Genomic DNA, 55969 nt, shown 5'->3' with positions numbered 1-55969 from the left:
CGGCGTAACCACGTCGCAAATCAAGGCCGAACTGGGCAGCTATGCAATCGCCGATACCTTGTCCTTCGCAGATGGCCGTGTGCAGTGGACCGTCGGCGCCCGTCGCCAGCGCGTGCAAAACACCAACGCCGCGTACAGCCCAACCGGCGCCACCACGAAAACCAGTTATGACGAAAGCCGGGTTTCGCCGGCCACCGCGCTTCTGGTCAAGGTGACAGACAAGGTGTCGCTCTATGCCAACTACATCGAAGGCCTGAGCCAGGGCGGTACGGCACCAGTGTCGGCAGTGAACGTCGGTGAGGTGATGCAGCCCTATCGGACCAAGCAATACGAGGTCGGCGCCAAGGTCGATCTGGGGACCTTCGCCCATACCGTCGCCCTGTTCCAGATCGAGAAGCCCAGCGCCTCCACCGATCCGGTGACCCTGATCTACAGCGTCGATGGTGAGCAGCGCAACCGTGGCGTGGAATGGTCGTTCTTCGGCGAGTTGCAACCGAGATTGCGCCTGATGGGCGGGGCGACCTACACCCAGGCAGAAATGACCAAGGTGGTCACCGGCGGCGTCAAAGACAAGCAAGTCACTGGTGTACCCAAGGTGATCGCCAAGCTGGGCACTGAATACGATCTCCTCGACGTACCAGGGCTGACCCTGACCGGCAACGTCAACCATACGGGCAAGCAATACGCGACCAACGATCATCGGGTGTCGCTGGACTCGTACACCACCTACGATGTGGGTGCCCGCTATGCCTTCAAGGTCGAGACCAAGCCGGTGACCTTGCGCGCCACCGTGCAGAACGTCACCAACAAGGCGTACTGGCTCGGCTCCTGGAACGGCGGCGATGGCAGCGGCCTCTCCGGTGGCTTGGGTGCCCCGCGTACCGTACTGCTCTCGGGTACGGTGGATTTCTGACGGTTCATCAGCCAGGAACCCCGGGTCAAATCCGGGGCCCGGCGCCAGATGTACAGAGAAGCCTGCAGAAATGCAGGCTTCTTTGCTTTGGGTTTCGCGGTCTCGTTTGAAAAAGCAGGGAGCCCCTGCGCCGTTATTCACTATGCTTTCGTTGCAGAAACAAGCACGCCCCCATTATCCGAACAATTAACGCAGCGCCTGACCCTCATGAGAAAAACCACGCAGCAGCTAATGGTTCACGAAATTGCCGACTGGCAGCACCGAGGTTTGATCGACTCGCAAACCCGGGAGCGGCTGAGCGCGCCTTATCAGCGCCCCGGCCAACTGTTGTCGACGGTGTTGCAATGGCTGGGCATCGGCGCGGTATTGCTGATTGGCATGGCCATTCTGGGTGGGGTGAGCTTTCTCAGTGAGTCGGTCACCCTCGGTGTGGTGCTGTTTTTTATCGCCGGTGGGGTGTTGTGGTGGGTGGGGGTGCGTCTGGCGCGTGATCCGGCCGGGCGTATGCCGGTGACCGGTGTGGCTATCTTGACCATCGGCCTGATGCTGATCGGTGGCAGCCTGTTACTCGGTGGTATTGGTGACGAGGAGGGCGGGTTGGATCGTATCCCTCTGGCGCTGCTGGTCACCGCCTTGCTGAGTGTGGCCACGGCCTATCGTTATCGCCTGCGCTGGCCATTGTTTCTGGGGTTGCTGTGCGTCTTCCACGGCCTGGGCTCCTGGGAGCGGTATGCCGGCGGTGGCTCCTATACATTCGGCATCCAGGACCCGCGCGCCATGGCGGTGATCGCCGGGCTGGCAGCGCTTCTGGGGCTTTGGCACCAGCAGGCGGAAGAAGGGCCGCTGCGCCACTTCAGCGGTTTCGGGCGTTTGTATGTGATTTTCGGATTGCTCTACTTCAACTGTTCGCTGTGGTTTCTCAGCCTGGAGAATTACAGCTCGTCCCCGTCGGGGCTCTGGATACTGCTGTTCACCCTCGCAGCCATCGGCCAGTTGGTGATCGGCGCACGCTTCAAACACCCCAGCTTCACCGGTTTCGGCGTGGTGTTTCTGGGTATCGACCTGTACACGCGTTTTTTCGAATACGCCTGGGACCGCCTGAGTGTCGCGGCGTTTTTTGCGGCTGCCGGGGTAGTGGGTGTTTTGCTGGGATGGGTGTTTGAACGCGCGGCGCTACGTGCCGGGGAGGATCGGTCATGAGCCCGGATCGCCGCAATCGACAGGTCCACGATGCCCTTGATCAATGGCTGCGCGAGGGGCAGATCGATCCCGCTGCCCACAGCCGTATCGGTGAGCTGTATCCCTTGACCCGATGGGACTGGCGCTCACTCGGACGTTGGTTTCTGACCTTCGGTGCCATCAGCCTGGCGGCCGGTGTGCTGTTGCTTTTGCGCGAGCACCTGACGTTCACCCTGCCCAAACTGGCGATCAGCCTGTCGGTGCTGACCCTGAGTCTGTTCGCCGTCGGGCGCTGGTTGCCTGGCAAAGGCTTGAGAATGCTGGGCAGCACCGCCGAGCTGCTGGGCGGCTTTGCCCTGATCGGCGTGAGTTTTGTGGTGGGCATGATCTATTCGGACGGCTCCGGTAACTGGCCGGCGCTGCTGTTGATCGATCTGCTGGTGCTGCTGGTGCTCAGCTATGCCTTGGGCAATGTGTTGCTGCTGACGTTGTGCAGCGTGTTGTTTTTTGTCTGGTTTGGTGGCCGCAGCGGCTATGTGTCCGGCTGGGGCGCCTACTGGTTCGGCATGAACTATCCGCTGCGTTTTCTCGGCGCTGCGGCGGTGCTGGTGGCTGCGGGGGCGGTACATCTACGGTGTGAGGCCGGGTTGCTGGCCCGCTACAGCGGGTTTGCCAAAGTGTGGATTTCCTGCGGTTTGTTTGTCGGCGAAATGTCCCTGTGGTTGCTATCGCTGTTTGGCAGTTACGACTTGATCGACGGGCCGTGGCATTTTGCCGAGGACGGTGAGTTGTTGATGTTCAACCTGCTGTGGGCCGCCGTCAGCCTTGGTGTGTTGGCGTTGGGCCTGCGCCTGCGGTTCGGCATGCTGGTGGGGTATGGCGTGACATTTTTGATCATCCAGTTGTACACCCTGTTCTTCACCCAACTGGCCGATACCCTGGGTTGGTTGCTCAGCTTGCTGATTGCCGGTGGCGGTTTGCTGGTGCTGGTGATCTGGCTGGAATCGCAGCGCCAGAAGCGTCGATCAGCTCAAGGCCTTGAAGGACATACAGTGCGATGACGCTGAGCCAGCCGATGGGCGCGCAGGCGATCAGTGACCTGATCGGGGACCGCACAGATTAGCGCTCTGCCGCCAACCGCAATTGGCGGTAAGCACTCACCAATTGCTCCAGGGAAAACCCACGATTGAGCCCGCTGGGGTTGGGTAAAATCCATACCGACGCGCCCCCGAACGCCTGTGGCTGTAGCCCCCAGGCAATATCCCGTTGGCCGGACAACGCGCTGTACGCCGCCTTACCGAGAAACGCCACGAAGCGTGGCGAGTAGCGCGCGACCTTCTGTTCAAAATTCACCGCCGCTGCCTTGAACTCATGCAAAGACAGCTGATCCGCGCGGGCGGTGGGCCGTTCAACGACGGTGGTTAACCCGCATCGAGACTGCAAAATGCTTCGATCGTTTTCCGGGCGTATTTCTTCTGGAGTAAAACCGGCCAAATGCAGCGTGCGCCAGAAACGATTACTGCGGCCCGCAAAGTGGTGCCCCTGAGCGACGGCCGTCATGCCGGGGTTGATGCCGCAAAACATCACCGCCAGATACTTGGCCAGAATATCTTCAAGTCCTTCAGCCATCTCGAACCTCACCCATCGCTCATTCCGCCAGGTTGCCAATTAACCATTCGCTGAAGTTCTGCGCCAGCGTGATTTTGCGCTCGGTGCAGGTGGCGGCGGCATCCATTGTGTGACCAGTCACCAGCCTTTGGTTTAGTCTGGATCAATGCATTGATCCGCTGGCACCTTGGGAGTACTGAACATGAGTGATTCATCTGACTACCTGCCGCCCACAGTCTGGACCTGGGACACCGAGAACGGCGGTACCTTCGCCAGCATCAACCGGCCCACTGCCGGTGCGACCCACGATCAGGACCTGCCGGTGGGGCGTCACCCGCTCCAGCTGTATTCCCTGGCGACGCCGAATGGGCAGAAGGTCACGATCTTGCTGGAAGAGCTGTTGGCCCTCGGTCATCAGGGCGCGGAGTACGACGCGTGGTTGATCCGGATCGGCGAGGGTGACCAGTTTGGCAGCGGCTTTGTGTCGGTGAACCCGAACTCGAAGATTCCCGCCTTGATGGACCGCAGCGGTGCGAAACCGATCCGGGTCTTCGAGTCGGGGGCGATCTTGCAGTACCTGGCGGAGAAGTTCGGCGCGTTCCTGCCCACCGAACCGGCTGCTCGGGCTGAATGCCTGTCATGGCTGTTCTGGCAGATGGGTAGCGCGCCGTATCTGGGGGGCGGCTTTGGCCATTTCTATGCCTATGCGCCGACCAAGATCCAGTACGCCATCGACCGCTTTGCAATGGAAACCAAACGTCAACTCGATGTGCTGGACAAGCAACTGGCCGTGAGCGAATACATCGCCGGTGATGAGTACACCATTGCCGATATCGCGATCTGGCCGTGGTACGGCGGCCTGGTCAAAGGCCGGTTGTATGGGGCCGCCGAATTCCTCTCGGTGCAGGACTACAAGCACGTCGTGCGTTGGGCTGATGCCATCGATGCACGCCCGGCAGTACAGCGTGGGCGTAGGGTCAACCGCGTCTCCGGGGAGCCTGCCGAGCAGTTGCGCGAGCGCCATGATGCGGCGGATTTTGATACGCGGAGTTGAAGCACCCTGTGATGGTGACGGATTACTGAGGATGAGTGCCGACGGTACTCATCAAGTATTCCGGTTGCCCGGTCTGTTCGTCGGTCTGCTCGTGGGTCACCACAAACCCTTGCGAAAGATAGAACTGGCAACTGGGTTGGTTGTTTTTATAAACCGCCAGGGTCAGTACGGCGCGTTGTGTTTTGGCATGGGCAATCAATTGTTTGCCAATCCCTTGGCCCTGGGAGTCGGGGGCGACAAACAGTGCGGCCAATTGGCTGTCGAGCAATGAATAAAACCCCACCACCCGTGTTTCGCGTTCAATGACGCAGGTCTCTGAGGCGGGGAGATACAAGTTGCGCATGTTCTCGACCTGGGACCGCCAGAAGGTGGGGTCGATAAAGTCATGGGCTTTCAGCGAGGCATCCAGCCAGATATCCAGGACGGTATCCAGGTCACGCGGTTCAAGGTTTCTGATCATGTCGTTTCCATGGTTTTGCGATTCATTCCACGCTCAGGCCAGCCGCTTTCCAGTCGTCAAACCCGGCGCGCAGCCTGCGGGCGGGCAGGCCATGAGCATGCAGTGTGTTGACGGCTTCGGTGGACAGTACGCAGTAAGGCCCGCGACAGTAGGCGACGACCTGTCTGCCTGGCGGCAGCTCTGCCAGCCGCTGTTGCAGCTCTTGCGCGGGGATATTGAGCGCGCCGGGCAAGTGCCCTGAGGCGAATTCATCTTCCGGCCGCACGTCCAGCAGCACCACGCTCTCGCTTTGCATCTGCGCCAGTAAATCTTCGATGGAGATGCCTTCCAGGCGTTCACGCCGGGAGAGACTGTCCAGGGCTACCTCGCGTATCTCGGCATGCTGGAACGCCAGATAGTTGCGCAGTGCTTCCAGCAGCGGTGCCACCGGACCGGCGCCCAGGCTATACAGCACGCGCTTGCCGTCCCGGCGCGTCTGTACGATGCCCGCCCGCTTGAGCTGCTGCAAATGCTGGGAGGCATTGGCGACAGACACGCCGGACAGTTCGGCCAGGTGTTCGACAGAGCGCTCCTCTTGAGCGATGTACTCAAGCAGGGCGAGGCGATGGGCATGGCCCAGGGTTCGGGCAATTTCCGCCAGCGCGGTGCAGTGCTCGGGAGGGAGTGGGGGGCTTGACGGTTTCATGGGAAAGATCCTAGCATCCACCAAACATTCAATCAATTAATTGAATGTTTGGTTTGGTGAGAAGATTGGCTGATCTGCTGCTCTCACTTTCAACGATCAGAAAGGAACAGCAGCATGGCTGAATATTTTGTGTACGCGGTGGTGATCGGTGTCGGCGCAACCTTCGTCATGGACCTTTGGGCGCTGTTGCTCAAGCGCTGCTTTGCCGTGCCCTCTCTGGATTTTTCCATGGTGGGTCGGTGGGTTGGCCATCTCCCGCGTGGACGCTGGATGCACGCCAGTATCGCGAAATCTTCGCCTATTGCCGGGGAAGGTCCACTGGGGTGGGGGATTCATTACGCCATCGGGGTTATTTTTGCGGCGTTGCTACTGCTGATCGTGGGGCTTGAGTGGGCACGCCAACCCTCGTTTCTGCCCGCCCTCACTTTTGGCGTGGTCTCGGTTGTGGCTCCGTTCTTCGTGTTGCAACCGGCGATGGGGGCGGGCGTTGCAGCCTCCAGGACACCCAAGCCCAATGTTGCTCGGTTACGCAGCCTCGCGGGCCATGCCGTCTTCGGTGTGGGGTTGTACCTGACGGCTTGGGTGATGGTGCTTGTTGGACGTTGATGGTTGTATTGATGTGTCAGGGATAGAGTCAGGTACTTGGGTTGATAGGCGGTGTAACGACTTATGAAGCGCCATTTTGAAGACGTGCAGTTGGGTAGCATCGAACTGTTTTGCCTGGCTGCCGAGGCCAAAAGCTTTACCGCCGCCGCACAGGTGGCGGGTGTCACGCCGGCCGCGATCAGCCGCAGTATTTCTCGCCTTGAGGAGCGCCTGGGGTCGCGGTTGTTTGTCCGCACTACCCGCAGCATTCGCCTGACGGACGCGGGCCGGATTTTTTTCGAGCAGTGCCGGCAAGCGTTGACGCAATTGGTGGAGGCGCAACAGGAGGTGATGGGCGCGCAGTCGGTACCGTCCGGACTGCTGCGCATCAGCATCCCGACCACCTACGGCCATCACCGGATCTTGCCGTTGCTGCCGAAGTTTCGCGCGCTTTACCCGCAGGTCACGGTGGATGTGCATATCAGCAACCGCAACATCGATTTCGTCGCCGAAGGCTATGACCTGGCGATCCGCGTGCGCGCCCAGCCGGACTCAGGCCTGATTGCCCGCTTGCTGGAGGACGCCCGGCTGGTGGTGATCGCGGCGCCGTCCTACCTGCAACGTGCCGGTACGCCCCAGACCCTGGAGGATCTGCCTGCCCACGAATGCATCCAGTACGAGTTGCCGAGCAATGGGCGACGCATCGCCTGGCTGTTCCAGGTCAACGGCAAAGAGCAGGAATTTGCCGGGGAGGCCGGTTACAGCTGCTCGGACGATGTGCTGGGCGGTGTAACCCTGGCCAAACATGGCGCCGGGTTGTTCCAGACCTACCGGTTCATTGTCGAAGAGGAACTGGCCAATGGCAGCCTGGTGGAGGTACTGCAGCCTTACGGCGGCCGTTCGCGGCCCTTTACCTTGTTGTATCCCCATGGTCGTTACGTGCCGCATCGGGTCCGTGCGTTCGTGGACTTTCTGTTGCAGTACCGCGATGAGTGGGCGGCGCGGTAGCGGCTGACAGATCCCAGGTCAGCATGAGGTGGGAGATGGCGGCATCAATCACCTCATGGCCCACGCCATCCCGGGCGAGGATGGAAATCCCCTGGAGGAAGCTGTCGAACACCGTGGCCAGGGCGTGGGCATTGGCCGGTAATTGCCCGGCCGCGATGCCGCGTTCGACACAGGCCACGATCCCGGCACGGGTACGCAGCCGGGAGTGGGTCAGCGCTGCGGTGACATGGGCATTCTCTGGGGAGGGCGCGCTCATCACGCCCATGGCGACCATGCAGCCTTTCGGGTGACTGTCTTCACACTGCATGCGCGCCGACTGGCGCAGCGCCGTTTCGATGGCTTGCCGGGGCAGCAGGGTTGCATCCCACAGGCATTCGGTGACCTGGGCAAATGTCGCCAGGTAGCGTTGCACGCATTCCTGGAACAGCGCGTCCTTGGAACCGAAGGCGGCGTAAAAACTTGGTGCGGAAATCCCGCCACCCAGGCCGGCTTTCAGTTGGCTCAAGGAAGTGGCGTCGTAGCCGTGCTCCCAGAACAGGTGCAAGGCCTGTTCGATGGCTTGATCGCGGGCGAAGCTGCGGGGGCGTCCCATCTGCGCCATGACGAAATCCTCTGAGTGATGATTTAAATACTAGTCGATACATAAGTCGTTGACAACGGCAGTTCGCCGCTTCAACATTTGTACTGATCAGTATTTAAGTGGCTCGTCGAGCCTCTCTCAGCCCAGGAGCCTCTTCCCGTGACCCCTTCAATCTCTCTATCAGCCGACGCTGTACCTGAGCGCCTGCCCATCGGCGCCTTATTGGCCCTGGCGATGACAGGCTTCATCTGCATCGTGACCGAAACCTTGCCGGCAGGCTTGCTGCCGCAAATCAGCGATGGTCTGGCCATTTCCCAATCCCTGGCCGGCCAGATGGTCACGGCCTATGCCTTGGGGTCAGTGCTGGCGGTGATCCCGCTGACCATCGCCACCCGCGGTTGGCGCCGACGCAATGTGCTGTTGCTGACCATCGTCGGATTTGTGCTGTTCAACTCAGTCACCGCGCTGTCGTCCCACTATGGGATAACGCTGGTGGCACGCTTCTTCGCGGGAATGGCCGCGGGCCTGGCCTGGAGCCTGCTGGCCGGTTACGCCCGGCGCATGGTAGCGCCTGATCAACAGGGCAGGGCGCTGGCGCTGGCCATGGTCGGTACGCCGATTGCGCTGTCACTCGGCGTGCCCCTCGGCACGTGGCTGGGCAGCGTGGTGGGCTGGCGCACCGCATTCGGCATCATGTCGGCCATGACTCTGATATTGATTGTCTGGGTGCTGGTGAAGGTGCCGGACTATCCCGGGCAAGCGGCCCACCAGCGCCTGCCGCTGCGCAAAGTGCTGACCACGCCGGGAGTACGGCCGGTATTGGCCGTGGTGATTGCCTGGATGTTGGCCCACAACATTCTCTACACCTACATCGCGCCGTTCGTGGCGCCTGCCGGGCTGCTGGAGCGCGTGGACCTGGTGCTGCTGGTCTTCGGCGTGGCGGCGTTGGTGGGCATCTGGGTCACCGCCAAGTTGGTCGAACCGTTGTTGCGCAGGACGGTGCTGGTCAGCCTGGCGACCTTTGCCGCGACGTGCCTGGCGTTTGGTTTCCTGGCCGAAGTGCCGGAGGTGATCTATATCGGTGTGGCCATCTGGGGCCTGAGTTTTGGCGGCGCCGCGACCTTACTGCAAACCGCCCTGGCGGATGCAGCCGGTGATGGAGCAGATGTGGCGCTATCGCTGAACGTGGTCGCCTGGAACAGTGCCATTGCCGCCAGCGGCGTGGTCGGCGGGATCCTGCTGGATACCTGGGGCGTGGCCTCGTTTCCGTGGGCGATGCTGGTGTTGCTGGCGGTGGGTTTTGCGATTGCCTGGACGGCTCGGTCCCATGGCTTCAAGCCTGGCCGGCGAGCGCACGGCAAGGCGGCGGTCACGGCACACTGAGATACGGCCGCTAATCTTCAAGCCCCCGAACGTCACCCAAGGAATCACGCTGCATCGACTGCAGGTTTTTCTCGATGGTTTCGCAGATGGTTTCCATCTGGATCTGGTGTTCGCTGTTGCGAAACGGGCTTTGCAGGTCGGTGCCGATACGCTCGATGGCCAGCAGCATAAAGCCCACCACCGTCGAGGCCAGCGGGGTGAACCAACCCAGGGATTCCACCAGCCCCACCGGTACGATCAGGCAGAACAGCGAAATAAACAGCCGGGGGAAATACACATAAGGGTAGGGCAGCGGCGTATTGGAGATCCTTTCCATGCCGCCCTGGCTGTTGGACAGGTCCACCAGGGTCGACTCCAACCGCGCCAGGCGAATACTGTCCAGGCGCCCGGCTTTGTATTCCCGAGCCAGCAACGCCGCAGAACCGGTAAGGATGTCGTTGGCAAAGTTATTGGTGGTGCCGCTGCGCGCGAACTCATCAGCGGGAATAAACGCCCGCACTTCCTCAGGGCAAGGCTGGTCCCTGAGGTGCGCCGCCAGGCAATTCACATAGGCCACATGGCGGCGCAGCAGGGTCGACTTGATCGGATTGACCTCGCTGCCGGGGTCATCCAACAACGTCAGCACCTGCCGGGCAAAGCTGCGGGAATTATTGACCATTGCCCCCCATAAGGTCCGCGCTTCCCACCAGCGGTTGTAGGCACTGCTGTTACGAAAACTGATCAGCACCACCAACGCTGAACCCAGCAACGTCAGGGGCATCAGCGGCAGGTTGATCTTGGCGTTGAGGAACAGCATGAAGTCCACGGTGACCGCAATGTCCCAGAGCAGCAGCCAGAACAGCGCCCAACCGACATAGCCCATGGTCTTGATGATCAGGCGGTATTTTTTGACGATGGCAGCTTTCAAACGGAAACCTCGCGGCGAACGGTGAGCATGAATACCTTAGCTCCGACGGTGTTTGGTGGGGAAAGGTTCGACTCGAGGTGTGATCAATGATTCTGAGGCCTGAATCGATTCAGTCTGGAGGAGACGCAGCGGCATCGGCCGCTGCTACGAGTGGAGCAGTGAAATCAACCACCCAGCCCGCGCTGGCCCTTTACCCTGCTTGCCTCACCAAGCATCATGGCCGCCCGCACCCGTGCCAAAGGTGCCGGACATTCGTGGTGAAAAGGAACAGCAGTTGAACGAACAGACATTGTCCATGCGCCTGGAGCGCGTGGCAGCCCATGTGCCTGCCGGTGCCCGCCTGGCCGACATCGGCTCCGATCATGGCTACCTACCGGTGGCATTGATGCGCCGTGGCGCCATCACGGCGGCGGTGGCCGGCGAAGTGGCACTGACGCCGTTCCGCTCGGCCGAACGCACAGTGCGCGAGAACGGCCTGGACTCGCAGATCACCGTGCGCCTGGGCAATGGCCTGGCAGCGATCGAGCCGCAAGACCGAATCACCGCGATCAGCATCTGCGGCATGGGCGGCGAGACCATCCGCGACATCCTCGACAGCGGCAAGTCACGCCTGAGCGGCCAGGAACGCCTGATCCTGCAACCCAACGGCGGCGAGCAGCCCCTGCGCCAATGGCTGATGGAAAATGACTACCGCATCCTCTGCGAGGAACTGCTGCGGGAAAACCGCTTCGACTACGAAATCATCGTTGCCGAACGCGACGGGCCGGTGATCTACACCGACGAAGAATTGTACTTCGGCCCGCTGCAGATGCAGGCACGTAGTCCGGCGTTTCTGGGCAAGTGGCGGCGTATTTTGCGGCACAAGCAACACACCCTGTCCCAGTTCGCCCGGGCGCGGCAGGAGGTGCCGGAGGAGAAGGTGCAGGAGATTGCCCGGCAGGCGCGGTGGATTAGCGAGTTGTTGGTTTGAGTCAGGTTTTGGGGATCTGAAAGACAGCGGTTGGTCAAAAGTAGCCATCCACGAGGGGCGGATCCCGGCCCAAACCTGCCGGTCGGAATGTCCATCAAGTTGCCCGACAGCGGTCATTGGTGGCTTGCTTTATGTGTGCTGGCAACAGCGCTCGAAAAGCAGCCCCTCTGCGTCAACTCGGTTCGGCTAACCCCATCCGCTTGCGCCTGCTTATCCAGCCGACCACAAGTGACAATGTAGCCACGACGAGTGGTGGCACAGCGTGCCCGTATTCGCCGTGGAAGATGACGGTCGCGAGGGCGGCAAACATGACAGTGCAGCCGAGCGCCGAGCCTAATAGGCGACTCGGCGCCCGAAAAAGCAGAATGGCTGCAGTGAGCTCCAGCGATCCAGTCACGAAATGAAACCAGCTCGGGTATCCCCATCTGAGGTATTCCTCGTAGATAGATCCCGGAGCGAAGATGTTGCTGAGTGAACCCACGACGAAGAAAGCGGCAAGCGCTAAGGGTAAGACTTGGCGCAAAGAGATTTTAGACATTTGTACGACCTTGAATGCTGCCGAGAAATGGCGTGCCCGCCTGACCGACAAACCGTCCGGTTCCGCCTGTTGCACCCAAAACAAGAACCTTCATATTTCAACCTCTATCTTTGTTGGTATGAACGCAGCAGTTCACAGGGAAACGGGCTGTTTCGGTCTCTCTGCCAGAGTCGCGATGGGGGTGCGAGTTTCCGGAATAGGTTCCGAAAGTCGCCTCCACCGCTGATCCGGGCCCCTACGCTGTAGCGGCCTTATGGGCTGCCGCGAAGACATCTCGGGCGGACGTCGCGCCCGGGACGTGTTCCGTACCCTCGACCCCGAGGTCCATCCAGCCTGAGTTGACGGCGTCAAACATCGCTTCGGCCGGTCCCGTCTGGCCCTTCGGAATGCCGAACTGTTCAAATGCCGTCGACCACCCGGCCCGCGGGATCGCAAAAGCGTTGACGTCGACCTTCAAGACTTCACCCAATTGTGTCGCTACTTCATCCGCACTGACCATCGAACCGAGCTCGATGACCCGATGCTCCAACCATGCGGGCCCGGTTAGAAGCGCTGCGATCTCGGCGCCGATATCATGGGTCGCGACCATGGTCGATTTCCGATCTGTCGGGTTGTAGTAGACGGGGAGCGTGCCACCCCGGGCGACATGCAAGCCGTAGAGGAAGTTTTCGAAAAAACCGCCGGCGCGCACATAGGCTATCGGCAATTTCAGGTCGCGAAATCCTTGCTCCAGAAGCGACAGGGCCGTGATCATCCCCAGCCCGCTGGTTCTGTTCGCACCCATTGATGAGAGTGCTACCACCCGCGGCGGTGCTGCCTGGGCAAGCGCACCGACGTAGTTTGCAATCACTGTCTTCGCTTCTTTGTAATCAGGCGAAGGTGCCCATTCAGCTGGCAACATGACAAATGCGCCTTCGACATCTCTAAGCGCCATCTCCATGGCTGCCGAATCATTCCAGTCGCCGTCTACCAGTTGCACGCCTTCGTCGGCCCATTTCGCCGCCTTTCCACGATTGCGGACGAGCGCGCGTACTGCTTTGCCTTGCGCTAACAGATGTTTTGCCGTTGCACCGCCAACTTTTCCCGTAATTCCCATGACTAAAAACATGAGCGCTCTCCTGATCTGTAGGATTCTTGTTCATAAAGGCCAACTAACAGGCAGGCGTTCCTACCGATACGCTTTAGTTGGAGTAAGCGATTCCAAACCATAGCCCCATTCAATTGCCAGACGGCAAAGCCGCTCCTGGCGTGATCCGCCTGTATGTCGGGGCCAGTGAAGAAAACAAGTGAGAACAGATAGGGACATGGGAGCGCCTCGAGTGGCACTTATTAATTGGGATAGGTCTACTATAGAGACCGCCGCCTTGCGCCGTAAGGAGGCAGTTTTTTGTAACCAGCAGATCTCGAGGAATTCCGCATGAGCAACGCATTGAGTGCTATCGAAAGATTTAGCCGATATCCGTTGGGCGAGTCCCAATCCGTGCACTGCCCGGTTCGAGACGTGCTCGACCGTATCGGCGACAAATGGAGCATGCTCATGATCATGGCTCTCGCGATGCGACCACACCGCTTCAGCGAGCTTCACCGCGCAGTCCATGACATTTCCAAGCGCATGCTCACCCAGACCTTGCGCGATTTGGAGCGCGACGGACTGATCACCCGCCATGTCTTTCCGACCAAGCCACCGGGCGTTGAATATCGGTTGGCCCCGCTGGGCCAATCACTGCTGGAACCGATGGCGGGCCTCATCGATTGGGCGGATCGCCGCTATGGCGACATCCATGCTGCGCGCGCCCGCTTTGACGGAACGCCCGGTGATGCCCCACGTCAGGTTTGTTCTACTTGATCGAAGATGCTCCGAGAAGGGTGACCCACTCAAACCAGCGCGCTGTTCACCCTCTGTCGGCTCCTCGGCTGAAGACAGGGCCTCCCAAGCGCAGTCGCTCGCAACTGACCACTATCGACCCGTAGCGGCCTGTCCGCTGCTTAAAGATCGGCCAAATCGACGATTCTGAGGGGCTGCTCTGTGAACTCACTTGCTTATCTGCCTGGCGTTACAGCACGATGCCGACTCAAGCGCAAGGACAGGTCGATGACCACGCCCCTCGAACAAGAAGTCTCAATGTGAATTCACCGGACTACACGGCTGAGGGCAAAGACCTCGGCAACCGCATGATGAAGGTTGACCATGCGGGCGAGCATGGTGCGATCTGTATCTACAGCGGACAGTTGTTTATGGCCCGGATTTTCGTCCCGGGCATGGTGGATGAACTCAAGGAGTTTCTCTCCCACGAACGCCGCCATCGGACGGTTTTTCAGGAGGAGCTGCAACGTCGCAGTTATCCCCGCTGCCATAGTTATTGGTTGTGTGGCATCGGCGGCCTTGCATTGGGTCTGGTTACTGGCCTCTGTGGCCGTAAAGCGATTATCGCTACTACCGTCGCAGTTGAAAGTGTGGTGCTCAAGCACCTGGCCCATCAACTTGATGTGCTGGGCGATATCGATCTCCACGCGGTGGCGGCCATTACTTCGATTGTGGAGGAGGAGCAGTACCATCATGACTGCTCAGTAGCGCAGATAGATGTGCGCGACCCCTGGTTCAGGGGCCTGGCACCGATAGTGACTGCATGGACTGAGGCCGTAATCTGGATGGGTATGCGCTCTTAGAAAGCAGGTGTAATTATCCCATTTCACTGCCGCAATTTTTTAGACCAATGGGAAGCAGGGAAATAGGGGTCATACCACCATTATTTTAAATTTGGCCTTACCCCGATTGTGCAACGAGATATCGGATGAGCGCAGCAACCTCAATTTCGCCGTCGAGTTTGGTAGATCGTCGCACGGCTCGACCTGTTGACCCTGATGCTCGATGAGCGTCAACAGCACATTGGACTCAATTACGCGTAGAGCTTATTGCTGACGAATTTTCTACCGGCGCAGTGATCGTTTCTGCGGCGCTCGGGGTCACCTGTATCCAACCGGTAGCGAAGACACCAACGGCAAACAGCAGTGGGCCACCGTAGACTTTGTAGTACAGCCAAATATTAAGCGGCGCAAAAAAAGCAAGCAGGGCGTTCAAGGTGGCCAGGGAGATCAGCGCCAGTGATAGTTGAAGAGCGTGGGTTCGCCATTGCGCCGGCGAGCGCTTCAACCGACCGCCGAACACGGCCCGCAGCAAATTGATGCGCAATCCTACCTCCAGGATTGCAAGCAGCAGCGCGAACACGGCGAGTGCTATTGCCGGCGCGAACATCAAGAAGTCTCTGCTGGCGATCACTAGTCTGCCGAACGCCAGTCCGAACACCAGGCTGAATACTACGGAGTAGATGAAATACACCACGTAGGTCCGCCATAGAAGGCTCAAGGCTAGAGAAAATCGCCGTTTTATCATCACTGTCTACATCCTTGTCGTCAGAAAAGTCGCCATTGTAATGCTTCGAATACGCACCATGGCTGTATTGGGTATGAATGGGTAAAAAGCGGACTGTGCTGATCCCGATTTTCCAATACTGGCCATCCCTGGATAGTACATAGAGCGTAAAATATGCCCATCACACTCAATCAACACTCGCCAGTCATGTTAGTCCCCGCTCAACAAAGCGATGTGGACGATCTTGTTGCCATTCGGATTGAGGCTATGCGTGAAAGTTTGGAACGCGTCGGGCGATTTGATCCAGTACGGGCGCGCGAGCGGTTTCTTAGCGGGTTTGAAGCCCACAACACACGCTACATTGAGGTATCTGGAGATAGGGTCGGCTTTGTAGTGGTCAAGCATCACTCCAATGAGCTCGTGCTCGACCACTTATACGTGAGGCCGAGTGCGCAAGGATCAGGGATAGGCTCTGCCGTGCTCGCTCAGATTTGCAAAGCGGCGGATGTGGCTGCACTCCCTATTAAGGTCGGTGCTCTCAAAGAAAGCGCCTCGAATCGTTTTTATACCCGCCATGGTTTCCAATTCGTCGAAAGTAGTGAGTTCGACAATTATTATGTTCGTCAGAGCCTTACGACGGGCGCCCCAGCTTATTAGCAAGGTGAAATGATTTGAACCCAATGCGCTCCTTGTAGAGAATCGCCGTCTTTGGCTCGAAAGGATGCGCGCAATGAAGTTCGAAGGGACTTTCCACTACATGGGCAATCACGGGATCGTTTTCAACGTATCGCAGATCACCCTCACTGACAGCGAGCGCGGACGCCTGCGCGAGCTGCATTTTGGCGAGGCGAAAAGGGCCCATTATGAGGTCAACAGCAAGGTCGTCGAGGTGTACGACAAGATGCAGGCCTAGAGCCTGCCGTGCGTGATGATGATCGGCATCTCCAATCCGCTGACCCGGCAACAGAGCGATGCCCTCAATGCCCAGCGCACCAAAATCGCTAACCTTGCCGCCACGGCCTTCGCTTCCGCCACCTCTGCTGTGGCCTCCCCCTACGTGGGTGTTCCTGTAGGGGCCGGTGTACGCATGTATGCCAATGACATCCTGCCCACCTATCATGCCGGCGACGTACTGGTCAGCATCGAGGCGCAGGTCAACGGCGGTATCGGCCCGCAATGCAGCGGTTCGACACTGATCATCAAGACCTGACTGGAGAAGCACATGTCCGAAATTACCCAACTGGTCATTGCCCTGGTGCTGTTTTTTCTGTTCGATCGATTTCTTAAGTCGTATCTGCTTCGCAAATGGCTAGGGCTGTTGCTGGTGGTGGGGGGCGCGGTCGGCTGCGTTGCGGCAAGCCAGATCCGCTTATTGGGGTTTGATTTGGGGTTGCTGTCGATCTTTGCCGTTGCGCTGGGGGTGGGGTTGTTCCTGAAGCGGCGGCGGTTCGAGCCGGTTGGCTGATGGGCTGTATGAAAACGCTCTAAACACATCGAAACCGCACAGGCTCATCAGATAAAAAACCTAAGGGAATTACTTTTTCGACGGCCTACCACTGGCAGGAATGTGCAGGTACGACATCACGCTTTCAGTCAGTTCGGTGGCCAGCTTAACCGCCTCTTTATTGCGCGCCATCACGCCGGCGACCAAGCCTTCGATCAAGGCGAGCACGGCGATGTTGGAGCTGGTTAGCACCGGGTGATCGCAAGGCGCAAACAGTGTGTGTTCGGCAATGCCGGTGAGCGGCGAGGCGGGGGAGTCGGTAATTGCCAGTACCGATGCGCCACGTTCATTGGCGAAGCGAGCCAGTTGCAGGGTGTCGAGGGAGTAGCGCGGAAGGGAGATCGCCAGTAACACGTCCTGATCAGTGATCGCGGCCAGTCGGTACGCGGCGTTTTCGTTGCCTCCCTCCATGCTGATGGCGGTGGCTTCGGCGCAGAAGGGCATCAGGGTCGAGGCGGCGAGGCCGGCCAAGTAAACACTGTTGCCGAATCCCAGAATGTAGATTTTGCGGGCCGTGGTCAGGCGAGTGACGAACGCTTCAAAGGTATCGGCGTGGTTGTTGGTCGCCGCCGTGGCCAGGTTGCTGCTGGCGCTCTGAAGTTGCTCGTGCAGGCCAAACGCGCCGCCCGGGCGATGGGCAAGTTCGTTGCGCAGTTTGTCGACCGGCGACACCATCTGCTGCAACGTGGCGAGCAACTCGACCTTCATGCCGCTGTAACCGCCGAGGTTCAGCGCTTTGGCCAGACGGTTGACGGCGGCGGGGGAGGTCAATGTTTCGTGCGCCATCTCTTCGATGGTCAGCGTTGCGGCTTTGAGCGGGTGACGCAGGATAAAGTCCGCCACCTTGCGCAGTGACGGCGGCAGTTCGGAAACGATTTCCGTCAGTTTGCGCATCACCGGCGCGGCATAGACCGTGGTGTCTTTCGATGGGGTTGGCATATCCAGCTCAACATTTCCAGAAGGTGAGAAAAGGGTCGTGCCTGATACCCTGACAAGGTTGGCTGGAGTGTATCCGAAGCCAACCTGATCAGGGCAGCGCCGAGCAGTGGACGGCGGCCTTACTTCAAGCTTCCGGACAAAAACTGCTGGAGGCGTTCGGACTGCGGGTTGACCAGCACCTCACGCGGGTCGCCGCGCTCTTCAACAACGCCCTTGTGCAGGAACACCAGTTGGTTCGACACCTCGCGGGCAAAGCCCATTTCGTGAGTCACCACCACCATGGTGCGGCCTTCCTGCGCCAGATCCTGCATGACTTTAAGCACTTCGCCGACCAGTTCGGGGTCGAGCGCCGAGGTGGGCTCATCAAACAGCATCACTTGCGGTTCCATCGCCAGTGCGCGGGTAATGGCCACGCGCTGCTGCTCGCCACCGGACATATGCGCCGGCCAGGCACTCATGCGGTGCGCCACGCCGACTTTATCAAGGTAGTGCTCGGCCTTTTCCCGTGCCTCTTTCTTGCCCAGGCCCAGCACATGCACCGGGGCTTCCATGACGTTTTCCAGCGCGCTCATGTGTGACCAGAGGTTGAAGTGTTGAAACACCATCGATAGCTGCGAACGCATACGTTGCAACTGCGTGGGTTCGGCCGCCTTCAGTCCACCAAGCTTGTTGGCCACCAGCTTGAGCGGCTCGCCATTGAGCACGATATGGCCCGCATTGGGTTGCTCCAGCAGGTTGATACAGCGCAGGAACGTACTTTTGCCAGAGCCACTGGAACCGATGATGCTGATCACGTCGCCGGCCCGTGCTTGCAGGGACACGCCCTTGAGCACCTGGTGCGCGCCGTAACTTTTATGCAAATCCTGAACTTCAAGTTTGTACATGGTTTGAACTCTCCGGAATCAGTCGCTGAGCAAGCGACCCTGGCGAATAGGGGTGACGCCTGCCACTTTGGCCAGCCACAGTCCAGGCTGGGCAAAGCGCAGCCGTTCGCGGGCATAGAGAATGCCGTCGGTGCTGGCGCGCACCACGCTATGGCGGTCGCTCAGCGGGTCGATGACCTCGAATAGCGGATCGCCGACCTTGACCTGCGCGCCCAGCGGTTGCAGAAAACTCACCACACCCGGGTGGGGCGCACAGGCGTACTGCGCGCCGGCGAATGGCATAGCCTGGCAACGGCTTGGAGGCGCCGCTGGCCAGTCACCGCTGATCAGGCCTTGTTCGGCGAGATACCCGAGAATGGCTTGTGCACTGTCGATGCACTGCTCGCGCTCGGTGTCTGCCATGCCACGCAGTTCGATGGTGGTGGCTGCGCACGCCAGGGGAATATTGGCTTTCGGAAACAGCTCGGCCAGGCGTATCCATGCAATGGCGCAGGCTTCGTCGAAAGCACTGCCGCCTGCTGCTTCGGCCAGTAAAGTGACCTCGGCGCCGAGGCGTGCGGCCAGTGACTGCAAGCGTGGCCAGTGCTGCGGCATTGCATACAACAACATGACCGACTCGAAATCGCAGTGCAGGTCCAGTACCACATCGGCGTCGCAGGCATGCTGCAGCAACAAGCGGCGCAGGCCGTCGAGTTCTGAGGTCGGTGCCGGCATGGCGGCGAGGGCATCGCCCATGGCGCGGCGGATCAATGCCACGTTGACGTCGGCATCGTCTCCCAATTGGCCTTCCAGCAGCGGTGCAACGGTATCGACCAACTCCGGGAAGTCACGATTGAAGTTCTTGCCGCTGGAGAACTCAAAGCGCCCCTGATGGGTGGCCTGGAACATCTGGGCGATACCGATCGGATTGGCCAGGGGCACCAACTCGATCACCCCGGTCAGGCGGCCTTGTGTTTCCAGTTCCAGAAGACGACGCTTGAGCTCGACGGCCACGCGCATCCCCGGCAACTCGTCGGCATGCAAGGACGCCTGGATGTACGCTTTGCGTGCGCCACTGCCAAAACGAAACAGTGTCAGCGTTCGTTCGGTGCCCGATGCACTCCACGGCAAGCGGTGTTGAATATGCTCCATAGCAGCTCCTTAGTACTTGCGTGGTGCCAGATACGCCAGCCAACGGCGCTCGGCCAACTTGAACAGGCGCACGAGCATGAAGGTCAGGATGAGGTAGATGAGCGCGGCGGTGATAAACGCCTCGAATGGTAGGTAGAACCGTGAGCTGACAGTGCGCGCGGCCCCGGTGATGTCGACGAGCGTGACGATGGAGGCCAGGCTGGTGGTTTGCAGCATCATCAGCACTTCGTTGCTGTACTGCGGCAACGCCCGGCGCAAGGCCGACGGCAGGAGAATGCGGCGATACAGGGTCAGGCGTGACATACCCATGGCCTTGGCGGCTTCGATCTCACCATGGGGGGTGGACTTCAAACTGCCGGCCAACAGCTCTGCGCTATAGGCACTGGTGTTGATCGCGAAGGCCAGGCAGGCGCAAAAGGTGGCACTGGAGAGGTAAGGCCACAGCACGCTTTGGCGCACGGCTTCGAACTGCGCCAGGCCGTAATAGATCAGGAACAATTGCACCAGCATCGGCGTGCCGCGAATCACGTAGGTATAGAGCCAGGCCGGGAAGTTGATCAGCGGCGATCGCGACACCCGCATCAGCGCCAGTGGGATCGCCAATACCAAACCCAGGGCCAGGGAAATCAGCAGGACTTTGAGGGTCAACAGGGCGCCATTGAAGTACAGCGGCAGGTTTTCCCAGATCAGGTTGTAGTCGAGAATCATGGGTGGCTCCCCTCACAACTCGGCGGCTTTGATGCCGACCGAGTAGTGTTTTTCCAGATAGCGCAGCACCAGCAAGGACAGGCTGGTGAGCATCAGATACAGCGCCGCTACCGCGAGGAAAAACGTAAAGGGCTCGTGTGTGGCATCCGCTGCGTTCTTGGCTTTGAACATCATGTCTTGCAAGCCGATCACCGAGATCAGCGCGGTGGACTTGGTCAGTACTAACCAATTGTTGGTGAACCCGGGAATGGCGAAACGAATCATCTGCGGCACCAGAATTCGCCAGAACACCTGCACACCGCTCATGCCATAGGCCACGCCGGCCTCGGCCTGACCTTTGGGAATCGCCATGAAGGCACCGCGAAAGGTTTCCGAGAGGTAGGCGCCAAAAATGAAGCCCATGGTGCAGACGCCGGCGATAAAGGGGTTGATATCGATGTAGTGGGTGTAACCGAGGGCCAGGGCAATGCGGTTCACCAGATCCTGGCCACCGTAGAAAATCAGCAGGATCAGCACCAGGTCTGGAATGCCGCGAATCAGGGTGGTGTAACTTTCCCCGAGCAGGGCCAGCCATTTGAGTGGTGACAACCGGAGTGCCGCGCCGATCAGCCCTAGGGCAATCGCCAGGGACATGGACGTCAAGGCCAGGTTTATGGTCAGCCAGGCGCCATCGAGAATGCTCGATCCGTAGCCGTGGAGCATGATGAAGTTCCTCAAGCGAGCGCCGCGAGGCGCGCAAGACAAGCCCCAAGAGACGCCCGCAATGGGCCGGCGCCGGGGCTAAAGGTAAGGCTTACTCGCCGTAGATATCGAACGCGAAGTACTTGGCCATCACTTGCTGGTACTTGCCATTGGCGCGAATGGCCTCAATCGCGGCATTCAGGCGCGCAACGTTGGCACTGTCGCCTTTGCGCACGGCGATCCCGGCGCCCCGGCCAAAATACTTCGGGTCGTTGATGTCGGGCCCTGTCAGTGCGAAGCCCTGGCCAGCCGGTGTTTTGATGAAGCTCTCATCGGTGTTGATGATGTCGGCGAGGGTGGCGTCCAGACGACCCGAGACAAGATCGAGGAAGGCTTCATTTTGTGAGGCGTAGCGCACCACGACAACGCCGGCATTTTCCAGCTGCTCGGTGGCAAAACGATCGTAAGTCGAGGAGCGTTGCACGCCGACTTTCTTACCCTTGAGGTCCACCAACGGGTCATTGATCACGTTGCCGGCCTTCATCGCGAACTTGCCCGGGGTGTGGTAGTACTTTTTGCTGAAGTCCACGGACTTCATCCGGTCTTCGGTGATGGACATGGATGACAGCACGGCATCGATCTTGCGCACTTTGAGCGACGGGATCATGCCGTCGAACTCCTGGATGACCCACTCGCATTTGACCTTCATTTCTTCGCACAGGGCGTTGCCGATGTCGTAATCGAACCCGCTGACGTTGCCCTCGGGTGTCTTGAAGGAGAAGGGCGGGTAGGCGGCTTCGATACCGATACGCAGGCTGTCTTCGTCGGCATGTGCCAGGAAGCTGAAAGCGCACAGCACCAGAGCGCCTAGAAGTTCTGTCTTGTTCAAATTGTTGACTCCTTGAGGACATTTGGGAAAGCGGGTGCCCGCCATCCAGGGCGGCGCGGTGGATCAGTCCTGTGATCGGCGGAGCAATAAATGACACAATAAAATTCTATATGCAACATATCTGAAAATAATCATATCAGTTCGGGGCGTAACAAAGTGCACTTATACATTTCTTGACCCCCTGAAAATGTAGCCGCTGCCGAGGCATGAGGCTGCGATGGGACCGGGGTCGCGCTCGACCGAAGCGGCCCCAAGGCGGTCCTGCGGCCTGCATCGCAGCCTCGTGCCTCGGCAGCGGCTACAGGATTTCGCAGGATTCAAAAGATGGGTAGATACCTATGCAATCCGTGACGAGCCATCGTCACTTACCTTTTTTCAACGCCTTCAACCGCAAAGAGGCTCTCTGCACGGCAGCCATCTTCTCGGGGCGCTTCATCCGCTTCCACTTGCGAATATCTTCCTTGCTCCGCCCACAGCTGACGCACAGGTCACCACTGAGCTGACAGATTGAGACACATGGGTTCTCGATATCTTTCGCCAAAACCTTACCCCTTTACCGCATGCAGCTTGGCCAGGCGCAGACGCCAATCTCCGCCCTGCTGAATACGGCATTCCTCCTCGGAATCGAACCGTACGCAGCGGTCCAGTAACGGCAGGTCCACACCGGCATCCCTCAGCGCTGTGCCTGTCAGTTCACGCATTCGCCGGTCTTCTCCCTTTGCCAGGGCGTGCTCCTTGTTTGACCGGGTATCAAAGACCCAAATCACTCGCAGGCTTTGAGGGAAGGCTGCGTAGTCGACTTCGTGAGTCAGCCAGTCAAATCCGGGGATTTCAGCTTTGGCGGTTTCACAGGCTTCGGTCAGGGTCGCAACCAGACGACGTTCGATACGTGCGCTGTCGCGTTTGGTTGAGGGCATTGCGGGCTCCGGTGGTTGTAGATTTTGTCGTGATCATGGAAAAGCTTCACCCCGGCGGGCTGGAAAGCGGATGACATATTTTCATCATGAAAGCGTGCGAGTTTTGCCTAGCCGCGAAGATGGCGCAACTGAATGTGTCTGAGCAAACTCTGCGTTACCGGCCAAGGCGAACCTGGATAATGTCCTGAATTTCACGGGCAACTGGCTACCCAATTGGACATTCGGCCTCAGGAGGGGCCCTGAACCTCCTCCATGCCCTGCCTGTTTTGGCTCAAGGAAAAAACGTCATTTTTATGTCAAACAACAGACTTGCCAAATAACCAACTGAAAAGATGGGCAAATAAAAAATACCGCAGAGTGGCTTTATGCGTTCTAGTATCTATTAGGCAAAACAGCAATTCATATGGAAATCAAACAGTACCCATTGCTTAAATAAAATCGAGGGATCGAACATGCTGAAGTCAATCAATATCATGGCAGCTGCGTTGGTGTTGGCCGGAATAATCTCCACAAGTACTTACGCAGCCGAAACGGCACCCGACACACCAAAAGTTGAAGCGGCGGCGCGCGGTGAGAGTATCGGGACCGCGACAGTTGCATCGAACGCCCCACTGCCATGCCCACCTGAAAATCGAGGGGCCAGCGCGACGGGAACCGCTCCGGGCACCGATCATGCCGCCTGTACAGCCGCCAAGGACAATGCAAGGGCGACACTGCGCACCCAAGTGCCTCAAACCTGCGCGGCTTACATTTCGTCAACTAAACCCTGCAAGGTAGTTAACTAACGCACCCTAGGTACAGATTAAAAAGTCCGCCGCAGAACCTGCTGCGGCAACCAAAATCGTAGGTTTAAGCCGGCACGCAAGGGCAGGTCAAAACACGCGCACTAAAACAGTCGATTTTAGTTAATAGCGTTTACCTTCGTCGCCATGGTTTTTTTTCGAGCACATGTTGAATGTTCATTGTCCGCTTGCCGGAATTTAGTCATAGCAACTTGGACACCAGGCCATGGTAGCCAACCCTCCTCGGGCGATCCAGTTGATGTGCGCCAAGGCATTCATAGCGGCCCCTTCAAAAAACGTTGTTCATGATCGGGGTCAGGCAACAGGCAGGTGTCATATTTTCCGAAGAGTCGATAGCGGTTTAAAGCAATGCGATCGTAGACCCAATCCCGAAATACCCGCGGGATGCTGCGCAACAGTAGCAGTGGGCGCCAGCCGGCAGGCAGTTGGGCAATGATTTCGAAAACCGCATCCGAACGTACCCAATAATGCTGGTCGCGAATCACCGCCATGGTATCGAACTGATCCAACGGCAACCCTGCCCAGGCCAGCAGCGCCTGGCCCTCCGGCGACTGTACCGCCGCCAACCGCACACGCCGTTGGCGATCATGGCGAATCAGGAAGCGTGCCCAGCCATTGCACAGCTTGCACACACCGTCGAAGAGCACCACGGTCTCGCCTGGATTGAGGAAAGGCGCGGGTGAGGGGCGTGTTTGGGACGCGGGCATGAACGTGGGTCCAATCGGGGGTTATCTCGGATCATACCCGCGTTTGGCACGATTCAATACCGCGTCCAGCGCAGCCCGCAGGCCCGTCGATACGCTGGTCAATGGGGCAGGGCCAGTCGTCACGAGCGAAGCCGCACTACTCATAGACGCTTGCCCCAGCGCCACGATGGAGGCGCCATTCACATAGGCACGGTCAGCAGCCTGTGCGATGGTCGCCAGGTAGCCGTCGATGTCGCCAGCCTTGAACATCGCCCATGCTCCAGGAACCCACTGCACCTCGACCGATGCCTTGGTGTGCTGCGCAGCTTGGGAAAACAGACGGGAGGTTGGGGCGAGGGTGGTTTCGACTGCGCACAACACCACAACCTTCCCGTCGACGTGAACGGCCGCCAATGCCAGGGCTTCATCCGCTCTCAAAATCGGTACTTGGGCGTGTGTGCTGATAGGTTCAATCGCCGGGCCGAGCGTCGAACACGTGAGCAAAACGGCGTCGCAGTGCTGAGCAAGTGAAGCAAGCGCCAGGCTCGTTTCATGGGCTATATCAGCGGTCAGCTTGCCGGCGTGTTCGGCCGCTGCCAGCAGGTCGGCCCGGACTTCGTGGTGCAATACATCCGGGCCGATCCCCAGCGTTTTTGCGGCAGCGTCAAACACCGCAATGTTGCTCTGGGCGGTATGAAAGCAGGTAATCCGCATGGCTCAGGCTCTCGGCGTTATTTGAACACCCCCCGACTTTAACGCGAGAGCAACGATGCTGCGCCTTTTTCCTCCGCCCCCACCTCATGCAGAGAAATCCTCGACGTCTCCGGCAACGCCAACCCACCCGCCAACGCCAGCAACGCCACCGCGATCAAATAAAACGCTGGCGACAAGTTGCTGCCGGTGGTGCTGATCAACCACGTCGCCACCAGCGGAGCGGTGCCGCCGAAGATCGTGTAGGCCATGTTGTAAGTGATCGCCGACGCGGTGTACCGCGTACGGGTCGGAAAGGTCTCCGACAGCAAGGCCGCCGTGACCACCCCACACAACACCGCGCCAACCGCCAACAACATCACCCCGACGATAGACGCCGCGAATGAACCGGAACTCGCCATCAGGAACGACGGATACACCACCACCATCAACAACACACACGCCGTCATCACCGTGACCCGACGCCCGAACCTATCCGAATACAGCCCCGCCAGCGGGCAAATCGCCGCTGCGAAAATCAATGCAATCAGCGACACCAGCAACGCCATCGCACGACTCAGCCCACCCGCGACTTGCAGGTACGTCGCAAAATAAGTAGTGAACATATAAAACGACAGCGCCGTCAGTGACACAAAAGCGCCCAGACAGCAGATCGCCGCACCATGGTTGCGCAAGGTCTCCTTGAGTGGCGAATGAGCGACGGCATGTTCCTGCTTCACTGCCTGAAAGGCCGGCGTCTCATCCAGCTTCCAGCGCAGATAAAGCCCCACCAGACCCAGCGGCGCAGCAATCAGAAACGGCAGGCGCCAGCCCCAACTGCCCATCGCCTCGGCGGATAGCGACGCCTCAAGTGCATAAGCCACCACGGCTGCGGCGGCGAAGGCGGAAAACGTCGACACCGGAAGGAAGCTGCCGTACCACGCGCGTTTGTCACTTGGCGCGTGCTCCATCAGGTAGGCACAGGCCCCGGCGTATTCACCCCCGGCGGAAAAGCCCTGGGCGCAGCGGATCAGCGACAAGAGAATCGGCGCAGCGACACCGATGGCGGCATAAGAGGGCAGGACACCGATCAAAGTGGTTGCACCGGCCATCAGCAAAATCGTCATCGCCAGGGTGCGCTTGCGGCCGATCCTGTCGCCCAGCATGCCGAAGAAAATCCCACCCAAGGGGCGGAACGCAAAGGCGACGGCGAAGACGGCGAAGGTTTTGAGCAGCGCCGCACTGGCATCGCCGCTGGGGAAGAATTGTTGGGCGATGGTGGTGGCGAGGAACCCGTAGACGGCGAAGTCGAACCACTCCACGAAATTGCCGATGCCGGCGGCGATGATCACCTTTCGCAGGGTTTGAGGGCTTACCTGTTCGGTGGATGCGCTCGTCATGGTGGGCCTCGGCGTTTTTGTCAGTAAGCATTCGATTATCGGGGGAGTGACTGAGGCGGCAGGGTTCAAAAGTGTCGTCCGCGTAGTCAGCACCGACTGGGCGGGGTTGATATAGGCAGGATCTGGGCCAGGTTGGGCGGGGATGGGTACGGAGTGGGGCGTTCTGGCTAACGAAAAGTTGTGCCCTGCCTTCGATTTTCCTGAGAAATGGCTTTAAGGTAATCGAAGGCTGGAATGGAATCTCTCGACTACAGGACACGACATTTATGGAAGTCAGCTTTTCTCAAATCAGCGAGCGTTTGAACAATCGCCGATTCATCGTCGCAGGTAACGCCCGGGGGCTATCCGGCGCAGGCACCGTGTTTCATTACCATGTCGACGGAAATGCCATCTCGAGCACTTACCAAGGCGGCCGGATCCGCATCGGTAATCAAGTCGGGCGCGTGACAGGTCCCGATACCATTGAGCTTCTTTATCAGTGCTTGACGACGGAGGGTGAGATTCTTGCCGGCTGGTCTCGTGGCACGGTGGGTGTTGATCAGGCGGGGCGGACTACGCTGGCTTTTGTATGGGGGTGGTTGTCGGGTGCGACTGGAGGAGGGGAGTCCAGTTACGTTGAGGTTGTTGCATAGCGGTTGAGTCAGAGTCGGGAAAGAATCGGACTCAGAGCCTGAGGAGTCCTTGATCAATCTCCCTACCGACTTTCAACTCGCGCTGTAAAACGAAGGCCCAAACCCTACCCCAATCTGATGCAGGCACGAGGGGCGGCAAGGGCCGAGGTACGCAAGAATGGGCACCCGAAGAAGGTTAAGTAAGTGCCATTCTGGTCTGACCCCTATTTTGCTGGCAGCTTGGCGATCACCTTGATTTCAAAGTCGAAGCCAGATAGCCAGGTCACGCCGATAGCGGTCACTGTTGGGTAAGGTGCTTCGCCCCAGTACTCGGCCGCTACTCCCCAAATGGTCTCGAATTTCGAGTCGGGGTCGATCATAAAAATGGTCGTGTCGACCACATCATCGAAGTTGCAGCCTGCCTCGGCCAGGATCGCATTGAGGTTGGCGAAGGTAAGGCGTACCTGCTCGCCTAGGTCCTGCTCGGGCGAACCATCCTTGCGACTGCCGACTTGACCGGATACGAACAGAAAGCCGTTAGAGCGGATCGCTGGCGAGTAGCGATGAAGCTCGTACAGTGCATGGCGGTTAGGTGGGAATACCACATCACGTTTGCTTGTCATTACATGCCTCCATCGGGCCCCGTTGTTTACGATGGAATCACTATAAAAAGACGGCCGGTATCGATAAACAGGCAACTCTGGTCATGACTGTTTGTAGAATCCAAACAATCAGAATCTGAGTGAACAGTGAAATGGACCGTTTCGATGCAATGCAGGCCTTTGCCCGAGTCGTGGAAACCGGCAGCTTCACCAAGGCGGCAGCGACCCTGCACATGAGTAAGACCAGCGTGACGCAACTCGTCCAGCAACTGGAGGCACGATTGCGTGTGCGACTGCTCAACCGCACCACTCGCAAGGTCAACGTCACCGCCGATGGTGCGGCCTACTACGAGCGAGTTATCCGCCTGCTGGCCGATGTGGACGATGCCGAGACCAGTCTTTCCAGCGCCTCGATGGATCCGCGGGGGCGACTGCGAGTGGACGTGCCCAGCCCACTTGCGCGCATGCTGCTGATACCGGCCTTGCCGGCGTTTTATGCACGCTACCCAGAAATCCAGCTGACCATGGGTGTTAGCGACCGCATCGTTGACATCATTGGCGAGAACGTCGACTGCGTGGTGCGTGGTGGCGAGATCACCGATCAGTCCCTGATGGCGCGACATGTGGGAGATTTACAGCTCGGGGTCTACGCCGCGCCGAGCTATCTGCAGCGTTCTGGTACCCCAGTGCACCCGCGAGAGCTGGAAGAGGGTAGTCATCGTACAGTGGGTTTTCTCTGGTCACGCACAGGCAAAGCTCTGCCCTACGCGATGCAACGGGGCGAGGAACGTATCGAGGCTCAGGGCCGTCCACTGCTGATAGTCGATGATGGCAACGCATACCTCGCCGCCGGCCTTGCCGGCCTGGGTCTACTCTGGCTTCCGCACTACATGGCCAAGCCGCATCTGACTACAGGCGAGTTGCTGCCGTTGTTCGAGGACTGGAGTATGGAGAAGATGCCCATGTATTTGGCCTTTCCGCCAAACCGACATGTTAGCGCCAAACTGCGGGTATTTATCGACTGGGTGACGGTGTTGATGGCCGGGCATGCGCCGGTAGTTGAGCGGGATTGATTAAGGTCGCTTTCGCTGAAGGCACCACCCAACTGCATGGCGACTAGGACGCGAAGCGATTGAAAACCCGGCAGATAAAGACTACTTAGGCCGAGATGCCCTCTAGCTAGCGTCCGCTTCTGGCCCCGAGTGTGTAAAAACGCACTCTGGGCCGAAACCAGCCCTTTAATCTCCACGCTGGTCTACCATGCCACCCCGGCAGTGGTTTCACGCGCTACCGACTTCAATTTCCCAAGGTATCGCACATGAGCATCGACCAAATCAGCCTCCCCAAAGGTGTAGGCCCTCACGCCATCAAGCTCCTCGACGCCATCACCGGTGCTGACACGAAAGAAGACCTGAACCGCGCTGGCGGCAAGGCCGAGGGTTTTGTGTTGGGCCTGGAAAGCGCCAAGGCCATCAAAAGCCAAATCGCCGAGTCGTTGTATGTGGCTTACGACGACGCGGCGAGTCATCGGTTGAGTGAGTTGAAGGGTTAGTCCCGCAGGACCGCGTTGGGCTTTAGCTGCATGGTGTTTCGCGGTCCATCAGTTTGCCGATCAGCAATACGCTCAATTCGCTCAGTTGGTGAATGGCCAGCGCGACGTCGCGGTCTTTGCCGGTCAGTTCGTCGGATAGGTCGAGCAGCAGGGCGCTGATGGAGGAGGTGGTTTCGTAGGTGTTGGCGATCAGGGTTTCGTTGCTGGCGCCGGAGGTGACGCTAAAAAGGGCGGTTGTCTTTGGGACTGTCTCGGTATCAGTGCCGGTATTGAGGTAGTGATCAATGGCGCGCTGGGCAGCCTGGTGGAGTTTTGGATCCGGGGTGTTTGGAGGGTTGGGTGTGACTTTAAACATATAAGTATTCCTGAGTCGGGCCACCACCTCATCGCTACTAAACGAAAGGGTGGCAGCTGTGCGCAGGTTAGTAGACCGGTGAATACCTAAAGCCGGCGCGCCCGAAAGCGCCCTACGCACAGCCACCATCAAGCACAGACAGGACGTCTGGAAGATGAAGTTCATGCACTTAAGTATTCAAGCCAGGGCTACTAAACCCGATCACTGAGTTTTCAGCGACCGAACAACCTTAGAGACCCCCACCCAAGCGCACAAGCCGGCGGATTCTGACGCAAGCGTAGGCAATGGAGCAAGGTGCTACGGTCTTTCAAAATGCCTGATTTCTTACCCAAGCGAAGCAACATAGCGACTTTGCCGGTTTACCGTCTGCGCTGATGTTTGTCGGTGAGTTGGACCCGCTGAGGGACGACACACTCGACTTGGCTGAGCGGCGTGCTTGCCTACAGCCGTGAGTGGATCACGGCTCGTATCGAGGCGCGGAGGGTGGATCAGCTCTCGGAGGAAGTGCTTTCGTCCTGAGTGGCAGCGCTTTCAAGGCCTTTGAAGAACAGCCTTACGGCTAGTACCGAACCTTTAGCCGCTGCCGAGGCACGAGGCTGTGATGGGGCTGGGCGGCATTCCGACGTAGCGGCCCTCGGCGGCGGTCCTGCGGCCCGCATCGCAGCCTCGTGCCTCGGCAGCGGCTACAGGGTCAGTGCTCGCTCTTGATGGGCCTATTTTTTCAAAGACCTTGAAAGGGCTGGTCCTGAGTGGGTTCAGCTTCCAGCTTCAGTCGGTCAGCTTTGCTGATGTATTTATCCTTGCTGGCCGGTGCCAATTTGGCACTGGCCTTTTTGGCGTGAGCCTTTAAGAGCTGCTTGATTTTTTTACGGCGGTTCATTGTGTCTGCTCAACGGGTAACTGTTTGAATAGTGTCAGTTTAAATTGATTGATCAGCCGCCGAACTGCAGGGTGCCCATGGCCAGCTTGGCGATCAGGGCGCCGGCGCCGAGTTGCACCAGCCACAACGCCAAGCCGCCGAGGAAGACGCCGAGGGCGACTTGCAGCACTAGGCTTTTCTGGCGCTTGGCTTGAGGGGCGCGAGGGGTGAAGTGGTCCAGTTCGTCGCGGTCGGCACGCAGGTCCAGGTCGTCGTTTCTCATGGGGTTCTCACAGCAAAGGGGCAGTTGTGGTTCAGTCTAGGGGCTATAGGCTCAAAGCTCTATATCCGCGTAGCAGCCTCGTGCCTCGGCAGCGGCTACAGAATGTTGAGCAGGGCATGAAAAAGGGGAAGCCATTTTGGCTTCCCCTTTTTCACATCACGCTCAGGCTTACAGCACCTGAACGATGGCCTTGGTCACGGCACCGATGTTCGCCTGGTTCAACGCGGCCACGCAGATGCGGCCAGTGTCCAGTGCGTAGATACCAAACTCGCTGCGCAGGCGGGTGACTTGTTCAACGGTCAGGCCGGAGTAGGAGAACATCCCACGCTGGCGGCCGACGAAGCTGAAGTCGTGGCCCGGAGCAGCCTTGGCCAGTTCGGCCACCATCTGCTCGCGCATGCCGCGAATGCGCAGGCGCATTTCGGCCAGTTCGGCTTCCCACTGGGCGCGCAGCTCAGGGTTGTTCAATACCGCTGCCACAATCGCCGCGCCGTGGGTCGGCGGGTTGGAGTAGTTGGTGCGGATCACGCGTTTGACCTGGGACAGGATGCGCGCGCTTTCTTCTTTCGAGTCGGTGACGATGGACAGTGCGCCGACGCGCTCGCCGTACAGCGAGAACGACTTGGAGAACGAGCTGGACACAAAGAAGGTCAGGCCCGATTCGGCGAACAGGCGCACCGCAGCGGCGTCTTCGTCGATGCCGTCGCCAAAGCCCTGGTAGGCCATGTCGAGGAACGGCACCAGGTTTTTCGCCTTGACCACGTCCAGCACTTGTTTCCAGTCAGCCGGGCTCAGGTCGACGCCTGTCGGGTTGTGGCAGCAGGCGTGCAGCACAACGATGGACTGTGGCGGCAGGGCGTTGAGGTCTTCCAGCAAGCCGGTACGGTTCACGTCGTGGGTGGCGGCGTCGTAGTAGCGATAGTTCTGCACCGGGAAGCCGGCCGTTTCGAACAGTGCGCGGTGATTTTCCCAGCTTGGGTCGCTGATGGCGACGACGGCGTCAGGCAGCAGTTGCTTGAGGAAGTCGGCACCGATTTTCAATGCGCCGGTACCGCCGACGGCCTGGGCGGTGATGACGCGGCCGGAGCTGATCAGCGGCGAGTCATTGCCAAACAGCAGCTTTTGCACAGCCTGGTCGTAGGCAACGATACCGTCGATCGGCAAGTAGCCACGGGCGGCGTGTTGCGCCACGCGAATGGCTTCCGCTTCGGCAACGGCACGCAAGAGTGGAATTTTCCCCTCCTCGTTGCAGTAAACGCCTACGCCAAGGTTCACCTTGGTGGTCCGGGTATCGGCGTTGAATGCTTCGTTGAGGCCCAGGATTGGATCGCGTGGTGCCATTTCGACAGCGGAGAACAGGCTCATTTTTGCGGCGGCTCTGAGTGGGGAAAGGAGGGACGTGTCGCGCTCCAGCCGAATGCACTAGAGCGGTGCACAAACGGGGAGCTAGTATAGAGGCCATCACCGCTCGCGGCGACAGCGGAAACGGCTTTTCGGCCAAGTTTTTCGGTTTATTTTTCGACCGTTAGTCTTATTGCAACATTGATGACCCACGGCATGTAGGACGTTTGCCTTGAAACCCGTCACATTCGCCACCACTTCTACAGCTATCATGGTTTTTTCCTGCAACCTGCACTGAGAAGTCGCGGGTCGCGGTCTTTTTTGTCCCCGCCGGTTTTTACCGGCCAGGGGTGACTTCAGAGGTACGTTATGTCGGATTTCCAGTTAGTCACCCGCTTTGAGCCTGCCGGCGATCAACCGGAAGCCATCCGCTTGATGGTCGAAGGCATCGAGGCCGGGCTGGCCCACCAGACGCTGCTCGGGGTGACCGGCTCAGGCAAGACCTTCAGCATTGCCAACGTCATCGCCCAGATCAACCGCCCAACCCTGGTGCTGGCGCCAAACAAGACCCTGGCCGCGCAACTGTATGGCGAGTTCAAGGCGTTCTTCCCGAACAACGCGGTGGAGTACTTCGTTTCCTACTACGACTACTACCAGCCGGAGGCCTACGTGCCGTCCTCCGATACGTTTATCGAGAAAGATGCGTCGATCAACGACCATATCGAGCAGATGCGTCTGTCAGCGACCAAGGCGTTGCTGGAGCGCAAGGACGCAATCATCGTCACCACGGTGTCGTGCATCTATGGTTTGGGCAGCCCGGAAACCTATTTGAAGATGGTGCTGCACGTCGACCGTGGCGACAAACTCGACCAGCGCGCCTTGCTGCGGCGCCTGGCCGACTTGCAATACACCCGCAACGACATGGATTTCGCCCGGGCGACCTTCCGCGTGCGTGGTGATGTGATCGACATCTACCCGGCGGAATCCGACCTGGAAGCGATCCGCATCGAGCTGTTTGATGATGAAGTGGAGAGCTTGTCGGCCTTCGACCCATTGACCGGCGAAGTGATCCGCAAGTTGCCGCGCTTCACCTTTTATCCCAAGAGCCACTACGTGACCCCGCGGGAAACCCTGCTGGGCGCCATTGACGGCATCAAGGAAGAATTGGCCGAGCGCCTGGAATACTTGCGCTCCAACAACAAGCTGGTGGAAGCCCAGCGGCTGGAGCAGCGCACCCGTTTCGACCTGGAAATGATCCTCGAGCTGGGTTACTGCAACGGCATTGAAAACTACTCGCGCTACCTGTCGGGTCGCGAGTCCGGGCAGGCGCCGCCGACCTTGTTTGACTACCTGCCGGCCGACGCCTTGCTGGTGATCGACGAATCCCACGTCAGCGTGCCGCAAGTCGGCGCGATGTATAAGGGCGACCGGTCGCGTAAAGAAACCCTGGTGGAATACGGTTTCCGCCTGCCGTCGGCGCTGGATAACCGGCCGATGCGCTTCGACGAGTTCGAAAATATTAGCCCGCAGACGATTTTCGTATCGGCCACGCCGGGTAATTACGAAGCGGAGCACGCCGGGCGTGTGGTCGAGCAACTGGTGCGCCCGACCGGCCTGGTCGACCCGCAAATCGAAATCCGCCCGGCGTTGACCCAGGTCGACGACCTGCTCTCGGAAATCGGCAAGCGCGTAGCCCTGGAAGAGCGGGTGCTGGTGACCACGCTGACCAAGCGCATGTCCGAAGACTTGACTGACTACCTGGCCGACCACGGCGTGCGGGTGCGCTATTTGCACTCGGATATCGATACCGTGGAGCGGGTAGAGATCATCCGCGACCTGCGCTTGGGGACGTTCGACGTGCTGGTGGGGATCAACCTGCTGCGCGAAGGCCTGGACATGCCGGAAGTGTCGCTGGTGGCGATTCTCGATGCCGACAAGGAAGGCTTCCTGCGCTCCGAGCGCTCGTTGATCCAGACCATTGGCCGGGCCGCCCGTAACCTCAATGGTCGGGCGATTCTGTATGCCGACCGCATTACCGGCTCCATGGAGCGGGCGATTGGCGAGACCGAGCGCCGCCGTGACAAGCAGATTGCGTTCAACCTGGCCAATGGCATCACGCCCAAGGGCGTGTTCAAGGACGTCGCCGACATCATGGAAGGCGCCACCGTGCCGGGCTCGCGCAGCAAGAAGCGCAAGGGCATGGCCAAGGCTGCCGAGGAGAATGCCAAGTACGAAAACGAACTGCGTTCGCCGAGTGAGATCACCAAGCGGATTCGTCAGTTGGAAGAGAAAATGTACCAGTTGGCGCGGGATCTTGAGTTTGAGGCTGCGGCGCAGATGCGCGATGAGATTGGCAAGTTGCGCGAGCGGTTGCTGACTGTTTAATCCGATTGCTCCTTGCCCTTTGCAGGCATGAGCTTGTTCGCGAAAAACGTCAACGATTGCGCGGGCATTCTGGTTAAGCACAGTGCCCTTGCGTGCTTCGCGAGCAAGCACTAGGCGTCCCCCTGCTCCTACAATATGGAGCTCGGGGCTGTTACCATTCGCCCCTTGTTTCAATTTCAGTTTTATTGCCCATTCGAGACTTGCCATGACCACCGTCCGCACGCGCATCGCGCCATCGCCCACTGGGGATCCCCACGTTGGTACTGCTTACATCGCTTTGTTCAACTACTGCTTTGCCAAGCAGCATGGCGGTGAATTCATCCTGCGGATTGAAGACACCGATCAATTGCGTTCGACCCGCGAGTCCGAGCAGCAGATTTTCGATGCCTTGCGCTGGCTGGGTATCACCTGGGCTGAAGGCCCGGACGTCGGTGGCCCGCATGGCCCGTACCGGCAGAGTGAGCGCAGCGAGATCTACAAAAAATACACCCAGCAGTTGGTCGACATGGGTCATGCCTTCCCGTGCTTCTGCACCAGCGAGGAACTGGACCAGATGCGCGCCGAACAAATGGCCCGGGGCGAAACCCCGCGCTACGACGGCCGTGCACTGCTGCTGTCCAAGGAAGAAGTAGCCAGCCGCCTGGCCGCTGGCGAGCCGCACGTGATCCGCATGAAGGTGCCGAGTGAAGGCGTCTGCGTGGTACCGGACATGCTGCGTGGCGATGTCGAGATCCCGTGGGATCGCATGGACATGCAAGTGCTGATGAAGACCGACGGCCTGCCGACGTACTTCCTGGCCAACGTGGTCGACGACCACCTGATGGGCATCACCCACGTGCTGCGTGGCGAAGAGTGGCTGCCATCGGCGCCGAAACTGATCCTGCTCTACGAATACTTCGGCTGGGAGCAACCGCAACTGTGCTACATGCCGCTGCTGCGTAACCCGGACAAGAGCAAGCTGTCCAAGCGCAAGAACCCGACCTCGGTGACTTTCTACGAGCGCATGGGCTTCATGCCGGAAGCGATGCTCAACTACCTGGGCCGCATGGGTTGGTCGATGCCGGACGAGCGCGAGAAGTTCTCGCTGCAGGAAATGGTCGATAATTTCGACCTGTCCCGTGTCTCCCTGGGCGGCCCGATCTTCGACGTCGAGAAACTGTCCTGGCTCAACGGCCAGTGGCTGCGCGACTTGCCGGTGGAAGAGTTCGCCAGCCGTGTGCAGCAATGGGCGTTGAACCCCGAGTACATGATGAAGATCGCACCACACGTGCAGGGCAGGGTGGAAACCTTCAGCCAGATCGCACCGTTGGCCGGGTTCTTCTTTGCCGGCGGCGTGAGCCCGGATGCCAAGCTGTTCGAGTCCAAGAAACTCTCGGGTGATCAGGTTCGTCAGTTGATGCAGTTGATCCTGTGGAAGCTGGAAAGCCTGCGTCAGTGGGAGAAGGATGCGATTACCACGACTATCCAGGCGGTGGTCGAGTCCCTCGAGCTGAAGCTGCGCGATGCCATGCCACTGATGTTTGCCGCGATCACCGGGCAAGCCAGTTCGGTGTCGGTGCTCGATGCGATGGAAATCCTCGGCCCGGACCTGACCCGTTTCCGTCTGCGCCAAGCCCTTGATTTGCTTGGTGGTGTGTCGAAGAAAGAAAACAAGGAATGGGAAAAGCTGTTGGGCGCTATCGCCTGAGTAAGCGGTTGTAACGATTAAACCCCGGTTTTCCGGGGTTTGATCGGTAAGTGATTGTTATGTCGGCAAAAAATTTTGGAAATTGTTGAAAATAAATTTGACAGCTTTCCAAAGCGCCATTAAGATTCGCCCCGTCCTCACCGACGAGGGGCTATAGCTCAGCTGGGAGAGCGCTTGCATGGCATGCAAGAGGTCAACGGTTCGATCCCGTTTAGCTCCACCAATTTACAGGTTCAAGGTCTGGCCACACCGTCCTTGAATTCGATCAGACTCAGCCTGATCACGTTGTATAGAAGGTTTGTGTCCCCTTCGTCTAGTGGCCTAGGACACCGCCCTTTCACGGCGGTAACAGGGGTTCGAGTCCCCTAGGGGACGCCAGTTTCAACAAGCAGCTCGCAAGGTCTGCTGCGCCGAGAGGCGAAAAATCCGGGGCTATAGCTCAGCTGGGAGAGCGCTTGCATGGCATGCAAGAGGTCAACGGTTCGATCCCGTTTAGCTCCACCAATTTACAGGTTCAAGGTCTGGCCACACCGTCCTTGAATTCGATCAGACTCAGCCTGATCACGTTGTATAGAAGGTTTGTGTCCCCTTCGTCTAGTGGCCTAGGACACCGCCCTTTCACGGCGGTAACAGGGGTTCGAGTCCCCTAGGGGACGCCACGATTACCCGCTCTGCGGGATTTTAAGGGTCATTCAATTATTGAATGGCCCTTTTGTTTGTCTGGCGTTTGCCAATTCCCTCTCTCCTTGATAATTCTTCTGACCAATGGTCACCTCAATGACTTGCTAAGTATTATGATGAGAATAATATTTTATTCGTAATATTCGGAGGCAGCGATGAACGATAAAAAAGCGCAAACCCGTGAACGCATTCTTCAGGCCGCCAGTGCCGCGCTGGTCCAGCGCGGCCCGGCCGAGCCCAGCGTGGGCGAAGTAATGGGTGCGGCGGGGCTGACCGTTGGCGGCTTCTATGCCCATTTCGAAAGCAAGGATGCGTTGATGCTGGAGGCCTTCAATCAATTGCTGGCCCAGCGTCGTGCCTCCATCGACGACATGGACGCCGAGCTGACAGGTGAAGAGCGACGTGCCCTGGTGGCGGCGTTCTACCTGTCACGTAAGCACCGTGACTCCACCGCCCAAGCCTGTCCGATTCCCGCCACGGTGGGGGAGATGGGCCGCTTGCCGGACGACTTTCGGCGGGTGCTCAACGAGCACGTCGAACTGATGGCCGCCCAGTTGGCCGCCAGTCCTGAAGACACCGACAAGGCCTTGGCGGACATGGCATTGATGGTCGGTGGTTTGGCGTTGGCCCGTGCCCTTGGGCCGGGAGAATTGTCGGATCGCATGTTGCGCGCGGCCAAGTCGGCAGTGCGCTGAGGACGGCCTTGGGCCTTGGGAGTGAATGATGAGCGCGCTTAAATGGGTTCGTGGCGTCAATGGCACCTTGGGTCGCCTGGCCCCCCAGGCGGTGGCCAACAAGATGCTCCGGGTGTTTATGACACCCCGCAACCATCCTCCCCGTGATTGGGAGTTGCCGCTGCTGGCGCAATCGGAGCGTATGACCTTGCGCTTCGGTTTGTCGGCCCTGCGTTGGGGCCAGGGCCCGACGGTGTTGTTGATGCATGGCTGGGAGGGGCGTCCGACGCAGTTTGCCAGCCTGATCACCGCGCTGGTGGACGCCGGTTACTCCGTGATTGCCCTGGAAGGCCCGGCGCATGGCCGCTCGCCCGGGCATGAGGCGCATGTGCTGCTGTTTGCCCGAGCCATGTTGGAAGCTGCTGCCGAGTTACCGCCATTGCATGCTGTTGTCGGCCATTCCATGGGAGGGGCCAGCGCGATGCTGGCTGTCCAATTGGGGTTGCGCACCGAGGCGCTGGTGAGCATTGCTGCGCCGTCGCGGTTTCTCGATGTGTTGCGCGGGTTTGCCGGCGTGGTTGGCTTGCCGGCTCGAGCGCGCTCGGCGTTTATCCGGCAAGTCGAGTCTACCCTGGGGATGCCGCTCAAGCATCTGGATGTGGCCCATTATCAAATGAACATGCCGGGCCTGATCGTACACGCCGAAGACGACACGTTTGTTCCGGTCAAAGCCGCCCAAATGATCCATGAAGCGTGGTTTGACAGCCGCCTGATGCGCCTGGAGCAAGGTGGCCACCAGAAGGTCTTGGCCGATCCGCGGGTCATCGAAGGCGTACTGGCGTTGCTGGCCGGTTCTCGTCTGCCGGCGCGGCAAACTGCCTGAGCCTTGGGTTACACTGCTGCCGCCGACATTAATCGACCGGGAGCAAAGCATGGGCTGGGATTTGGCATCGCCGTTTATCATCGATCTGCAGGTAGCGCCTGAGGATATTGATGGCCTGGGTCACGCCAACAACGCGGTGTATGTTTCCTGGCTGGAGCGTTGCGCCTGGCGCCATTCCCAGCGCCTGGGGCTGGACCTGACCGAGTACCAGCGCCTGGATCGCGCCATGGCCGTGGTTCGCCATGAGATCGACTACCTGGCGGCGGGCTATGAGGGTGATGAGTTGCAACTGGCGACGTGGATTGTCGACTGGGATCAGCGCCTGAAAATGACCCGGCGCTTCCAGTTGGTCCGCCCCAGTGACGGCGCCACCTTGCTGCGGGCGCACACCACTTTTGTCTGTATCGAGCTGTCCACCGGCAAGCCCAAGCGCATGCCGGCGGAGTTTATCGACGGTTATGGCCCGGCGTTGCCTATCTGACGCAGGGGTTAACGGTTGTTGTGGGAAACCCAGTAAACTGCGCCACGTTTTTTGTTGAGTGTTTTCCATGCAAATTGCTTTGGCGCCCATGGAGGGGTTGGTCGACAACATCCTGCGGGACGTGCTGACCCAGGTGGGCGGTATTGATTGGTGCGTGACCGAGTTCATCCGGGTCAACGACCGTCTGCTGACGCCTGCTTACTTCCACAAGCTCGCTCCGGAATTGCTGCACGGTGCCAAAACCGCTGCTGGCGTGCCGCTGCGTGTGCAATTGCTGGGCTCCGATCCGGTATGCCTGGCGGAAAACGCTGCGCTGGCCTGCGAACTGGGCAGCGAGGTCATCGACCTGAACTTCGGCTGCCCGGCCAAGACCGTCAACAAATCCCGAGGCGGTGCGGTGCTGCTCAAGGAGCCGGAGTTGCTCAACCAGATCGTCGAACACGTTCGCCGTGCGGTGCCGGCGCATATCCCGGTTACCGCCAAAATGCGCCTGGGCTTCGACAGCCCGGACGGTGCACTGGTCTGCGCCACGGCGTTGGCTGAAGGCGGCGCCGCACATATTGTGGTTCATGCTCGGACCAAGACCGATGGCTATAAACCGCCGGCCCATTGGGAGTGGATCCCGCGGGTGCAGGACGTGGTCAAGGTGCCGGTGTTCGCCAACGGTGATATCTGGAGTGTCGAGGATTGGCGGCGTTGCCGGGAAATCAGCGGTGTCGAAGACATCATGCTCGGTCGTGGCCTGGTGGCTCGCCCCGACCTGGCCCGGCAGATTGCGGCGGCCCGTGCGGGCGAAGAAGTGGTGGAGATGACCTGGGCGCAGATGCAGCCGATGCTCCAGGAGTTCTGGACGCAATCGGTCGCGCAGTTGACGGAGCGTCAGGCCCCAGGCCGTTTGAAGCAGTGGCTGGCGATGCTGACGCGCAACTACCCGCAAGCGGTGGAGTTGTTTACCGCTCTGCGTAGGGAAACTGATCTGCAGCAGGTCAGCCGATTGCTCGGTATGCCGCATCCCGAAGCGGCTTGAAAGCGTTCTGAAAAAATCTCTTGAAATGCATCAGCGGCCCTTCGCTGGACGGGGAGCGCTGCGAGAGTCGGCTTTGTAACATTGAGTCCTCACGCATCACGTTCGAGTAGTTCGGAAGGGCGCCATTGGCGCCCTTTTTTGTGGGCGTCTTTTAGGTGTTGGTAGACCTGAAAGGCGCATTTCTGCTTGATCAAGTACGGCAAGAAATGACAAGAGGCCCATACGGTTTTCGCCAGGTGATTTGCCTGCGCTCATGCCGCCCCGGGATGATGCAGGCGTGCAAGGACGCGGGGTTTCGGCTGGTTGTGCGGGTTGAATTGATCGGAAAAATCTCACATGGCACCAGATTAAGCCTATGGCGACATCGTCATTTTTGAGGTTTTGCAGCTTGTGGTTACTTGTGGTGCTGGAACCTGCTGACTCGACTGGCCACTGACGAAGAACATTAAGTACAAGTAGATGGCGCCTGATTTCTAATCAGCGCTTTACTGTTTTTAAGTTGCTTGATGTTTTTAAAATGATTGTTCAGGAGAAGTTTATGCATGTTTCAAGTGTGTTAAACGATGTTGTTATGAATGGGCTGTGTCGAAATGAAGGAGTTGAGAGGACAGCCGCTTCTACGCAAATTAAAAAATTACAAGCAGGGCCGAAAATAGCGTATGGCGGGGCTTCTGTTGGCACGTCCGGGAGTACCACTACCAATAATAGCTTGAAAGAAATGGCTGAGGCTATTCAAGCCATCTTTAGTATGGTCAGTATGGCGATAAATCTTTTTCGAACGTTGTTCTCGCCACCTGCGAAACCTGTCTTTCCAGCTGCACCTACCCCTGTTGCTCCCGCAACGGTTACGCCGTTTCCTGTCCGTCCATCCCCTATTAGACCATCTCCAATTTCTCCTGGACATTCCCCCGGTAAGAAACCAAATGATATATGGGGTGGCTTCCGGCAAGGGCCGGATGGTAACTGTGTCACTGTGTCTGCAATCAAGGCAGCCATGATGAAATTTGGTCAGAAACCCTCAGATATATTTAAAGAGGTAAAGACAACAGGTGGCGGGTATGAAGTGGTAATGAGGGATGGAGTTGAAGTTAAATTCAGCGATGCAGAATTGCAAATGGCAATTAGAGGGTCGCAATTCATGGGGCGAGATCAGGAAATGCTCAAGGATGCCCACTTTCTGTTTGCAGCAAGCGCCAAGCGAGCGCAAATGGAGAATAACGATAGAACCGCGGCGCGCAGCTTCAATCAGGCGATAAAGACCCTGAATGATGGTGAGTACTCCCGTGAAGGCTTGCTGCGGCTGGGGTTGAAGAATCATATCAAACCCGTTCCCTTGTCGGATCTGCTCAATGGCATGATTGGTACGGTAGAGCGGCGTGGGCACTCGGTGGCGGTAATTGAAGGGGTTGAAGAAGACTATGGCAAGCGAGGTCGCAAGCCGTATCAGCCTCATACAATAACGGGCCTTTTTTAAAGTGAACATTGTCGAATAGGTCAGTGACTTTCGTAGGTTTTTGTTAGAGGGATATCTCTGCCTTGTTGATATGATTTTATATTTCGTATGTGGTTTGGTTGGTGATTATCTGATAAGCCTGAGTCGCATAGTTAATATGCAGCTTTCATTCTGAATAATAGCTAGTTGGGAGATTTATCTTGATAGATTTTTATCGGTCGAGTGGCTTTTTTGCGGGTGTTGAAAAATACAGTGAACAAAAAATGAGGGAGGATTGCTGCGCGGAAAAAAACTCCAGCTTTAGACACGAGGTGGATAAAGCCTCTGCTAGTTTTCCTGCTCACTTCGTGATAGCGCCACCGGTATCAGTACCAATACCTGCAACACCTGTGCCGGTGCCAGCGGAGCCAACTGGAATTATGGCAGAGCTTGGAAGATTTATTGGGCAGGCGATTGACGCGTTGTCTTATGTTGCAAGCAGCATTAAGAAGTTTGTGATGGGGTTGAGTTTGTTTAAGGACTGGTTTGTAAAATCCTAGCGTGGGATCTCTTTTAAGAAGAGACTCAGGCTAATCGTAGGAACAGGAGCTAGGGTTATTACCAAATGGAATTGCGGGTCTACATCGACGGCCAGGCGCAATCGAATGCGCGCGTTCACAGTCACTCTGCCTGGCAGGGTGGCTGCTTAATTACCAGGCTCATTCCAATAGCTGCTTGAACCCCTCCATGGGCAGCGGCCTGCTGTGCAAATACCCTTGATACAAATGGCAGCCCAACCCTTGCAGGAACGCTAGCTGCTCGGGCGTTTCCACCCCCTCGGCAATTACCTCAAGGTTCAAGCTTCGAGCCATCGCCACAATCGCCCGAATGATCTCGGCATCGTTAGGATCATGTGTCGCATCGCGCACAAACGACTGGTCAATCTTCAGCGCATCCACCGGCAGCCGCTTGAGGTAGGTGAGTGACGAGTAACCCGTACCAAAGTCGTCCATGGCAAAACTCACACCGAGTTTTTTCAGGCGACGCATCTTGCTGATGGTGTCGTCCAGGTTCTGGATCACGATGCCTTCGGTGATTTCCAGTTTCAGCAGCGTGAATGGCAATTGGAACCGCCGCAGGCTGCGTTCCACCCGTTCGACAAAATCATTCTGGCGAAACTGTCGGGGGCTGATATTGACGCACAGACTGAAATTCAGCGGGTCCACCAAACCTTCGGCAATCAGCTGCGCGAACGCTGCGCAGGCCTCGTCGAGAATCCAGGTGCCTACTTCCAGAATCAGCCCGCTGTCCTCCAGTACCTTGATAAATTCGGTCGGCGACTGCGCACCCAGTTGCGGATGCTGCCAACGCACCAGGGCCTCGGCGCCGACGATACGATTGCCTCGCGCGTCCACTTGCGGTTGGTAATGCACGCTGAATTCGCCGCGTGACAAGGCCAGGCGCAGGTCGGTCTCCATGCGCAATCGTTCACTGGCGGTTTTCTGCATGCTGTTATGGAACATCTGGGTGGTGTTGCGCCCGGCGTCTTTGGCCCGGTACAGAGCAATGTCGGCGCGCTTGAGCAAGTCAGTCGGTGTAGAGCCGTGATCGGGGATCAGCGCTACGCCAATGCTTGGCGTGACTTGTAAGCGATGGCCATCAAGGGACATGGGTTCTGACAACAGCTCACGCAAGGTGTCGGCCAATGCCTGAACCTGATGGCTGACCTCCGCCCGCGAGCCCTCCAGGCCGCTGAGCAACACCACAAACTCATCGCCCCCAAGGCGCGCCACGGTGTCTTCCATGCGCACACTGGCTTCCAGCCGGGCGGTGACGATTTTCAGCACCGTGTCGCCTACCGGGTGGCCCAGGGAGTCGTTGATGTGCTTGAAGTGATCAAGGTCGAGAAACAGCAGGGCGCCCCGCAGGTTATGGCGCTTGAGCAGGGCGATCTGCTGACTCAGGCGGTCCATCAGCAATGCGCGGTTGGGCAGGTTAGTCAGTGAGTCGTGGTAGGCCAGGTGGCGTATTTGTGCCTGAGCGTTTTTCAACAGGCTGACATCCCGGGCGTTCAGCAGCAGGCACGGGATTTCATTGAGGGTGATCGGTTCGACTGACACCTCGACGGCCATCACCTCCCCGCGCTTGTTGTGCCAGAGCATTTCCAGGTGATGAATGCGGCCCTTGATCTGCAATTCGGCCAGCAGCGCCGCGCGCTGGTTTTCGTCGGCCCAGATGCCAATCTGGTACAGCGTCAGGCCAATGGCTTCTTCCGCGCGATAGCCGGTCAAGCGGCAGAAACCGTCGTTGACCTCCAGGTAGCGCCCGGTATCGCGCTCGGTGATGGACACCGCATCCGGGCTGGAATGGAAGGCCTTGGCGAACTTCTCTTCGCTGGCCTTGAGTGCGGCCTCCGAGCGCTGCTGCTGGGTGATATCGCGCAAGGTAGTGACGACGCAGGGATGGTCGCCAACCTTGATCAGACGGCTGGAAATCACGCAGGTCAGGCTCTGGCCGTTCTTGTGACGGACCGTGATTGCCACGTTGCTCAGCGCCTGGTCACGAATAACCTGCTCGATGCGTTGCAGGCGCGAGCTGGACTCATTCCACAGACCAAGCTGTTCAGCATTGCTGTTGATGACCTCGGCGGCGGTCCAGCCGAAGGTCAGGGTGAAGGCCGGGTTGATCTCGATGAACTGGCCGGTTTCCAGGCGCGTCACGCAGATCGGATCGGGGCTGGCCTGGAACAGGCTCGCAAACTTTTCTTCTGAGGCGCTCAGGCGTTGTTCGCGCTCCACCTGGTCGGTGATGTCGAGCAAGGTGCCAGCCATACGCAGCGGTGCGCCTTGCTCGTCGCGATAGAGACGGGCGCGGCTTTCCAGGTAGCGGGAGCTGCCATCCTTCAGTTGCACTCGATACGTCAGTTGATAATTGCCCGCCGGACCCTCTCTCAGGGTGCGATAGGCATGGCGCATGCTTTCACGCTCGTCACTGGGCATGCCTTCAAAAAAGGCTTCGAAGGATTCATGAAACGGTTGAGGTTCCAGCCCGTGCAATTGGGCGGCTCGTGCCGAGCCATAGAGCTGGCCGCTGGGGATGTGCCAGTCCCAGGTGCCCAGTTGCGCCGAGTCGAGCGCCAGGTCGAGGCGCTCCTGGCTGTCCTTCAGGGCTTGTTCGGCGTTCTTGCGTTCCGTGGTGTCGAGAAAGGTGCTGATCAGGTAAGCCTCGCCGTCCATCTCGATTTTTTGCGCACTGAGGGTGCCGTCGTGAATCTGCCCGTTGCTGGCACGGAACTGCACCTCCATGCTGATGGGCTCGCCCTTGCGCTGGGTGGCATTGACCAGCAAGGTGCGTTGTTCCGGGTGTACCCACAGGCCCAGGTCCAGGGTGCTACGGCCGATGGCATCGGCCACCGGCCAGCCGAACAGGCTTTCGAAATACTGGTTGGCTTCGCTGATCTGGCCATCGGCCTGACGGGTCAGCAGCACCATATTCGGGCATAGGTGAAACAGCGTGGCGAAGCGCTTTTCGGAGTGGCTGAGGGCCTGTTCCCGTTCGCGCTGGTGAGTAATCTCGCGGATCACCCCGATCATCCGTCGGCGGCCGGTCTTGTCCGGTAATAGGCTGCCGTTGATTTCCAGCCAATGCAGGCTGCCATCGGGCCATTGAATGCGATGGTGCATCGCCTGTGCGAAGGGTTCTCCCGCCAGCACCGCATGAAAGGCTCGGATCACCTTGGCGCGGTCCTCGACAGCCAGCAGGTCGAGGTATTCCAGGTCCTTGGGCAGTGGTTGCTTGGGGTCGAAACCGAACAGTGCCTGTGTACCCCGTGACCAACTGATTTGCCCGCTGTCGATTTCCCAGGACCAGGCGCCCAGGTGCGCCGCATTGAGTGCGGCCAATAATTGTGGGGCGCTTTCCCAACTCTGCTCTGCTTCCTGCGGGTCGAGTGCATGAATGCGAGGCAGCGGTGGGGTGTGGTCAGCGGGGTTGCGCATTGTCAAAGGGCCTTGGCTCAATGGGCGTTCGGCGCGGTTTTCAGGCTTTATGGCCGCACGGCTTCAGGCCGGCACCCCTGCCGGATCGACCTGTGCATCCAATAGGCTCATGAAAGCCCGCGCAGCGTTCGACAGCGTCCGTTCGGTGTGCACGATATAGCCTAGCTGGCGACTGAGCTGTATGCCCGGTAAAGCAATGCGTGCCACTTGATCGTCGAGCATGGTGCGCGGCAGCACGCTCCAGGCCAAGCCGATGGAGACCATCATCTTGATGGTTTCCAGGTAGTTGGTACTCATGGCGATATTGGGCGTCAGGCCTTGGGCCTCGAACAGACGCTGCACAATATGGTGGGTAAAGGTGTTGCCGCCTGGAAATACCGCCGGATGCTGGGCGATATCGGCCAGGCTGACCGTGCCGTTGTTGATCAGGCTGTGTTCCGGCGCCACCACGAAATCCAGTGGGTCGTCCCACACGGGCGTTGCTCGAACGAGCGTGTGGGGCTCGGGCGCCAGGGTAATGACGGCTACTTCGGCACGGCCATGGAGGATTTCTTCGTAGGCCACTTCTGAATCGAGAAACTGAATGTCCAGGGCGACGTTCGGGTATTCCCGCGTGAAGGTGCGCAGCACTGGCGGTAGGCGGTGCAGGCCGATGTGATGGCTGGTGGCTAGCGTCAGGCGCCCGCTGACTTCGCCTGTGAGGTTGGTCAAGGCGCGGCGGGTGTCGTCCAGTACGTTGAGAATCTGATAGGCCCGTGGCAGCAGGGCGCGTCCAGCCTCGGTCAGGCCCACTTCACGACCCAGGCGATCGAACAGCCGCACCTTCAATTGTTGTTCCAGGCCGGCGATCCGTTTGCTGATGGCCGGTTGCGTCAGGTGCAGCCGTTCGCCGGCCCCGGAGAAGCTGCCGGTCTCGGCGATGGCAATAAAAGCGTTGAGATTGGCCAGGTCCATGGTGGTATTCCGGTAAGTTATCCAAAGCATGAAAAATATGAATTTGAGTTATTTAATGTAACCCCATAGCATCAGCCTCACAAGCCAAGGGGTTATTGAATCGTTCAAGGCCCAGGGCATAGAAAGACGCTGATGAGGACCGACTGATGGCCGGCAAAACGCTCTACGACAAGCTTTGGGATTCCCATGAAGTGAAACGGCGCGATGATGGGTCGTCGCTGATCTATATCGACCGTCACATCATCCATGAAGTGACCTCGCCCCAAGCGTTTGAAGGCCTGCGACTGGCCGGGCGCAAGCCTTGGCGTGTCGACTCGATCATCGCCACTCCAGACCATAACGTGCCGACCACGCCTGAGCGCAAAGGTGGCATCGACGCCATTGTCGACACGGTGTCGCGCCTTCAGGTGCAGACCCTCGACGACTACTGCGACGAATATGGCATCACCGAATTCAAGATGAACGACGTGCGCCAGGGCATCGTCCACGTGATCGGCCCGGAGCAGGGCGCGACCTTGCCGGGCATGACCGTGGTCTGCGGTGACTCCCACACCTCGACCCACGGTGCGTTCGGCGCCTTGGCTCACGGCATTGGTACTTCCGAGGTGGAGCATGTGTTTGCCACCCAGTGCCTCGTCGCCAAGAAAATGAAAAACATGCTGGTATTGGTCGAGGGGCAATTGCCTTTTGGCGTGACCGCCAAGGACATCGTCCTCGCCGTGATCGGCAAGATCGGTACCGCCGGCGGTAACGGCCATGCCATCGAATTCGCCGGCAGCGCCATTCGCGACCTGTCCATCGAAGGCCGCATGACCATCTGCAACATGTCCATCGAAGCCGGTGCCCGTGTGGGCATGGTAGCCGCGGACGAAAAGACCATTGCCTACGTCAAGGGCCGCCCGTTCGCGCCGAGCGGTGCCGATTGGGACGCTGCGGTCGAAGCCTGGAAAGACCTGGTGTCCGATGCCGACGCGGTGTTCGACACCGTGGTCAAGCTCGACGCCACCCAGATCAAGCCACAGGTCAGTTGGGGCACTTCGCCGGAAATGGTCCTCGCCGTTGATCAGAACGTGCCGGACCCGGCCAAGGAAACCGACCTGGTCAAGCGCGGCTCCATCGAGCGCGCCTTGAAATACATGGGCTTGAAAGCTAATCAGGCGATCACCGACATTCAATTGGATCGCGTGTTTATCGGCTCCTGCACCAACTCGCGGATCGAAGACCTGCGCGCTGCAGCGGTAATCGCCAAAGGCCGCAAAGTTGCCTCGACCATCAAGCAAGCGATCGTGGTGCCAGGTTCGGGCCTGGTCAAAGCCCAAGCCGAGGCCGAAGGCCTGGACAAGATCTTCCTCGAGGCCGGTTTTGAATGGCGTGAGCCGGGCTGCTCCATGTGCCTGGCCATGAACCCGGACCGTTTGGAGTCGGGCGAGCACTGCGCGTCTACTTCCAATCGTAACTTCGAAGGGCGTCAGGGCGCCGGTGGCCGTACCCACCTGGTGAGCCCGGCCATGGCTGCTGCGGCTGCCGTCAACGGTCGTTTCATCGACGTTCGCGAATTGATCTGAGGAATACCCGATGAGAGCTTTTACCCAACACACCGGTTTGGTCGCGCCGTTGGACCGTGCCAACGTCGACACCGATCAGATCATTCCCAAGCAGTTCCTCAAGTCGATCAAGCGCACGGGCTTTGGCCCCAACCTGTTCGACGAATGGCGCTACCTGGACGTGGGCTATGCGTATCAGGACAACTCCAAGCGTCCGTTGAACAAGGATTTCGTGCTCAACGCCGAACGTTACCAGGGTGCCAGCGTGTTGCTGGCCCGGGAAAACTTCGGCTGCGGTTCCAGCCGTGAGCACGCGCCGTGGGCTCTGGAAGAATATGGCTTTCGCAGCATCATCGCGCCGAGCTACGCCGACATCTTCTTCAACAACAGCTTCAAGAACGGCTTGCTGCCGATCATCTTGAGCGATGCCGAAGTCGATGAACTGTTCCAGCAAGTAGAAGCCAACCCGGGCTACGAGCTGACAGTCGACCTCGAAGCGCAGACCGTGACCCGTCCAGACGGCAAGGTGTACCACTTTGAAGTGGACGCCTTCCGCAAGCACTGCCTGATCAATGGGCTGGACGATATCGGCCTGACCTTGCAGGACGGCGACGCGATTGCCGCATTTGAAACCAAGCACCGGGCGAGTCAGCCGTGGTTGTTTCGTGACTCCTGATTTGATGTAGGCAGGACCGCCGCCATCGGGAGCAAGCCCCCTCCCACATTTTGATTTGTGAATACATTCAAATGTGGGAGGGGGCTTGCTCCCGATGAGGCCAGAACAAACACCACAAGGTCCATTGAGGAAACTTCCATGACCAGCACCGCCCACACCCAAGTCGTGCAAAAACAATTCGGCGAACAGGCCTCGGCCTACCTGAGCAGCGCTGTCCACGCTCAAGGCACCGAATTCGCGCTGCTACAGGCCGAACTGGCCGGGCAGGGCGCTGCACGACTGCTGGATTTGGGGTGCGGTGCCGGTCATGTCAGCTTCCACGTCGCGCGGCTGGTGACGGAAGTGGTGGCCTACGACCTGTCGCAGCAGATGTTGGATGTCGTGACCGCCGCTGCGGTAGATCGCGGCCTGAGTAACGTCAGCACGGTGCTGGGTGCCGCCGAGCGCCTGCCGTTCGCCGATGGCGAGTTCGACTTCGTGTTCAGCCGTTATTCGGCCCACCACTGGAGCGACCTCGGCCTGGCCCTGCGTGAAGTGCGCCGAGTGCTCAAGCCGGGCGGTGTGGCGGCGTTTGTGGACGTCTTGTCACCGGGCAGCCCGCTGTTGGACACTTACCTGCAAACCGTCGAGGTACTGCGCGACACCAGCCATGTGCGTGATTATTCCGCCGGCGAGTGGATGCGCCAGATCAGCGAAGCCGGTTTGCATGTGCGCAACAGCAGTCGCCAGCGTCTGCGTCTGGAGTACACCTCGTGGGTTGAGCGCATGCGCACTCCGCCAGTGTTGCGCGCGGCGATCCTGGCATTGCAGCAGGCCATGGGTCAGGAAGTCCGCGATTATTTTGAAGTTGAGGCAGACGGCTCCTTCAGCACTGACGTGCTGGTGGTGTGGGCCGAGCGCTAATAATTTTTCCCGACCTGCCTGTGGGCGGGTCGCCCGATGAAATGAGGAAAGCATGAGCAAGCAGATTCTGATTCTTCCAGGCGACGGCATTGGTCCGGAAATCATGGCCGAAGCGGTCAAGGTCCTGGAATTGGCCAACACCAAGTACAGCCTGGGCTTCGAATTGAGCCACGACGTGATCGGCGGTGCCGCCATCGACAAACACGGCGTGCCTTTGGCTGACGAAACCCTGGACCGCGCCCGCGCTGCCGACGCAGTGCTGCTGGGCGCCGTAGGTGGCCCGAAGTGGGACAAGATCGAACGTGACATCCGCCCTGAGCGCGGCCTGCTGAAGATTCGTGCGCAACTGGGCCTGTTCGGCAACCTGCGTCCGGCGATCCTGTACCCGCAATTGGCCGATGCTTCCAGCCTCAAGCCGGAAATCGTGGCTGGCCTGGACATCCTGATCGTCCGTGAACTGACCGGCGGTATCTACTTCGGCTCGCCACGGGGCGTGCGTGAGTTGGAGAATGGCGAACGCCAGGCCTACGACACCCTGCCGTACAGCGAAAGTGAAATCCGCCGTATCGCCCGGGTCGGTTTCGATATGGCCCGTGTGCGCGGCAAGAAAGTCTGCTCGGTGGACAAGGCCAACGTGCTGGCCTCCAGCCAATTGTGGCGTGAAATCGTCGAACAAGTGGCCCAGGACTACCCGGACGTCGAGCTGAGCCACATGTACGTCGACAACGCTGCCATGCAACTGGTGCGTGCGCCCAAGCAATTCGACGTGATCGTCACTGACAACCTGTTCGGCGACATCCTGTCCGACCAGGCGTCGATGCTCACCGGTTCCATCGGCATGCTGCCGTCGGCGTCCCTGGATGCCAACAACAAGGGCATGTACGAGCCGTGCCACGGTTCGGCGCCGGACATCGCAGGGCAGGGCATTGCCAACCCGCTGGCGACCATTTTGTCGGTGTCGATGATGCTGCGTTACAGCTTCAACCTGACCGACGCGGCGGACGCGATTGAGCAGGCGGTGAGCCTGGTCCTCGACCAGGGCCTGCGCACCGGCGACATCTGGTCGCAGGGTTGCACCAAGGTTGGCACGCAAGAAATGGGCGACGCAGTAGTCGCCGCGTTGCGGAATCTGTAATCTCTCGGGCCCGCTTGCAGTTGTTGCTGCAAGGCGGCCCACTTTTTAACAAGGTGTAGTTGCGATGAAACGTGTAGGTCTGATCGGTTGGCGCGGTATGGTCGGTTCCGTGCTCATGCAGCGGATGCTGGAAGAGCAGGATTTCGATCTTATTGAGCCGGTGTTTTTCACCACTTCGAATGTGGGTGGCCAAGGGCCGTCTGTGGGCAAGGATATTGCTCCGCTCAAGGACGCCTACAGCATTGAAGAACTGAAAACCCTCGACGTGATCCTGACTTGCCAGGGTGGCGACTACACCAGCGAAGTCTTCCCCAAGCTGCGCGAAGCCGGCTGGCAGGGTTACTGGATCGACGCCGCTTCCAGCCTGCGCATGCAGGATGACGCGGTTATCGTCCTCGACCCGGTGAACCGCAAGGTCATTGACCAGCAGCTCGACGCCGGGACCAAGAACTACATCGGCGGCAACTGCACCGTCAGCCTGATGCTGATGGGCTTGGGTGGTCTGTTCGAAGCCGGCCTGGTGGAGTGGATGAGCGCCATGACGTATCAGGCGGCCTCCGGTGCCGGCGCGCAGAATATGCGTGAACTGATCAAGCAGATGGGCGCCACCCACGCCGCTGTCGCCGATCAACTGGCCGACCCGGCCAGCGCGATTCTCGACATCGACCGCCGTGTTGCCGAAGCCATGCGCAGCGAGGCCTACCCAACCGAGAACTTCGGTGTGCCATTGGCCGGTAGCCTGATCCCATGGATCGACAAAGAATTGCCGAACGGCCAGAGCCGTGAAGAGTGGAAGGCCCAGGCCGAGACCAACAAGATCCTCGGTCGCTTCAAGAGCCCGATCCCGGTGGATGGCATCTGCGTGCGCATCGGCGCCATGCGTTGCCACAGCCAAGCGCTGACCATCAAGCTCAACAAAGACGTGCCGATTGCCGATATCGAAGGGCTGATCAGCCAGCACAACCCGTGGGTCAAGCTGGTGCCGAACAACCGCGACATCAGCATGCAGGAGCTGAGCCCGACCAAGGTCACCGGCACCCTGAATGTACCGGTTGGCCGCCTGCGCAAGCTGAACATGGGCACCCAATATCTGGGCGCGTTCACGGTTGGCGATCAGTTGTTGTGGGGCGCGGCCGAACCGCTGCGCCGCATGCTGCGGATTCTGCTGGAGCGTTGATTGTGTAAGGCCTTGAAGAAACCCGCGTTCTGGTGACAGGCGCGGGTTTTTTATTGTCCTTTCGGGCCTCTTCGCGAGCAAGCCCGCTCCCACATTCGACCGCGTTCCAACGGTAGGACTCGGTCGAATGTGGGAGCGGGCTTGCTCGCGAAGGGGTCATCAGTTGCACCGCAAGGCCCAGGCCAATTGCCTCACCTGCACCCACCCGGTAAAGTGCCGCTCCCCCCGTATCACCCGAGGTATCCCCGATGACCCAGACCTTTGATATTGCCGTGATCGGCGCCACCGGCACGGTTGGCGAAACCCTGGTGCAGGTGCTCGAAGAGCTGGACTTCCCGGTAGGCACGCTTCATTTGCTGGCCAGCAGTGAGTCGGCCGGGCATTCAGTGCCGTTTCGCGGCAAGAATGTGCGGGTGCGGGAAGTCGATGAGTTTGATTTCAGCAAGGTGCAATGGGCGTTCTTCGCTGCCGGCCCGGCCGTTACCTTGAGTTTCGCCCCGCGGGCCACGGCTGCCGGCTGTGGGGTGATCGACCTGTCTGGCGCGTTGCCGGCCGATCAGGCGCCACAGGTGGTGCCGGAAGCCAACCCTCATGTATTGAGCACCCTGAAGAAGCCGGTACAAGTGGGCAGTCCCAGCCCATCGGCCACTGCCTTGGCGGTGGTGCTGGCACCGTTGCGCGGCTTGCTGGATATCCAGCGTGTCAGTGTTACCGCCAACCTGGCCGTTTCGGCCCAGGGGCGCGAGGCGGTGAGCGAGCTGGCCCGGCAAACCGCCGAGCTGTTGAATGTGCGCCCGCTGGAGCCCAAGTTCTTTGACCGGCAGATGGCGTTCAACCTGTTGGCTCAGGTGGGTACCCCGGACGCCCAGGGGCATACGGCCCTGGAAAAACGCTTGGTGCACGAGTTGCGCGCGGTTCTGGATATGCCTTTATTGAAAATTTCCGTCACGTGCGTTCAAGCCCCGGTGTTTTTCGGCGATAGCTTGAGTGTGTCGTTGCAACTGGGGGCGGCGGTCAATCTGGAGGCGGTCAATCAGGCGTTGGAGGCGGCTGCGGGTGTCGAGTTGGTGGAGGCGGGCGATTACCCTACCGCCGTGGGCGATGCGGTCGGCCAGGACGTGGTGTATGTGGGGCGGGTTCGTGCAGGTGTTGATGATCCTGCGGAACTAAATCTGTGGCTGGCGTCAGATAACGTACGCAAAGGTGCCGCGCTCAACGCCGTGCAATTGGCGCAGTTGTTGATAAAAGACCTTGTGTAAAAGATACTTGGCGTCAATTTGTAGATTGATTCTAGCCAGGCGCTATGCTTGGCCCTGTGCAGAAAAAATTGCGCGCCGGTGATCGATCGGCGTGCCATGCCTTATGGCAGCGGTATCCAACCTTCTCGCCGGGCGGGGAGTGTTCAAACTAAGGATGAGGCTATGGTTCAAGTTCGCAAACTGGTGTTAGCAATAGCGGCCGCCTCGGCGCTGTCCTCCGGTATGGCGCAAGCGCTGCAGCTTGGGGAGATGACCCTCAAGTCGAAGCTGAACCAGCCGTTGTCGGTGGAGATCGAGTTGCTGGATGTCGGCGGCCTGAGCGCTTCCGAGATCGTTCCCAGCCTGGCTTCCTCCCAGGCCTTTGTGGATGCCGGTGTTGATCGCCAGGCTTTTCTCGATGAGCTGACCTTTACCCCGGTGCTCAACCCCAACGGTCGCAGCGTGGTGCGTGTCACCTCCAGCAAGCCGTTGCCTGACTCCTACGTACGCTTCCTGCTGCAGGTGCAATGGCCTAACGGTCGGTTGATGCGCGACTACAGCGTGCTGCTTGATCCGGCCAAGTTTGAGCAAGCCCCCTCGGCACCTGATGCTCCTGCACCGCGACTGAGTGCGCCTGCGGCTTCCGCTTCCACCCCCGCCGTCAGCAAGTCTTCCGAACACACCACGACGTCCCACGACACGCTGTGGGAAATCGCCGCAAAAAACCGCAATGGCGCATCGGTCCAGCAAACCATGCTGGCCATCCAGGCGCTGAACCCTGATGCGTTTATCGACGGTAATATCAACCGACTGAAGACCGGCCAGGTCCTGCGTCTGCCGGACTCGGTACAGAGCACCAGCCTGCCGCAATCCCAGGCGATTGCCGAAGTGACCGCGCAGAATACGGCCTGGCGCCAGGGACGCCGTAGCGGCAACCCGGTGGCGGGGAAATCGCAACTGGATGCCACCAAGCGCACTCAGGCAGGCAATGCACCGTCCCAAACCCATGCCCAGGACAACTTGAGCCTGGTGTCGGCCGAGGCCGCCAAGGCTGGGGTGAAAGGCGCCGCTGGTGACAGCAAGGCCTTGAATAACAAGCTGGCGGTCACTCAGGAAAGCTTGGATTCGACCCGTCGCGAGAATGAAGAACTGAAAAGCCGCATGGCTGACCTGCAAAGTCAGTTGGACAAGCTGCAGCGGCTGATCGAGCTCAAGAACAATCAATTGGCCAAGTTGCAAGGTGAAGGCGGCGTCGCGGCGCAGCCTGTTGCCACGATGCCGGCTGAATTGGCTGCGCAACCGGCAACACCGGGCGCTGCGCCTGCCGCCGAGGCAACCCCGGCCGCTGCGCCAACTGAAACCCCGATCAAGGCTGATGCAGCACCGACGACTGAAGGCAAGTTCAACGACCTGCTGACCAACCCCATCGTGCTGGGAGTGGTCGGTGGTGCGGCCGGTTTGCTGGTGCTGTTGCTCCTGCTGCTGTGGGCCCGTCATCGCAACGCCCGCCTGGAACAGGAAAAGCACCTGCGCATGGCGCGAGCGCTGGCCGAAGAGCCCGCGTTCTCCCCGAGCGCTGAGCATGATCTGCCATCCGACAGTTTTGAAGGTCTTGAAGTCCCGCCGCCGAACGTCAAGCTGGCTCCAGCTCCAGCTCCAGTCGTGACGCCGGTCATTGCTCCCGTGATCGAGCCGGTGGTGGCGCCGCTCGCCGCCGAGCGTCCGGCCGATGCCCTGGCGCAAGCCCAGTCCCATATCGATCGTGGCCACCTGAATCAGGCGGCTGAAGTTCTGGACGAAGCCCTCAAGCAAGAGCCCGCGCGCAGCGATCTGCGCCTCAAGTTGATGGAGGTCTACGGCCTGCAGGATGACAAGGGCGGGTTCGTCACCCAAGAGCGGCAACTGGTCGCCAATGGTGAAAATCACGCGCAGGTCGAGCAACTGAAAAGCCGTTTTCCGGCTATGGCCGTACTGGCCGCCGGGGTCAGCGCTGCCGTCGCGGCGGCGGCGCTGGATGCCCAATACGTCAAGGATTTGCTCAAGGATGAACCTGCTCCACCTGTCGCAGCGCCTGAGACGGATGCGTTTGACACGGATTTCGACCTCAGCCTGGACGATCTTGAAGCCGCTTCTCCAGCGGTTGTTAAGCCTGAGTCGGATGACCTGAATGTTGAGTCGGTCTTGCAGCGAAAGACCGGGGCCAAGGCCAGCGAGGAAGACTTGTTGGATTTTGACCTGGACCTGCAGCCGGACTCTCCGTCCTCTCAGGCCGATGACGATTTTCTGTCGGGTCTCGAAGAACAAATGAAGGACCTGCCGCCTGTGGAACCGCCAACCCTGGCCCCCGCTGCGCTGGATGACCTGGACTTGCCGGAAGACTTCGACCTGTCCCTGGCCGATGAGCCGGATGCGCCAGAGGCGCCCAAGCCGAACGCGTTCTCCTCGGAGCTTGACGACGTTAACGCCGAGTTGGATCGTTTGTCCCAGAGCCTTGAGCATCCACCGATCGAGCCGACATTCACGGCCGAAGACGCGGCGGTGGGGCACGATGAACCGGATTTCGATTTCCTCTCCGGCACCGACGAAGTGGCTACCAAACTGGATCTGGCCCAGGCCTATATCGATATGGGGGATGCTGACGGTGCCCGGGATATCCTGGGAGAGGTGCTCAGCGAAGGGGATGCCGGTCAAAAGAGTGAAGCCCGGGAAATGCTCAGCCGGTTGGCTTGATCGTATCAATTGCACTAAAAACGGCAGCCTTCGGGCTAATGCCGATCAGTTAAGCGAAAGTGATTCATTGTAGGAGCGAGCTTGCTCGCGAAGGTCGTCAACGATAACGCGCGTATCCAGGGTAAGCGCGCTGCCTGTGCGTTCTTCGCGAGCAAGCTTGCTCCTACAGTGGTCAATATTCACTTAACTGACCGGCATTAGCCTTCGGGCTGCCGTTTTGTTTTCCGGGGGCGAAGAAAAGTACCCCGCACATGGCATCCAGCTCACGTCGCCTTATAATGGCCGCCTT

General features: G+C 59.1%; 58 protein-coding genes, 4 tRNA genes and 1 pseudogene (1 of these 63 cut by a window edge). 37 read left to right on the top strand and 26 right to left on the bottom strand.

Features of this window, described 5'->3' with window-relative positions; all coding sequences use genetic code 11:
- The 3 genes from J7E41_RS14480 to J7E41_RS14470 all read left to right on the top strand — a co-directional run.
- On the top strand, positions 1-913 hold the 3' portion of the coding sequence (locus J7E41_RS14480) for a TonB-dependent receptor (protein WP_214993824.1). The gene continues 1358 nt to the left of window position 1, outside the view; only the last 913 of its 2271 coding nucleotides appear in the window; its start codon lies beyond the left edge, outside the window; it ends in the stop codon at positions 911-913.
- A gap of 231 nt (positions 914-1144) precedes the next feature.
- On the top strand, positions 1145-2113 hold the full coding sequence (locus J7E41_RS14475; RefSeq protein WP_214993822.1) for a hypothetical protein: 969 nt from the start codon (positions 1145-1147) through the stop codon (positions 2111-2113).
- Complete coding sequence (locus J7E41_RS14470) at positions 2110-3153, top strand: DUF2157 domain-containing protein (RefSeq protein ID WP_214993820.1); 1044 nt, start codon at positions 2110-2112, stop codon at positions 3151-3153. Before J7E41_RS14475 ends, J7E41_RS14470 begins: the two co-directional genes overlap by 4 nt.
- A gap of 58 nt (positions 3154-3211) precedes the next feature.
- Here J7E41_RS14470 and mug read toward each other — a convergent pair whose 3' ends face one another.
- Positions 3212-3721, bottom strand: coding sequence for a G/U mismatch-specific DNA glycosylase (gene mug / locus J7E41_RS14465; protein ID WP_214993819.1), 510 nt, complete (start codon positions 3719-3721; stop codon positions 3212-3214).
- A gap of 181 nt (positions 3722-3902) precedes the next feature.
- Between mug and yghU the strand changes: the two genes are divergently transcribed.
- Positions 3903-4754 (top strand): glutathione-dependent disulfide-bond oxidoreductase, encoded by an 852-nt coding sequence (gene yghU / locus J7E41_RS14460; protein WP_214993818.1) that lies wholly within the window; start codon positions 3903-3905, stop codon positions 4752-4754.
- A gap of 22 nt (positions 4755-4776) precedes the next feature.
- Here yghU and J7E41_RS14455 read toward each other — a convergent pair whose 3' ends face one another.
- Positions 4777-5214: an N-acetyltransferase gene (locus tag J7E41_RS14455; RefSeq protein ID WP_214993817.1), complete on the bottom strand. Its 438-nt coding sequence runs from the start codon at positions 5212-5214 to the stop codon at positions 4777-4779.
- A 22-nt stretch (positions 5215-5236) separates the two neighbouring features.
- Positions 5237-5899 (bottom strand): ArsR/SmtB family transcription factor, encoded by a 663-nt coding sequence (locus tag J7E41_RS14450; protein WP_214993816.1) that lies wholly within the window; start codon positions 5897-5899, stop codon positions 5237-5239.
- A 114-nt stretch (positions 5900-6013) separates the two neighbouring features.
- Here J7E41_RS14450 and J7E41_RS14445 point away from each other — a divergent pair, with 114 nt between their 5' ends.
- Entirely contained in the window at positions 6014-6505 is a 492-nt protein-coding gene (locus tag J7E41_RS14445; protein WP_214993815.1) for a DUF2938 domain-containing protein, read from the top strand.
- 63 nt (positions 6506-6568) lie between these two features.
- Positions 6569-7492 carry a LysR family transcriptional regulator gene (locus tag J7E41_RS14440; protein WP_214993814.1) on the top strand — a complete coding sequence of 308 codons (924 nt, stop codon included), beginning with the start codon at positions 6569-6571 and terminating at the stop codon, positions 7490-7492.
- Here J7E41_RS14440 and J7E41_RS14435 read toward each other — a convergent pair.
- Positions 7395-8093 (bottom strand): TetR/AcrR family transcriptional regulator, encoded by a 699-nt coding sequence (locus J7E41_RS14435; protein WP_214993812.1) that lies wholly within the window; start codon positions 8091-8093, stop codon positions 7395-7397. The genes J7E41_RS14440 and J7E41_RS14435 overlap by 98 nt on opposite strands.
- Positions 8094-8231: 138 nt before the next feature.
- On the opposite strand from J7E41_RS14435, the gene J7E41_RS14430 reads away from it, so the two are divergent.
- Entirely contained in the window at positions 8232-9455 is a 1224-nt protein-coding gene (locus J7E41_RS14430) for an MFS transporter (protein ID WP_214993810.1), read from the top strand.
- Positions 9456-9465: 10 nt separating this feature from the next.
- Here the strand turns inward: J7E41_RS14430 and J7E41_RS14425 are convergent, their stop codons facing one another.
- Positions 9466-10362 carry a bestrophin family protein gene (locus J7E41_RS14425; RefSeq protein WP_214993808.1) on the bottom strand — a complete coding sequence of 299 codons (897 nt, stop codon included), beginning with the start codon at positions 10360-10362 and terminating at the stop codon, positions 9466-9468.
- Positions 10363-10636: 274 nt separating this feature from the next.
- Between J7E41_RS14425 and J7E41_RS14420 the strand changes: the two genes are divergently transcribed.
- Positions 10637-11332, top strand: coding sequence for a tRNA (adenine(22)-N(1))-methyltransferase (locus J7E41_RS14420; RefSeq protein ID WP_285229502.1), 696 nt, complete (start codon positions 10637-10639; stop codon positions 11330-11332).
- A gap of 172 nt (positions 11333-11504) precedes the next feature.
- Here J7E41_RS14420 and J7E41_RS14415 read toward each other — a convergent pair whose 3' ends face one another.
- Positions 11505-11870: a DoxX family protein gene (locus tag J7E41_RS14415; protein WP_214993803.1), complete on the bottom strand. Its 366-nt coding sequence runs from the start codon at positions 11868-11870 to the stop codon at positions 11505-11507.
- Positions 11871-12105: 235 nt separating this feature from the next.
- Positions 12106-12978, bottom strand: coding sequence for an NmrA family NAD(P)-binding protein (locus J7E41_RS14410; protein ID WP_214993801.1), 873 nt, complete (start codon positions 12976-12978; stop codon positions 12106-12108).
- Positions 12979-13287: 309 nt separating this feature from the next.
- On the opposite strand from J7E41_RS14410, the gene J7E41_RS14405 reads away from it, so the two are divergent.
- Together J7E41_RS14405 and J7E41_RS14400 are read left to right on the top strand one after the other, a co-directional pair.
- On the top strand, positions 13288-13716 hold the full coding sequence (locus J7E41_RS14405; RefSeq protein ID WP_214993799.1) for a winged helix-turn-helix transcriptional regulator: 429 nt from the start codon (positions 13288-13290) through the stop codon (positions 13714-13716).
- Between the two features lie 278 nt (positions 13717-13994).
- Positions 13995-14537, top strand: a complete 543-nt coding sequence (locus J7E41_RS14400) for a 3-demethoxyubiquinol 3-hydroxylase (protein WP_353049406.1) — start codon at positions 13995-13997, stop codon at positions 14535-14537.
- A 226-nt stretch (positions 14538-14763) separates the two neighbouring features.
- On the opposite strand, the gene J7E41_RS14395 is transcribed toward J7E41_RS14400, so the two are convergent.
- The gene (locus tag J7E41_RS14395; RefSeq protein WP_214993797.1) at positions 14764-15207 is read right to left on the bottom strand and encodes a septation protein IspZ; all 444 of its coding nucleotides are present in this window, start codon (positions 15205-15207) and stop codon (positions 14764-14766) included.
- Positions 15208-15414: 207 nt separating this feature from the next.
- On the opposite strand from J7E41_RS14395, the gene J7E41_RS14390 reads away from it, so the two are divergent.
- The 4 genes from J7E41_RS14390 (at position 15415) to J7E41_RS14380 (ending at position 16705) form a co-directional block, all read left to right on the top strand.
- Complete coding sequence (locus J7E41_RS14390; RefSeq protein WP_214993795.1) at positions 15415-15897, top strand: GNAT family N-acetyltransferase; 483 nt, start codon at positions 15415-15417, stop codon at positions 15895-15897.
- Positions 15898-15970: 73 nt separating this feature from the next.
- Positions 15971-16153, top strand: a complete 183-nt coding sequence (locus J7E41_RS28110) for a hypothetical protein (protein WP_251029501.1) — start codon at positions 15971-15973, stop codon at positions 16151-16153.
- Between the two features lie 12 nt (positions 16154-16165).
- Positions 16166-16450 (top strand): hypothetical protein, encoded by a 285-nt coding sequence (locus tag J7E41_RS28105; protein ID WP_251029500.1) that lies wholly within the window; start codon positions 16166-16168, stop codon positions 16448-16450.
- A 12-nt stretch (positions 16451-16462) separates the two neighbouring features.
- Positions 16463-16705: a hypothetical protein gene (locus J7E41_RS14380; RefSeq protein WP_214993793.1), complete on the top strand. Its 243-nt coding sequence runs from the start codon at positions 16463-16465 to the stop codon at positions 16703-16705.
- Between the two features lie 69 nt (positions 16706-16774).
- Here the strand turns inward: J7E41_RS14380 and J7E41_RS14375 are convergent, their stop codons facing one another.
- The 11 genes from J7E41_RS14375 to J7E41_RS14325 all read right to left on the bottom strand — a co-directional run bounded on the left by J7E41_RS14375 (position 16775) and on the right by J7E41_RS14325 (position 26472).
- Positions 16775-17683 carry a MurR/RpiR family transcriptional regulator gene (locus J7E41_RS14375; RefSeq protein ID WP_179447365.1) on the bottom strand — a complete coding sequence of 303 codons (909 nt, stop codon included), beginning with the start codon at positions 17681-17683 and terminating at the stop codon, positions 16775-16777.
- Between the two features lie 119 nt (positions 17684-17802).
- Positions 17803-18567, bottom strand: coding sequence for an ABC transporter ATP-binding protein (locus J7E41_RS14370; RefSeq protein WP_214993791.1), 765 nt, complete (start codon positions 18565-18567; stop codon positions 17803-17805).
- 18 nt (positions 18568-18585) lie between these two features.
- Positions 18586-19698, bottom strand: a complete 1113-nt coding sequence (locus J7E41_RS14365; RefSeq protein ID WP_214993789.1) for a succinylglutamate desuccinylase/aspartoacylase family protein — start codon at positions 19696-19698, stop codon at positions 18586-18588.
- Between the two features lie 9 nt (positions 19699-19707).
- On the bottom strand, positions 19708-20406 hold the full coding sequence (locus tag J7E41_RS14360; protein WP_214993787.1) for an ABC transporter permease: 699 nt from the start codon (positions 20404-20406) through the stop codon (positions 19708-19710).
- Positions 20407-20418: 12 nt separating this feature from the next.
- Positions 20419-21108: an ABC transporter permease gene (locus J7E41_RS14355; RefSeq protein ID WP_169355483.1), complete on the bottom strand. Its 690-nt coding sequence runs from the start codon at positions 21106-21108 to the stop codon at positions 20419-20421.
- 91 nt (positions 21109-21199) lie between these two features.
- Positions 21200-21976 carry an ABC transporter substrate-binding protein gene (locus J7E41_RS14350; RefSeq protein ID WP_214993786.1) on the bottom strand — a complete coding sequence of 259 codons (777 nt, stop codon included), beginning with the start codon at positions 21974-21976 and terminating at the stop codon, positions 21200-21202.
- Positions 21977-22337: 361 nt separating this feature from the next.
- On the bottom strand, positions 22338-22517 hold the full coding sequence (locus J7E41_RS14345) for a DUF1289 domain-containing protein (protein WP_178123532.1): 180 nt from the start codon (positions 22515-22517) through the stop codon (positions 22338-22340).
- A 4-nt stretch (positions 22518-22521) separates the two neighbouring features.
- Entirely contained in the window at positions 22522-22893 is a 372-nt protein-coding gene (locus J7E41_RS14340; protein WP_214993785.1) for a hypothetical protein, read from the bottom strand.
- 1057 nt (positions 22894-23950) lie between these two features.
- Positions 23951-24403: a thiol-disulfide oxidoreductase DCC family protein gene (locus J7E41_RS14335; RefSeq protein ID WP_214993784.1), complete on the bottom strand. Its 453-nt coding sequence runs from the start codon at positions 24401-24403 to the stop codon at positions 23951-23953.
- Between the two features lie 21 nt (positions 24404-24424).
- On the bottom strand, positions 24425-25096 hold the full coding sequence (locus tag J7E41_RS14330) for an aspartate/glutamate racemase family protein (protein WP_214993783.1): 672 nt from the start codon (positions 25094-25096) through the stop codon (positions 24425-24427).
- Between the two features lie 38 nt (positions 25097-25134).
- Positions 25135-26472 carry an MFS transporter gene (locus tag J7E41_RS14325; protein WP_214993782.1) on the bottom strand — a complete coding sequence of 446 codons (1338 nt, stop codon included), beginning with the start codon at positions 26470-26472 and terminating at the stop codon, positions 25135-25137.
- A gap of 266 nt (positions 26473-26738) precedes the next feature.
- Here J7E41_RS14325 and J7E41_RS14320 point away from each other — a divergent pair, with 266 nt between their 5' ends.
- Positions 26739-27104, top strand: a complete 366-nt coding sequence (locus J7E41_RS14320) for a hypothetical protein (protein ID WP_214993780.1) — start codon at positions 26739-26741, stop codon at positions 27102-27104.
- A 203-nt stretch (positions 27105-27307) separates the two neighbouring features.
- Here the strand turns inward: J7E41_RS14320 and J7E41_RS14315 are convergent, their stop codons facing one another.
- Positions 27308-27706, bottom strand: coding sequence for a RidA family protein (locus tag J7E41_RS14315; RefSeq protein ID WP_214993778.1), 399 nt, complete (start codon positions 27704-27706; stop codon positions 27308-27310).
- 131 nt (positions 27707-27837) lie between these two features.
- On the opposite strand from J7E41_RS14315, the gene J7E41_RS14310 reads away from it, so the two are divergent.
- Together J7E41_RS14310 and J7E41_RS14305 are read left to right on the top strand one after the other, a co-directional pair.
- Positions 27838-28758, top strand: coding sequence for a LysR family transcriptional regulator (locus J7E41_RS14310; RefSeq protein WP_214993776.1), 921 nt, complete (start codon positions 27838-27840; stop codon positions 28756-28758).
- Positions 28759-29003: 245 nt separating this feature from the next.
- Positions 29004-29237, top strand: coding sequence for a hypothetical protein (locus J7E41_RS14305; protein WP_214993774.1), 234 nt, complete (start codon positions 29004-29006; stop codon positions 29235-29237).
- Between the two features lie 22 nt (positions 29238-29259).
- Here the strand turns inward: J7E41_RS14305 and J7E41_RS14300 are convergent, their stop codons facing one another.
- Positions 29260-29592 carry a DUF6124 family protein gene (locus J7E41_RS14300; protein ID WP_214993772.1) on the bottom strand — a complete coding sequence of 111 codons (333 nt, stop codon included), beginning with the start codon at positions 29590-29592 and terminating at the stop codon, positions 29260-29262.
- A gap of 341 nt (positions 29593-29933) precedes the next feature.
- On the opposite strand from J7E41_RS14300, the pseudogene J7E41_RS28530 reads away from it, so the two are divergent.
- Positions 29934-30029, top strand: a pseudogene (locus tag J7E41_RS28530) (alpha/beta hydrolase); the annotation flags it as partial.
- Between the two features lie 284 nt (positions 30030-30313).
- On the opposite strand, the gene J7E41_RS14290 reads toward J7E41_RS28530, so the two are convergent.
- The 3 genes from J7E41_RS14290 to J7E41_RS14280 form a co-directional block, all read right to left on the bottom strand.
- Positions 30314-30472, bottom strand: coding sequence for a DUF2986 domain-containing protein (locus J7E41_RS14290; RefSeq protein ID WP_214993770.1), 159 nt, complete (start codon positions 30470-30472; stop codon positions 30314-30316).
- 52 nt (positions 30473-30524) lie between these two features.
- Entirely contained in the window at positions 30525-30734 is a 210-nt protein-coding gene (locus J7E41_RS14285; RefSeq protein WP_155585926.1) for a hypothetical protein, read from the bottom strand.
- Positions 30735-30902: 168 nt separating this feature from the next.
- Positions 30903-32099: an amino acid aminotransferase gene (locus J7E41_RS14280; protein WP_214993768.1), complete on the bottom strand. Its 1197-nt coding sequence runs from the start codon at positions 32097-32099 to the stop codon at positions 30903-30905.
- 345 nt (positions 32100-32444) lie between these two features.
- Here J7E41_RS14280 and uvrB point away from each other — a divergent pair, with 345 nt between their 5' ends.
- From uvrB to J7E41_RS14220, 12 genes are all read left to right on the top strand, one after another.
- Entirely contained in the window at positions 32445-34460 is a 2016-nt protein-coding gene (uvrB, locus tag J7E41_RS14275) for an excinuclease ABC subunit UvrB (RefSeq protein WP_214993766.1), read from the top strand.
- Between the two features lie 205 nt (positions 34461-34665).
- Positions 34666-36147, top strand: coding sequence for a glutamate--tRNA ligase (gltX, locus tag J7E41_RS14270; protein ID WP_214993764.1), 1482 nt, complete (start codon positions 34666-34668; stop codon positions 36145-36147).
- A 147-nt stretch (positions 36148-36294) separates the two neighbouring features.
- A tRNA-Ala gene (locus J7E41_RS14265) sits at positions 36295-36370 on the top strand.
- 79 nt (positions 36371-36449) lie between these two features.
- Positions 36450-36525: transfer RNA gene (locus J7E41_RS14260), tRNA-Glu, on the top strand.
- Between the two features lie 50 nt (positions 36526-36575).
- A tRNA-Ala gene (locus tag J7E41_RS14255) sits at positions 36576-36651 on the top strand.
- Between the two features lie 79 nt (positions 36652-36730).
- Positions 36731-36806: transfer RNA gene (locus J7E41_RS14250), tRNA-Glu, on the top strand.
- A gap of 177 nt (positions 36807-36983) precedes the next feature.
- A complete protein-coding gene (locus J7E41_RS14245) occupies positions 36984-37523 on the top strand; it encodes a TetR/AcrR family transcriptional regulator (RefSeq protein ID WP_155585920.1) in 540 nt (179 codons plus the stop codon).
- A 28-nt stretch (positions 37524-37551) separates the two neighbouring features.
- Positions 37552-38385, top strand: coding sequence for an alpha/beta fold hydrolase (locus J7E41_RS14240; RefSeq protein WP_214993763.1), 834 nt, complete (start codon positions 37552-37554; stop codon positions 38383-38385).
- 49 nt (positions 38386-38434) lie between these two features.
- A complete protein-coding gene (locus J7E41_RS14235; RefSeq protein WP_214993762.1) occupies positions 38435-38866 on the top strand; it encodes an acyl-CoA thioesterase in 432 nt (143 codons plus the stop codon).
- Between the two features lie 67 nt (positions 38867-38933).
- Positions 38934-39893: a tRNA dihydrouridine synthase gene (locus J7E41_RS14230; RefSeq protein ID WP_214993761.1), complete on the top strand. Its 960-nt coding sequence runs from the start codon at positions 38934-38936 to the stop codon at positions 39891-39893.
- 538 nt (positions 39894-40431) lie between these two features.
- Positions 40432-41367: a hypothetical protein gene (locus J7E41_RS14225; protein WP_214993760.1), complete on the top strand. Its 936-nt coding sequence runs from the start codon at positions 40432-40434 to the stop codon at positions 41365-41367.
- A 179-nt stretch (positions 41368-41546) separates the two neighbouring features.
- Positions 41547-41885: a hypothetical protein gene (locus tag J7E41_RS14220; protein ID WP_214993759.1), complete on the top strand. Its 339-nt coding sequence runs from the start codon at positions 41547-41549 to the stop codon at positions 41883-41885.
- A 159-nt stretch (positions 41886-42044) separates the two neighbouring features.
- Here J7E41_RS14220 and J7E41_RS14215 read toward each other — a convergent pair whose 3' ends face one another.
- Both J7E41_RS14215 and J7E41_RS14210 read right to left on the bottom strand, forming a co-directional pair.
- Positions 42045-45323 (bottom strand): PAS domain S-box protein, encoded by a 3279-nt coding sequence (locus J7E41_RS14215; RefSeq protein WP_214993758.1) that lies wholly within the window; start codon positions 45321-45323, stop codon positions 42045-42047.
- A gap of 63 nt (positions 45324-45386) precedes the next feature.
- Positions 45387-46277, bottom strand: coding sequence for a LysR family transcriptional regulator (locus J7E41_RS14210; protein ID WP_214993756.1), 891 nt, complete (start codon positions 46275-46277; stop codon positions 45387-45389).
- Between the two features lie 146 nt (positions 46278-46423).
- Between J7E41_RS14210 and leuC the strand changes: the two genes are divergently transcribed.
- The 7 genes from leuC to J7E41_RS14175 all read left to right on the top strand — a co-directional run bounded on the left by leuC (position 46424) and on the right by J7E41_RS14175 (position 55680).
- Positions 46424-47842 (top strand): 3-isopropylmalate dehydratase large subunit, encoded by a 1419-nt coding sequence (leuC, locus tag J7E41_RS14205; protein WP_214993754.1) that lies wholly within the window; start codon positions 46424-46426, stop codon positions 47840-47842.
- A gap of 10 nt (positions 47843-47852) precedes the next feature.
- A complete protein-coding gene (gene leuD, locus J7E41_RS14200; protein ID WP_214993752.1) occupies positions 47853-48497 on the top strand; it encodes a 3-isopropylmalate dehydratase small subunit in 645 nt (214 codons plus the stop codon).
- Between the two features lie 138 nt (positions 48498-48635).
- Positions 48636-49400 carry a class I SAM-dependent methyltransferase gene (locus tag J7E41_RS14195; RefSeq protein WP_214993750.1) on the top strand — a complete coding sequence of 255 codons (765 nt, stop codon included), beginning with the start codon at positions 48636-48638 and terminating at the stop codon, positions 49398-49400.
- 52 nt (positions 49401-49452) lie between these two features.
- Entirely contained in the window at positions 49453-50535 is a 1083-nt protein-coding gene (leuB, locus tag J7E41_RS14190; protein WP_214993748.1) for a 3-isopropylmalate dehydrogenase, read from the top strand.
- Between the two features lie 64 nt (positions 50536-50599).
- Positions 50600-51712 (top strand): aspartate-semialdehyde dehydrogenase, encoded by a 1113-nt coding sequence (gene asd, locus J7E41_RS14185; protein ID WP_169355451.1) that lies wholly within the window; start codon positions 50600-50602, stop codon positions 51710-51712.
- A 248-nt stretch (positions 51713-51960) separates the two neighbouring features.
- Positions 51961-52971, top strand: coding sequence for an aspartate-semialdehyde dehydrogenase (locus J7E41_RS14180; protein WP_214993747.1), 1011 nt, complete (start codon positions 51961-51963; stop codon positions 52969-52971).
- Between the two features lie 162 nt (positions 52972-53133).
- Positions 53134-55680 (top strand): FimV/HubP family polar landmark protein, encoded by a 2547-nt coding sequence (locus J7E41_RS14175; RefSeq protein WP_214993744.1) that lies wholly within the window; start codon positions 53134-53136, stop codon positions 55678-55680.
- Positions 55681-55969: the final 289 nt, after the last annotated feature.

It is taken from the genome of Pseudomonas fluorescens, from assembly GCF_018614655.1.
Classification (GTDB): Bacteria; Pseudomonadota; Gammaproteobacteria; order Pseudomonadales; family Pseudomonadaceae; genus Aquipseudomonas; species Aquipseudomonas fluorescens_BX.
Note: the sequence above shows the minus strand (reverse complement) of the source record. Positions and strands in the feature narration are given on the sequence as shown.

Coding starts and splice junctions, on each gene's coding strand:
- J7E41_RS14475 (WP_214993822.1), top strand. CDS start 1,145: ATGGTTCACGAAATTGCCGACTGGCAGCACCGAGGTTTGATCGACTCG.
- J7E41_RS14470 (WP_214993820.1), top strand. CDS start 2,110: ATGAGCCCGGATCGCCGCAATCGACAGGTCCACGATGCCCTTGATCAA.
- mug (WP_214993819.1), bottom strand. CDS start 3,721: ATGGCTGAAGGACTTGAAGATATTCTGGCCAAGTATCTGGCGGTGATG.
- yghU (WP_214993818.1), top strand. CDS start 3,903: ATGAGTGATTCATCTGACTACCTGCCGCCCACAGTCTGGACCTGGGAC.
- J7E41_RS14455 (WP_214993817.1), bottom strand. CDS start 5,214: ATGATCAGAAACCTTGAACCGCGTGACCTGGATACCGTCCTGGATATC.
- J7E41_RS14450 (WP_214993816.1), bottom strand. CDS start 5,899: ATGAAACCGTCAAGCCCCCCACTCCCTCCCGAGCACTGCACCGCGCTG.
- J7E41_RS14445 (WP_214993815.1), top strand. CDS start 6,014: ATGGCTGAATATTTTGTGTACGCGGTGGTGATCGGTGTCGGCGCAACC.
- J7E41_RS14440 (WP_214993814.1), top strand. CDS start 6,569: ATGAAGCGCCATTTTGAAGACGTGCAGTTGGGTAGCATCGAACTGTTT.
- J7E41_RS14435 (WP_214993812.1), bottom strand. CDS start 8,093: ATGGCGCAGATGGGACGCCCCCGCAGCTTCGCCCGCGATCAAGCCATC.
- J7E41_RS14415 (WP_214993803.1), bottom strand. CDS start 11,870: ATGTCTAAAATCTCTTTGCGCCAAGTCTTACCCTTAGCGCTTGCCGCT.
- J7E41_RS14410 (WP_214993801.1), bottom strand. CDS start 12,978: ATGTTTTTAGTCATGGGAATTACGGGAAAAGTTGGCGGTGCAACGGCA.
- J7E41_RS14405 (WP_214993799.1), top strand. CDS start 13,288: ATGAGCAACGCATTGAGTGCTATCGAAAGATTTAGCCGATATCCGTTG.
- J7E41_RS14390 (WP_214993795.1), top strand. CDS start 15,415: ATGCCCATCACACTCAATCAACACTCGCCAGTCATGTTAGTCCCCGCT.
- J7E41_RS28110 (WP_251029501.1), top strand. CDS start 15,971: ATGAAGTTCGAAGGGACTTTCCACTACATGGGCAATCACGGGATCGTT.
- J7E41_RS14380 (WP_214993793.1), top strand. CDS start 16,463: ATGTCCGAAATTACCCAACTGGTCATTGCCCTGGTGCTGTTTTTTCTG.
- J7E41_RS14375 (WP_179447365.1), bottom strand. CDS start 17,683: ATGCCAACCCCATCGAAAGACACCACGGTCTATGCCGCGCCGGTGATG.
- J7E41_RS14370 (WP_214993791.1), bottom strand. CDS start 18,567: ATGTACAAACTTGAAGTTCAGGATTTGCATAAAAGTTACGGCGCGCAC.
- J7E41_RS14365 (WP_214993789.1), bottom strand. CDS start 19,698: ATGGAGCATATTCAACACCGCTTGCCGTGGAGTGCATCGGGCACCGAA.
- J7E41_RS14360 (WP_214993787.1), bottom strand. CDS start 20,406: ATGATTCTCGACTACAACCTGATCTGGGAAAACCTGCCGCTGTACTTC.
- J7E41_RS14355 (WP_169355483.1), bottom strand. CDS start 21,108: ATGCTCCACGGCTACGGATCGAGCATTCTCGATGGCGCCTGGCTGACC.
- J7E41_RS14340 (WP_214993785.1), bottom strand. CDS start 22,893: ATGCCCTCAACCAAACGCGACAGCGCACGTATCGAACGTCGTCTGGTT.
- J7E41_RS14335 (WP_214993784.1), bottom strand. CDS start 24,403: ATGCCCGCGTCCCAAACACGCCCCTCACCCGCGCCTTTCCTCAATCCA.
- J7E41_RS14330 (WP_214993783.1), bottom strand. CDS start 25,096: ATGCGGATTACCTGCTTTCATACCGCCCAGAGCAACATTGCGGTGTTT.
- J7E41_RS14325 (WP_214993782.1), bottom strand. CDS start 26,472: ATGACGAGCGCATCCACCGAACAGGTAAGCCCTCAAACCCTGCGAAAG.
- J7E41_RS14320 (WP_214993780.1), top strand. CDS start 26,739: ATGGAAGTCAGCTTTTCTCAAATCAGCGAGCGTTTGAACAATCGCCGA.
- J7E41_RS14315 (WP_214993778.1), bottom strand. CDS start 27,706: ATGACAAGCAAACGTGATGTGGTATTCCCACCTAACCGCCATGCACTG.
- J7E41_RS14310 (WP_214993776.1), top strand. CDS start 27,838: ATGGACCGTTTCGATGCAATGCAGGCCTTTGCCCGAGTCGTGGAAACC.
- J7E41_RS14305 (WP_214993774.1), top strand. CDS start 29,004: ATGAGCATCGACCAAATCAGCCTCCCCAAAGGTGTAGGCCCTCACGCC.
- J7E41_RS14300 (WP_214993772.1), bottom strand. CDS start 29,592: ATGTTTAAAGTCACACCCAACCCTCCAAACACCCCGGATCCAAAACTC.
- J7E41_RS14290 (WP_214993770.1), bottom strand. CDS start 30,472: ATGAACCGCCGTAAAAAAATCAAGCAGCTCTTAAAGGCTCACGCCAAA.
- J7E41_RS14285 (WP_155585926.1), bottom strand. CDS start 30,734: ATGAGAAACGACGACCTGGACCTGCGTGCCGACCGCGACGAACTGGAC.
- J7E41_RS14280 (WP_214993768.1), bottom strand. CDS start 32,099: ATGAGCCTGTTCTCCGCTGTCGAAATGGCACCACGCGATCCAATCCTG.
- uvrB (WP_214993766.1), top strand. CDS start 32,445: ATGTCGGATTTCCAGTTAGTCACCCGCTTTGAGCCTGCCGGCGATCAA.
- gltX (WP_214993764.1), top strand. CDS start 34,666: ATGACCACCGTCCGCACGCGCATCGCGCCATCGCCCACTGGGGATCCC.
- J7E41_RS14245 (WP_155585920.1), top strand. CDS start 36,984: ATGAACGATAAAAAAGCGCAAACCCGTGAACGCATTCTTCAGGCCGCC.
- J7E41_RS14240 (WP_214993763.1), top strand. CDS start 37,552: ATGAGCGCGCTTAAATGGGTTCGTGGCGTCAATGGCACCTTGGGTCGC.
- J7E41_RS14235 (WP_214993762.1), top strand. CDS start 38,435: ATGGGCTGGGATTTGGCATCGCCGTTTATCATCGATCTGCAGGTAGCG.
- J7E41_RS14230 (WP_214993761.1), top strand. CDS start 38,934: ATGCAAATTGCTTTGGCGCCCATGGAGGGGTTGGTCGACAACATCCTG.
- J7E41_RS14225 (WP_214993760.1), top strand. CDS start 40,432: ATGCATGTTTCAAGTGTGTTAAACGATGTTGTTATGAATGGGCTGTGT.
- J7E41_RS14215 (WP_214993758.1), bottom strand. CDS start 45,323: ATGCGCAACCCCGCTGACCACACCCCACCGCTGCCTCGCATTCATGCA.
- J7E41_RS14210 (WP_214993756.1), bottom strand. CDS start 46,277: ATGGACCTGGCCAATCTCAACGCTTTTATTGCCATCGCCGAGACCGGC.
- leuC (WP_214993754.1), top strand. CDS start 46,424: ATGGCCGGCAAAACGCTCTACGACAAGCTTTGGGATTCCCATGAAGTG.
- leuD (WP_214993752.1), top strand. CDS start 47,853: ATGAGAGCTTTTACCCAACACACCGGTTTGGTCGCGCCGTTGGACCGT.
- J7E41_RS14195 (WP_214993750.1), top strand. CDS start 48,636: ATGACCAGCACCGCCCACACCCAAGTCGTGCAAAAACAATTCGGCGAA.
- leuB (WP_214993748.1), top strand. CDS start 49,453: ATGAGCAAGCAGATTCTGATTCTTCCAGGCGACGGCATTGGTCCGGAA.
- asd (WP_169355451.1), top strand. CDS start 50,600: ATGAAACGTGTAGGTCTGATCGGTTGGCGCGGTATGGTCGGTTCCGTG.
- J7E41_RS14180 (WP_214993747.1), top strand. CDS start 51,961: ATGACCCAGACCTTTGATATTGCCGTGATCGGCGCCACCGGCACGGTT.
- J7E41_RS14175 (WP_214993744.1), top strand. CDS start 53,134: ATGGTTCAAGTTCGCAAACTGGTGTTAGCAATAGCGGCCGCCTCGGCG.